Raw genomic sequence first — 55,873 nt, 5'->3', positions numbered from 1 at the left:
ACGAGACCCTGGAGGCGCTGCCGACCGGGCAGCGGGACGCCCTGCGCGCGGCGTTGTTGCGCGGCGCGGACGAGGACGTGGATCCGGCCGGGGCCCGGGTCCCGCTCGCGGTGCTCACCCTGCTGCGCCGGTTGGCCGCCGAGGGCCCGGTCTGGCTGGTGGTGGACGACGCGCAGTGGGTGGACGAGCCCACCGCCCGGGTCCTCTCCTTCGTCGCCCGCCGAACCGCGGGGACGGGGCTGCGGATCATCGCCACCGAGCCGACCGGCTGCGGTCGGGCACTCGTCCATGACGTGCTGTGCCCCGACGGCGCCGTGCGGCTGACCGTGCCGCCGATGGGGCCTGCCGAGTCGGCCGCGCTGCTCGCGGAGCACGCGGGCGGCGCCCCGCTGCCCAGCAGCACCGTGCAGCGGATCGTCGAAACCGCCGCGGGCAACCCGCGCTACGCGCTGGAGTTGCTCCGCTCGCTACCGCCGGGCGGTCGCCCGGAGGCGGCGGCGTTGGGCGGCGCCGACCGCGCCGACCGCGCCCCGCTGCGCGGCCTGCTGCTCGACCGCCTGCACGCGCTGCCGCAGGAGGTACGCGAGGCGCTCGTACTCGTGGCCGCGGCCACCCGCCCCGACCTCACGCTGCTGGCCACGGCGGGCGGCCCGTCCGTGACGCTGCATCTGGAGACCGCGGAACGCCTGGGGACGATCCGCATCGGACCGGACGGACACGTCCACTTCGACAACCCACTGCTGCGCAGTGCCCTCTACACGGAGGCGAGCGGACACGAGCGACGGAACGCCCACGCCCGGCTCGCCGACGCGGTGATCGAGCCGGTGGAGCGGGTACGGCATCTCGCGCTCGCCAACCCGGCCCGGGACGAGGGCGTGGCACAGACCCTGATGGTCGCCGCTGCCGCCGCCCGTCGCCGCGGCGCCCCCGGGGCGGCGGCGGAACTGGCCGCCCTCGCCGTGGTCCGCACGCCCGCCGACGCCGAGGCCGCCCGCACCGAGCGGCAGTTGGCCGCGGCCGACTATGCCGTGGACGCGGGCCGCCGCGATGTCGCCCGCACCGAGGCGCAGTTGCTGATCACCGAGGCCCGGAGCCCGGAGACGCGGGCGCAGGCCCGGATCGTGCTGCTGCGCTGTGCGGGGCAGTCGCTGGAGCACGAGGGCGGACTGATCCGGGACGGGCTGAGCGACGCCGCTGCCGCCCGCTCCCCGGGCCTGGAGGCCCGGTTGCGCTGCTGGAGTGCCTCCCGTGACCTGCTCGCCGGACGGATCCACCGGGCCGAGACGGAGGCGCGGCGGGCGGCCCGCCTTGCCGTCGAGACCGGCCTGTGGGAGACCGAGCTGGAAGCACTGACCACGCTGGCGTATCTGCAACGGCTGGGCGGCGACCCGGAGGCCGAGGCGACCTTGCGGCGGGCGCTGGCGAACGCGCGCGGGCGCGGCATCGACGAGCTCGTGCTGGGGGAGGCACTGCGGACCGAGGCCGTCTTCCACCTGCACGCCAACCGCCTGACGGCGGCCGAGAGTTCGCTGCTCGGGATGCTCGCCCGCCTCGGGGGGCAACTTGGCGTCGAGGAGCAGATGGGCCTTCAGATCCATCTCGCGGATGTGCGCATCAACTCCGGCGACTGCCGGGGCGCGCTGCAGGCCGCTCGGCGCGCCCGCGAGCTCCACGCCGAGCTGGTGGGGACGGAGGCGCTCCACGTTGCCGGCGGCCGAGAGGCCGTCGGGCACGAGACCGTCGGGCACGAGCGGATCGGGCGCGAGCCCACTGACCACGCGGTCATCGGGCACGCGGTCGTCGACCACGAGGTCAACGGTCACGAAGCCATCGGTCACGAAACCATTGGCCGCGAGGCGGAAGCGGCGGGCCCGGTGCTGTACATCACCGCCGCCGCCGAGTCGGTCGGCGGTTCGCTGGACCGGGCCCGGCTACTGGCCCAACGTGGCGCCCACCGCGCCGCCCGGGAGGGCAACCGCTTCTGGCGGCTGTGGAACCTGACGGTGCTGGGCCGGGTGCATCTGATGGCCGGAAAGGCGGCGCAGGCCGCCGAGGTCCTGCGTGAGGCGCGCGCGATCGAGCGGGAGATGGGCATCGTCGACCCGGGTGTCGGCCGCTGGCACGCCGATCTGGCCGAGGCCCTGGTCGGCGAGGGAACGGAGCAGTCGCTGGCCGAGGCGGAGGAGTTCCTCGACGAGGTGTCCGCTGCCGCCCGGCGCCTGGGCCGGGAGGCGGTGCTGGGCACGACGGAGCGCGCCGGAGCCCTGCTCTGCCTGAGTCGCGGTGAACTGCCGGAGGCGACCGCGCTGTTGGAGTCCTCGATCGCCCGACTGCGACGGGAGGGCCTGCCGCTGGAACTGGCCCGCGCGCTGGCCGCGTCCGTCGAGGTGGAGCGGCGCGGACGGCGGCACGCCGCCTCCCGGCGGGCCGCCGACGAGGCGCTGCAGATCTTCCAGGACGCGGGCGCCGCAGCATGGTTGGCCTCGATCGAGCCACGCACGCAGGGTGCGGTCCAGTCGGCGCCCGCCCGTCGGCGGACCCCGCATGCGGCAGTCTCCTCCCCGCTCACGCCCTCGGAGCAGCGGATCGCCGCACTGGCCGCGGCCGGCGCGACCAACCGCGAGATCGCGGCGGACTGCTACCTCAGCGTCAAGACGGTGGAGGCGTCGCTGTCCAGGGTCTACCGGAAGATCGGCGTCAGATCCCGCACCGAGCTGGCGTCCCGTACCGAGCAAGCGTCCCGTACCGAGCAAGCGCAGACGCTGTCGGGTTGACGGTCGATCGGTAGCTCCAGAAGTGGGCGGTCTTCACCAGAGTTTCACAGGCAAGGGTCAGGCGACGCACAGTCGAGGGTTTTCCCGCCTTACGTCGAGGGAGCGGGAGTTCCTACGGTTGGGGCAACTGCTTGACCCGTGCATGATCACCTGCACGGATCAGACTCGACCTCCATGGAGGACGTCCCGTGACTGCCCGCCGCCTCAAGACCCTCGGTCTCCTCGCCGCTCCGCTCCCGGCGATCGCCGCGCTCGCCCTCACCACGCCCGCCCACGCCGTGGCCCAACCGCAGGTCGCGCTGCGCGGCGACGTGGTGAGCGCCATCAGCCACTCCGTCCGCACCGGCGCCGTCGCCTCGTCGACGCGCCTGAACGTCACCGTCAGCCTCGCGATGCGCGACCAGGCCGGTCTGCGGGCCTTCCTCGCGCAGGTCACCGACCCGCACTCGGCGCAGTACAAGCACTATCTGACGGTCAGTCAGTTCGCGGCCCGCTACGGGGCCGGTCAGGCGACCGTCAACGAGGTCACCGGTTACCTGAAGTCGCAGGGCCTCCACGTCGGACAGATCGCGGCGAACCACCTCTCCGTCACGGCCGCGGGCAGCGCGCAGCAGGTGGAGAAGGCTTTCGGCACCAGCCTGGCGACATACCACGACGCCGGTGTGAAGCGCGACTTCTTCGCCAACACCACGGCCCCGAAGATCCCCGCCGCGTTCGCCGCCGACGTGGTGGACGTCTCCGGGCTCGACAACTTCGCGGCGCACCGCCACTTCAACCACGTCAACACCGCTGTCCGGCCGAACGCCACCGCGCCCGTGGCCGGCCTCGACCCGACCAGCGGCCCGGCGGCCTACGACCTCGCGTCGCTCCAGTCCAGCGGTGACAACGGCACCGGGGTGACCGTCGGCCTGGTGGAGTTCTCCGCGTTCTCCCAGTCCGACATTTCCACCTACGACTCCACCTACGGCCTGAACGTCAGCGCGCCGACCGTGGTGAACGTGGACGGCGGCACCACCGACACCTCCGGCCAGGACGAGGTCGACCTGGACATCGAGGTCATCCAGGCGCTGGCCCCCGGCGCCACCATCAAGGTCTACGAGGCGCCCAACTCCACCGCCGGCGACGAGGCGCTCTACTCGCAGCTGGCCAGCGACAAGGTGCCGGTCGTCTCCTCCAGCTGGGGCCAGGCCGAGTCGCAGATCGACGCCGCGAACCGCACGGCCGACGACCAGTCCCTCCAGGAGGCGGCAGCCCAGGGGCAGTCGGTCTACGCGGCCTCCGGCGACAACGGCTCCGACGACGCGGGCGACGGCGGCACCTCGGTCGACTTCCCGGCCAGCGACCCCAGCGTCTCGGGCGTCGGCGGCACCACCCTCTCCACCAACTCCGACGGCTCGTACGGCGGGGAGACCGCCTGGTCCGGCAGCGGCGGTGGTACCTCCACCGTCTTCACCCAGCCCAGCTACCAGTCCGGCGTCACCAGCGACACCAACCGCGACGTGCCGGACGTGGCCGCGGCCGCCGACCCCAGCACCGGCTGGGCGGTCTACACCGGCGGCCAGTGGGAGGAGGTCGGCGGCACCAGCGGCGCCGCGCCCAACTGGGCCGCCTTCACGGCGATCTACGACCAGGTGGCGGCCGCGAAGGGCCACGCCGCGTTCGGCAACGCCAACTCCACGATCTACGCCGACGCGGGCGGCTCCAACTACGCCAACGACTTCCACGACGTCACCAGCGGTAGCAACGGCGCGTTCAGCGCCGGCACCGGCTACGACGAGGTGACCGGCTGGGGCTCCTACGACGGCGCGAAGTTCATCTCCGACAACCTCGGCTGACGCCTTCGCACTCCGCCCCGAGAGGTCCCGGCTCCCTTCTGCGCAGGGGGGAGCCGGGACCTCGGGCTGTGCGGGAGCGCGTCCCTCCCGCGGCATCGGCGCCTGCCCGGGGCGCTGGTGCCGCGGGGATCGCCCGACACGCGAACGGGATCGGAAGAATCGTTTGGCCACGGACGACCGGCTCTAGTGTGAGCGCCGTCCCCGTGACCACTCAGTTCGAGGAATCCCCATGCGCCTGCGCAATGCCGTCACCTCGGCCGCCGCCGCTCTGCTGCTCACACTCGCCCTCCCCGCCGCCGCCCACGCGGCCGACGGCGAGTTCCGCTACCAGTTCGGCCCCGGCCTCACGTCCTCCCTGGACGAGCCGCCGAGCGGTGAATGCATCGACATCCCCGAAGCGGCCCTCGACAGCCCCGCCTACGCGCCGCAGAACTTCACCGACGCGACGGCGACGGTCTTCCTGGACTTCGGGTGCAGCGGCGACACCTACCACGTGATGCCCCCGGGTGCGGTGCGCGGCCAGCGCCTCATCGTCCGCTCCGTCGTCTTCTCCTGACCGCCGCACTCGCAGCACCCCGTACGGCCCTGGCCGCCGCCCACTGCACCTGGGCGGCGGCCCGAGGATCTCTTCGCGCTGGCGACCGGGGCGAGTAGGCGCGCGGGCCGGGCGCGTTGCACTGCGATGATGGGACGCGTGCGCTACCGCATCCTCGGCACCACCCAGGCGCTCCGCGACGACGGCATGGCCGTCCAGGTCGGCGGAGCGCGGCTGCGTGGGCTGCTCACCGTGTTCGCGCTGCGGCCAGGCCGCAGCGTGCCCGTCGCGATGCTGGTCGACGAGGTGTGGGGCGCGGACCCGCCCGCCGACGCGCCAGGCGCGCTGCAGGCGTTGGTGGGGCGGCTGCGACGGGCTCTCGGGCCCGGCGCGATCGTCTCGGTCGACGGGGGTTACCGGCTCGCCGCCGCGGCCGAGGACGTCGACCTCTTCCGGTTCGACCGCCTTGCCGCCGACGGTGTCCGCGCTCTCTCCGACGGCAACCCGGCCAAGGCCGTCGAGGTGCTCGACGACGCACTGGCCCTGTGGCAGGGGCCCGCTCTTGTCGATCTGCCCGATCGGGAGGCCGAGGCCTCGCGCTGGGAGGTCAGGCACCTGGACGCGCGCCGTGCCCGCCTCGACGCGTTGCTGACGCTCGGCCGGGCGGACGCGGCGCTGCCCGAGCTCGCCGCGCTGTGCGACGCGTCCCCCCTGGACGAGTTGTTCCAGGCACAGCGGCTGCGCGCGTTGCGGGACTTGGGGCGCACGGCCGAGGCACTGGCCGGGTACGAGGACGTACGCCGCAGTCTCGCCGACCAGCTGGGCGCCGACCCGGGCCCCGAGCTGCGGGCGCTGCACGCCGAGTTGCTGTCCCCGGCCGAGCGCGCCGAGCGCGCCGAGCCTGCTGGGCCTGCTGGGCCTGCAGTGCGGCCCGGCAACGCGTCCGGCCGGGCAGCGCAGACCCCGCCGGGAGCGCCCCGTCCCCCGGGCAACCTGCGCGCGCGGCTCACTTCCTTCGTCGGCCGCAGCGCCGACATCGACACCATCCGTGCCGACCTGGCCGGGGCCCGACTGGTCACCCTGATCGGTCCCGGTGGCGCGGGCAAGACCCGACTCTCGCAGGAGGCGGCCGAGGGGCTCGGCGGCACCGCGGCCGCGCCGGACGGCGTCTGGCTCGCCGAGCTGGCTCCCGTGGGGGACCCGTCCGCCGTCCCGGAGGCGGTGGTCAGCGCCCTCGGCGCTCGCGAGACCGTCCTTTCCGGCGCCGGCGCGGAGGAACTGCGCGCCGTCTCCGAGCGGCACGGCGACGACCCGCTCACCCGGCTGGTCGAGCACTGCACCGACCGCCGCATGCTGATCGTCCTCGACAACTGCGAGCACGTGATCGACGCCGCGGCCGCGCTTGCCGAGCAGCTCCTCGCGCGCTGCCCCGGCCTGACCGTCCTCGCCACCAGCCGCGAACCGCTCGGTGTCCCGGGGGAGTTGCTGCGACCGGTGGAGCCGCTCCCGGAGCCGTACGCGCTGCGGCTCTTCGGTGACCGCGGCGCGGCGGTGCGCCCCGGATTCACCCCGGACGAGGACCCGGAGGCCGTCGCCGAGATCTGCCGCCGCCTGGACGGGCTGCCGCTCGCCATCGAACTCGCGGCCGCCCGACTACGGATACTGACACCTCGTCAGATCGCCGACCGGCTCGACGACCGGTTCCGACTGCTCACCTCCGGTTCGCGCACCGCTCTGCCCCGCCAGCAGACGCTGCGTGCGGTGGTGGACTGGTCCTGGGACCTGCTCGACGAGCCCGAACGGGGTGTGCTCTCCTGGCTGTCCGTCTTCCGGGGCGGCTGCGATCTGGCGGCGGCCGAGGCGGTCTGCGGGCCCGATGCGCTGGACGCGTTGGCCTCGCTGGTCGACAAGTCCCTGGTCGTCGCCGGGCCCGACGAGGGCGACGGCGTCGACGGGGGCATGCGCTACCGACTGCTGGAGACGGTCGCCGAGTACGCGGGTGACCGGCTCGACGAGACCGGCCGGCGTGCCGACGCCGAGCGCGCGCACCTCACCTACTACCGCGAACTCGCCCGCACCACCGACCCGTTGCTGCGCGGGCACGGCCAACGCGCCGCGATCGCCAGGCTCGAGCGTGACTACGAGAACCTGCGCACCGCGCTGCACCGCGCCGTCGACGCCCGCGACGAGCAGGAGGCGATCAGCCTCGTCCTGTCGCTGAGCTGGTTCTGGCAGATGCGCGACCTGCGTCCCGACGCCCGCGTGTGGGGTGAGGCCACCTCTGCGCTCGGCCCCGACCCCTTCGCGGGACCGGTGCGCCCCGCGCCGCCGCTCCTCCAGCGCTGCACGGACACCCCGCCGCCGCTCGCCGGAGACCTGCTCGACGAGGCCCGACGCCAGGTCCACCTGCTCCGGCTCGCGTACCTGGACGTGGAGGCGGAGCAGTGGCAGACCGAGGAGGGCCAGGCCCGGCTGCACGCCATCATCGACACCTACCGCGCCGACCTGCCGCAGGCCTGCCGTCCGCCCGGCAACGTCTGGTACTTCGCGGTCCTGATGGTCGGTCAGCCGGATCTCCTGCGCGAGCTCAGCGACCTGACCGTGCGCACCTGCCGCGAACTCGGCTACACCTGGGAACTCGCCCTCGTCCTGGAGACCCGCGCCAACCTCCTTGCCAACCGCAGCGAGTGGGCGCAGCAGGCGCTCACGGACGCGGACGAGGCCATCGAGCTGTTCACCCGGCTCGGCGACGAGTGGGGCGTCGCCGAGGGGCTGTCGGTGCGCGGTGAGGCGCACGAGAAGCTCGGCCACCTCGCCGAGGCCGCTGCCGACTACATCAGCGCCCGCGAGCTCGCCGAGGACATGGGCGCCCACACCCAGGCGACGATCCTCCAGGTCAGGCTCGGTCAGGTGCTCATCGACCAGGGCGAGGGGGAGCGTGGCGAGCGGATGCTGCGCGAGACCCTGGAGCCGTCCCGTCGGCTCGCGAACGAGGCGCGGCCCGCAGCCAGGATGTTCCTGGTCACCCGGCTCGGCGAGACCGGTCGCATCGCCGAGGCACGTGAGCAACTCGCCCTGCTCCGCGGGGAGGTCACGTCGAGGGAGGCCCCGTTCGTCCATGGCGTGCTCGCGGGGATGGAGGCGATGATCGAGGTCCTGGACCGGCGCCCTGACCCGGCCCTGGAGCGGTTGACGCAGGCCCTCGACCTCGGCGCCGACCCGCTCATCTCCGTGATCATGCCGCACCTGCGGGCGACGTATCTGCTCACTGCCGCCCGCGCCCTCGCCCAGCGTGGCGACGAGGACGGCGCCCTGCGCGCCGCGCGGCTGGTCGGCGCCTCCGACGCCGCGCTCCCGGACGGCCATGTCCCGACCGCGACCGAACTGCGTTGGCGGACCGCGGCCGAGGCGGAAGCGCGGGCCCTGCTCGACGAGGCGGGTTACGACCGCGCCTACGCCGAGGGCGGCGGCCTCTCCGTGGAGGAGGCCGCCGCCCTGCTGTGACGGGCACCGGGGGACCGGTGTCCCGCGGGCCGACGAGTCCTGGCGGCGGGTCAGCTCTTCCTGGTGAACTTGCGGATGGCGACCGGGGCCATGACCAGGGTCAGACCGGCGGTCCAGGCGAGGGTCACCGTCAGCCCGTGGGCGATCGGGCCGCCGGTCATCAGGCCGCGCGCCGCGTCCGCGAGACCGGACATCGGGTTGTAGGTGGTGAAGCTCTCCAGCCAGCCCGGCATCGAGGTGGTCGGGGTGAAGATCGACGAGCCGAACTGCAGCGGCATCATCACCAGGAAGCCCATCGCCTGCACGGACTGGGCGTTCTTCATGGTCACACCGAGGACCAGGAAGATCCACATGACAGCGGAGCCGAAGAGCGCGGACAGGCCGACGGACGCCAGCAGACCGACCCAGTGGCCGTTGATCTGGAAGCCGACCAGGAGCGCGACGATCATCTGGACCGTCATGGCGACCAGGAGACGGACCAGTTCCACCGAGATCTTCGCGACCAGTACGGAGCCACGGCCGATAGGCAGTGACCGGAAGCGGTCCATGATGCCCTTGTTGAAGTCCTCGTTGAACCCGGTGCCGACGGCCTGCGCGATGTTCATGCTCATCATCGCGATCATGCCCGGGATCACGTACTGGACGTACGCCGCCTGACCGCCGCCGAGCGCCTTGCCGATCGAGCCGCCGAAGACGTAGACGAAGAGCAGGGTGAAGATGACGGGCATCAGCACCGCGTCCATCATCGACTCGGGATCCTGCTTGATCCACAGCAGGTTGCGGCGGATCAGCGCACCGGTGTGGCGGAGGTGGCCGCGCAGGCCGATCTTCGGGTCGGCCTCGATGGTGATGGTGGGGACGGTGGGGGAAAGGGTGACGGCGCTCATGCGGAGACCTCCTCGAGAACGGGCGCGGTCTGCTGCGGCACGGACGCCTTCTGGCCGGTGAGAGACAGGAACACTTCGTCCAGGCTGGGCAGTTCGGTGGTGATCGAGCCGATCGTGAGACCGCGGGCGGTGACCGCGCCGACGACCGTGGTCAGCTGCTCGTCGCTGACGATCGGCACCAGGACCTCGCCGGACTCGGCGTCGATGACAGCGCCGGGGACAAGGGCGGTGGCGGCGGTACCGGCCTGAGCCGGTTCGCCCGGACCCAGTTGATCAAGAGCGTGCGCCAGCGGGTCCAGCTCCAACGGGTCGGCGGGACGGATCCGCAGAGTGCGGCCGCCGACCTTCGCCTTGAGTGCGTCGATGCCACCGCTGGCGATGACCTTGCCGCGGTCGACGACGGTCAGCTCGGAGGCCAACTGCTCGGCCTCCTCCATGTACTGGGTGGTGAGCAGTACCGTCACGCCGTCCCGCACCATGCTCCTGACCTCGGCCCACACCTCGTTACGGGTGCGGGGGTCGAGGCCGGTCGTCGGCTCGTCCAGGTACAGGACGTGCGGGCGGCCGATCATCGACGCGGCCAGGTCGAGGCGGCGGCGCATGCCGCCGGAGTACGTGCGGGCCGGACGGGTCGCGGCGTCCGTGAGCGAGAACCGCTCCAGCAACGCGTCCGCGCGGGAGCGGGCCTCCTTGCGGGACAGGTCCAGCAGCCGGCCGATGAGGTAGAGGTTCTCCCGGCCGGAGAGCTTCTCGTCGACCGAGGCGTACTGGCCGGTCAGGCCTATCACCCGGCGCAGCTGCCGGGGCTGCCGCACCACGTCGTACCCGGCGACGATGGCCTGCCCGGCGTCCGGGGTGGTCAGGGTGGACAGGCAGCGTACGAGGGTGGTCTTGCCGGCGCCGTTCGGGCCGAGGACACCGAGGACGGTGCCTTCGTGCACGTCCAGGTCCACGCCGTCCAGTGCCCTGGTCTCGCCGAAGTGCTTGACCAGTCCCCGGACGGACACGGCCACCGGGCGGCCGGATTCGGGGGTCTTGTCGATTCGCGTCATGACCGCCAAGCTGCCAGGCCCTGCCGACAGACCGCCGACACGGCGTCGACACGGGGCTGGTAGGGGCGGCGTCCGCCGACAGATCTCCGACAAGCCGCCGACAGGTCTCGGTCGGAACTCGTGGGACGGGTACGGAGCACTTCCGGCCATTGTGTTCCCGAATGCCGTTGCGTACTACACCTACGGGAGGACGTGGACTACGTTGGCGACGTAGTTAGGTGTTCATGCCATCTACGTGGAGGCCCGTCATGCGCGTCAGTGTCGACCCGGACCGTTGCTGCAGTTCCGGGCAGTGTGTGGCAGCCGTGCCGGAGGTGTTCGACCAGTCCGAGGACGACGGGGTCGTCCTGCTGATCCAGCCCCGGCCCCCGGCGGAGCTGCAGTCCGCCGTACGCACGGCGGCCGGCATCTGCCCGGGCCGGGCCATCTCGGTACAGGAGCCCTGAGCAGCCGGGCGGCGCCCGCCAGCCGCGCCGCCGGGCCGCGGAACCGTGGAACCATGAAGGAGAACCACTCGTGACCACTGTGGAGCCGATCGACGCCATCACCTTCCCGGCCGCCCGCGGCGGCTGCCCGTTCGCGCCGCCGCCCGCCTACCAGGAGGCCCTGGAGCAGCGGCCGATCACCCCGATCTCGCTCTGGGACGGTTCCCGCGCCTGGCTCGTCACCCGGCACGAGGACGTCCGCGCCGTCATGGGCGACAGGCGGTTCAGCGCCGACGCACGCAACGCCGGCTTCCCGTTCCTCAGCGACGGGCGCCGGGAGTTGGCGACGGAGAACCCGTCCTTCATCCGGATGGACGATCCCGAGCACGCCAGGTTCCGGCGCATGCTGACCGGCGACTTCATCATCAAACGCGTGGAGGCGCTGCGGCCCGAGGTCCAGCGGATCGTCGACGGCTTCCTCGACGGGATGACCGCGCACCACCCCCCGGCGGATCTGGTCGCCGAGTTCGCGCTGCCGGTGCCGTCGCTGGTGATCTGCAGGCTGCTGGGCGTGCCGTACCAGGACCACGACTACTTCCAGGAACGCAGCCGGATCCTGCTGAACAACCACACCACGGCCGACCAGGTGCGCCGGGCGAACGACGAACTCCGCAGCTACCTTGAGGAGTTGGCGGAACGCAAAGCGCACGAGCCGGACGACCGGATCATCAGCCGGCTGGTCGCCCGCGGGGATCTCACCGGCTTGGAAGTGGCCGGGATGAGCCTGCTGCTGCTGATCGCCGGCCATGAGACCACGGCCAACATGACCGCCCTGTCCACGCTCGCGCTGCTGCGCGATCCGGCCCAACTCGCCCGGCTCCGGGAGGATCCGACGCTGATCAAGGGCGCGGTCGAGGAGTTGCTGCGCTTCCTCAGCATCGTCCAGAGCGGTACGGTCCGGGTCGCGGTCGAGACCGCGGAGCTCGGCGGCACCACGATCGAGGCCGGGGAGGGCGTGGTGTGCATGCTCTCCACCGCCAACCGGGACGGCTCCGTCTTCGCGTCGCCGGACGAGTTGGATGTCGGGCGGGACGCCAGGCGGCACGTCGCCTTCGGGTTCGGCGTGCACCAGTGCCTGGGACAGCCGCTGGCCAGGCTGGAGTTGCAGATCGTGCTGGAGACCCTGATCCGGCGGCTGCCGGGGCTGCGGCTCGCGGTTCCGGTCGAGCAGGTGCGGTTCCGCACGGACGCCGCCGTCTACGGCGTCGAGGAACTGCCCGTCGCCTGGTGAGCTGAGCGGTGGTTACCGCCCGGCGGCGTGCGGGCGGGAACCACCAGGCCTTCCTTCTGGCCGACCGTCAGCAATGCTTGATGATCTTGCTCCACTGTGCGTAGGTTCCGGTGGTCAGGTACCGGTCGTTGACGTAGCCGGAGAAGTTGGCGCCGTCGTCGACCGAGAACCAGTAGTGGTCGCCGGTCCCGTCGGCGTCGTCGGACCCGGTGGTCCAGCAGTAGGTGATCAGCTGGTTGCCGTTGTGGCCCTGGTAGTACGCGTTGTGGCCGTGGTCGTAGTCCGGCGAGTTCTGCATCGAGAGGTACGAACCCGGGGCGATGTCGGTGACGTGTGCGCACCAGTCGTTGGGGTTGCCGCCGATGGAGCACTTGTAGAGCCCTGACGGTGGTCCGGGGGTGGGCCCGGCGCACTGGTCCACGCCCGGTAGCCAGGCCGGTCCCTTGAGGAAGATGTTGCTGAGCCACCCGTGTTGGGCAGGCAGGTAGGACCAGACGTCGTTGGTCACCCCGCCCGAGGTCACGGGATCGGCGTGCTCCTGGCAGCTGACGTAGACCGTGGTGGGGGACGGCAGGGTCGCCGTGACCGCGGCCTGCGTCGTGGGGGCGGTCCGCACGTGGGCGTCCGTGGCCCACGTCTGCTCGGGGGTGCCGCTCGGCGGTGGCGGGGTGGGGCCGGGGTGGACGATGTCGCGCTGGCGGATCGCGGCGGCGACCGCGCGCCCGGCGGTGTCGGCCGCCACAGCGTGTGCCTTGAGGTTGTCGCTCGCGCTGTCGCCGTAGTCCCGGTACGACACGTGCGGCGGGTCGGCGCCGACGAAGCCGCTGTTGGCGAAGTCCGTCAACCACTTCTGCTGCCAGCTGGAAGAGCCGGGGTACGCGGACTCGTCGCAGACGGCGTCGTCGGTGCGGCACACGTCGAAGTACCGTCCGTCGCCCACGAATCCGGCGAACACCTCGGGCACGGGAAGTCGCTGCATCAGCCCACCGTGGTCGACATCGGCGGTGCCGACGGAGAAGTCGGGGTTCAGCGTGGTCATGTACCCACGCTGGGCCAGGCCGACCTGGCCGTTGTAGCGCGACGCGTCCCCGACGTCGACGATCGCGCCGATCTCGTCGGACTCCCGCTGGTTGCCCGCGATCACCGACTGCGCGAGCGCGTTCTTGACGACCTGGGCCCCCTGGGAATAGCCGAGGAGGATCAGCGTGGGGCGGCTGGCGCAGGCCGAGTAGAACTGGATCGCCTCGACCAGCTTGTGCCATCCCTCGGCCATCGACGTCGGGTAGTCGTCGGGTCCGAGGTGCCACGGGAACCAGGAGGGCAGGTTCGCCGCCGACGCCGGGTAGGGAAGATTGCGCACGGTGACCTCGTCGGACGTCACGTGCCGGTCGGCCAGCGCGCTCACGAGCGCCCTGACGTAGGTGTTGTTGACGCCCACGTCGCCGTACGGGTAGATCTGGCCGGTGGAACTGTCCTTGTCGTATTCGCCGGTTCCGTAGGCGGAGAGGATCACCCAGGGCTTGTCGCAGTTCATCGCCGGCTGCGGCATCGGGTACTCCGCCCGCGCCGCGGTGGCGTTGCCCAGTGACAGCATGGACGCCAATGCCAGCAGCAGTGCCAGTGCGGCTGCCCACACCGGCCTCCGGAATCCCTCACACGTCGCCGGCATCATCTGCCCTCCTCCGCCCGACCAGGTCCGCGCCTGGGCATCTGACACCTCGTCCGTATCCCAGACAGGCGACGACCATACTGGACGTACACGTCCGATCTGGGGCGGATGCTTTGCGATAACTCGATCGAGTGAAGAGTGAAGGATGAAAGGTCGGGTCGGTCCCACGGTGACCGGAGCCGCTGTCAGCCGCAGTCGCCTACCGGGCGACGGCGAACGAGTGGACGCACTTCGAGCGCCTGAAGCGGTGGCCGCGCGGCCTCCTCGTGGCCGGGGACGCGCTGTGCCGGTTCAACCCGGTCCACGGGCACGGGATGACGGTGGCGGCACTGCAGGCCCAGGTGATCGCCGCGCAGACTGCCGCGCGTGAGCCGGCCACGGTCGCCGCTGAGGCGCAGAAGCTGCAGAAGGCCGTGGCGAAGTGCCCGAAGGCAGCCTGGGCGATCGCCACCGGAGAGGACTCCCGCTATCCGAACACGGACGGGCCGGCACCGGGCCGACTCGTCAGGATGCAGCAGGACTACCTGGCCCGCGTGTTGGCCGCGGCCCACACCGACCCGGTGGTGTCCGAGAGCTTCTCCGCGGTGCTCTCGCTCAACCGCGGCCCCGAGATGCTGCTGACGCCGCAGATCGCCGTACGCGCCCGCCGCCGTCAGACCTGAGGTTCCGCATCCGCGTTCCGTCGGTCACCGAAGGTCCGCCGCTGCCGACGGATGTCGTCACCGGCATCCGTCCGGTGGTCCGCGCGGCTCACGCCCACACGTCGGGTCCGCCGCCCTGCCACTCGACCATGTCCTCGGATTCGAGGTCGAGTTCTTCGAGGCCGGCGAGGCGGCAGAACTCGGCCACGTCCGCGAGCACGTGGGCCTTGCCGACGTGCCTGCCGAGGATGGTCACGGGACGGTACGGGCCGGCCATCGGCTCGGTGTGGACCGGGTGGACGACGACGTGCGCGTGATGGCCCGCACCTTCCGGGCTTGCTTCGCTCATGTCGCCCAGCCTGCGGTGTTCGCAGGGTGATCGCATCCGGGTGGAGTGCGCCGCTCGAACGAGCGACGGGGGCGGAGGGGGATGCTTCGGCCTATGCCTCGCCCCGGCCGGTGGCGGCACAGGCATCGGAGCAGAAGCGCGTGCGGGCGCTGCTGCCCCAGCGCTCGTGCGGGGTGCCGCAGCGGGGGCACTGGCGTGTGATGCCCGCGGCGACGTAGTCGAGCAGATCCAGAGCGTGGAGCAGTGCACGGCAGTCCTCCGCGCCCTGCGCTCGCGAGGCCACGAGGAGGCGGGCCTGTTGACGGGTTCTGCGGTCCTGGGCAGTGAAGATGTCGAAATCGCCTGAGCTGTAGGGGTCGTGCACGGGTGGGCCATCCCTCCGCACCGCGGTCGCGGTGTCCTGTCGCTGCCACCCGGGCGGGTGGTCTGTCGCACACCGCGCCCGGGGGTCGCCCGGGGACGCGGTCCGCTGGACGGTCGCTGTCGCGGTTGCTGTTACGGTCGCGGTTGCGTGGTTCAGCGTGCTCCGTCGCGGATGTCCCAGCTGGCGAAGCCCAATGGGTCGGGTGGGTTGAGTTGCTCCAGGCGCGCGTGGAGCCAGGCGATGCGCTGGTCGGCGTCGTCGCCGCGGATACCGAAAGTCAGGCCGCGCGGACCGCCGCGGTGGCGGCGCTGACGGTCGCCGGCGGCCTGGTCGAAGGTGTCCAGCGCCTTCTCGAACAGAAGGGCGTCGGAGCGGCTGTGCGGGGCGAGGTTGTCCAGGGTGAGGAAGCGCCACCCGTGGGCGATGTCGCCGGCCTCGGCCACGATGAGCTGTTCGGCCAGGAACTGCGCGTCGTCCTCGGCGGTCACCGGACCGCTTCCGGTTCCAGGAACAGGTCGGTGTGGTTGAGCGTGTGCGTGGGTGCCTCGGTCTGTGGGCTGCGGAGCGGCAGGTGCCGAACAGGCGCCTTCGCGGCGTGCCGCGGCATGCGAGCTAGGCCGGGACGGCGGGGGATATGGAGGATGAGGCACCTTCTCGCTTGCGCGTCGGCGGGAGCCGCCTTGACGAGGACACCGGCGGTGCAGCGTGGCTGCCTGCCGTCGTGGGCCTTTGGGACAGGTTCGCGCAGGATGGAGGCTTCTGGCTAGGGGCAGCGGCTGGGTGCGGCCCGATGGGGTGTACGGCGGAGGGGTGGTTCACCGCGGGAGAGTGGTGCCGGGCGGACTACTGGTCGACGTAGCCGAAGTCCCCCGCGGTCCAGGCGCTGACGTCCGCGATGGCGATCCGGTACATCCCGCCGGTCTCCGGGATGCCCACGTGACCCTGGAGGATTCGGGCCAGGTGGAAGTGCAGGTATGACGGTGCCTCGGCGGCCCGCCCCCGCGCGTCTGCGGTGGGTCCCATGAAGATGCCGGCGAAGGGCCCCAGGCGCTCGGAGTCCTGCAGCAGTTCCGCGACGTGCTTTCGCCACACCTTCTCGGGTACCAGCCTGCCGGTGATGACCGTGCCGTGGACCACCACGGTGAGCGGCATCTGATTGGTCTGCTCCGCTTCCACAACGGTGGCGATCTCCATGAGCAGCGCATCAGGCGTCGACATGGAGCCGAGGGTACAGGCCGGACTGCGCCGGGCGGGGCCGATGCCGGAGTCGGAATGAGCCCGCCGGGCGCCACGCGGGCCCGCGTGGCGTCGGGGAATGCTGCGGGTACGGCATCTTTCCGTGCTACTGTCGATATCAGTTGCAGTTGTGGTTCCCAAAACTTCGAGTCGCCTGTCGGTCCTCTCCGGTCCGCGGGTGTGCTTGTGAATTTCCGGTGCTTCCGGGCGGGGCAATCATCACGGTGACACGGGGTCCGCAGGGTGCGGGTCCCGGGTATTGCCCCTGAAGGAGATTCAAGATGGCATCCGGCACTGTCAAGTGGTTCAACGCGGAAAAGGGCTTCGGCTTCATCGAGCAGGAGGGCGGCGGTCCCGACGTCTTCGCCCACTACTCGAACATCGCCAGCCAGGGCTTCCGTGAGCTCCAGGAGGGCCAGAAGGTGACCTTCGACGTCACCCAGGGCCCGAAGGGCCCGCAGGCGGAGAACATCGTTCCGGCCTGACGCTGACGCGTACGACGCGGCCCGGGGCCCGCATCCGTGTGGTGCGGTCCCCGGGCCGTCGGCATTTCATCGCACGTGTATGAACTGTCGGCAGAACATGTTTTTTCCGGTCGGGTGATCTGGAAATTCGGTCATCCTTCTCGTCCACCGGAATACCGGTGCGGGCGAGAATCCGACGTGCTTGACATTGTTTCCGTCGCCCCGGTTCGGTCCTGATTCGCGCTGCCCTCGACGGCCAGGAATTCCCTCGACACGCCCGCTCGATCGAGGAGGCTCCTCATGGACCGTACGCACAGCCCGAACGATCCGGCCACGCCGCCGCCCGTCGTCACGTCCTTCGGCGATCTGTGCCTGCCCGCCGCGCTGCTGAAAGAGCTGACCCGCCAGGGTGTCTCCGCGCCGTTTGCGATCCAGGCCGCCACGCTCCCCAACTCCCTTGCCGGGCACGACATCCTGGGGTGCGGGCGCACCGGATCAGGGAAGACGCTGGCGTTCGGGCTTGCCCTGCTGGCCAGGACCGCGGGGCAGCGTGGCACCCCCCGGCGGCCGCAGGCACTCATCCTGGTCCCCACCCGCGAGCTGGCCCAGCAGGTGACCGAGGCGCTCACCCCCTATGCGCGATCACTGGGCCTCAGACTGGTCAGCGTGGTCGGCGGCCGGTCGATCAGCGGTCAGGCCCGCGCGCTGCGCGCCGGGGCCGAGGTCGTCGTCGCCACCCCGGGGCGGCTGGCGGACCTCGTCGAACGCGGCGACTGCCGGCTCGACCGCGTCGCGGTGACCGTGCTCGACGAAGCCGACCAGATGGCCAACCTGGGCTTCCTGCCCCAGGTCACGGCCCTGCTCGATCAACTGCCGTCCGGCGGACAACACCTGCTGTTCTCTGCCACGTTGGACGGTGACGTCGATCTGCTGGTGCGCCGCTACCTGACGGATCCGGTCGCGCACGCGGTCGACGCCTCGGCCGACGACGGTGGCAGGGCGGAGCACCACGTCATCGAGGTCGCCGCGGCGGACAAGCACGCCACCGTCACGCGGCTCGCCGCCGGCGGCGAGCGGGTGCTGCTGTTCGTGGAGACCCGAAAGGCGGTCGACGAGCTCGCCGAGCGGCTGCTGGGCGAAGGCATCCGCGCGGCCACCCTGCACGGGGGCAGGTCCCAGGCCCAACGCTCGCGCACGCTGGAGCAGTTCAGGGCCGGGCAGGTCACCGCGCTGGTGGCCACCAACGTCGCGGCCCGCGGCCTCCACATCGACGATCTCGGCCTGGTGGTCAACGTCGACCCGCCCGCGCACCTCAAGGACTATCTGCACCGCGGCGGACGCACCGCCCGCGCCGGCGCGTCGGGCCGCGTCGTCACCCTGGTCCTGCCCCAGCAGCGTTGCACCGTCGCTCAGTTGTTGGTTCAGGCCGGCATCACCCCGCAGACCACCCGGGTCGGCTTGGGCGGCGTCGAACGCGGTGGCGAGCTGAGCCGGTTCACCGGAGCCCGGCGACCGTAGCGAAGCGCAGGTCAGGCCTGGCATCCCGCTTTCTCTGCGTGCGGTTCCGGCCACCGGGAGTCAGGACCGGAGTAGGGTGGGGACTACCGAGTAAGCGCCTTCCCACCAGCACCCGCGCTGGTGCCGCCCTGGGTCATGACGGGCCCGCTCGCGGGCCGGACTGGCGGCCTCCCATGGCGTCGACTCCTCTCCCTCTTCCCGTTCCCTGGTCGCTGCCTCCTCCGCTGCGCATGGACGCCCTCGGCGCCCCGCTGCTCCCGAGACTGCTGCTCGAACCGACGCTGTTGCGCACCGGCATGTTCGACGGTGCCTGGTGGCCGCGGACGAACCACGTCAGCGCCGAGTTGCCGGACCTGATCACGGCACTCACCGCGCACCTCGGGCGGATCGTCCGGGTGGGCCTCGAAACCGCCGCCTGGGACGCGGCTCCCCGGACGGTCACCGTCAACGGCCTGGTCGTGAGGATCAGTTGGTTCACCGGGGGCAACCGCACGATCAACGTCACCCGGGGTTTCCAGGACCATTTCCTCCTGCTTGTCGTCCCGCCCGGAACCGACACCCGGACCGCGTCGGCCGCGATGATCCAGGCCTCGGCCAGCGAGAACCACCGATCGGCGGCGGAACTCCTGCGACGGAGGCCCGGCCAGACCGCCGGGCACGGCTGACCCCGGCCGCGGGACCGCCCCCACCGCGCGACGTCCAATCCGGCGGTCCGAGACCGGCCGCCCCTCGTGCCGGAGTAGCCTTGGGAGGTCCAGGGCACCTCGTACCGGTACACGTTCCGGCTCGTCCTGGGCGCACAACACCGCCGGGCAGCCACTGGCAGCCCGGAGACGGGCTCAGGTGCCGCCGTGGCCAGCCAGACTCCCTCCCACGCAGGTTTCTGCCTCACCGTGGCCGACGCCATGCAGCCGCACACGGACCAGATCGCCGACGACACCACGATCGACCAGGCCAACGACCTCTTCGACGACCCACGCGTGCCCTACCTGCTCGTGCGCGACGCCGCCGGCCGCTGCGAGGGCCTGGTCACCCGCTCGCGGCTGCTCGTCTTCCTGGCCCGCTCCTGGTACACCAAGCGCACGTTCATTCGCGACACCACCCACCAGCGCGGCCCCTTCGCCCGGCCGGCCATGACACTGGAACGCGCCGACGAAGCCATGCGGATCGGCAAGCTGCGGGTCTGGCCCGTCGTCGACGACAACGGCCACCTCCTGGGCGTGCTCAGCGCGCGCCACGTCGAGGGCCTCATGACCGCCACGAGGCAGGACTCCTCAAGCTCGGCGATCCGTCAACCGGCCGCCGCCGCAGAGCCTGCGCTCTCCGCATCATGAGACGTGCCCGGACCGCTGTTCACGACGGTCGAGGCGCACGGACGGCGCAGCTGTGGCCGCGGTCGTCGTGGCCGTGGTGACCACCGTTACCGGAGAGCAGCCCGGGCAGGGGTGATGCATGGGCCTCGTGACCGCATACTTGAAGTGATGACAAGATCTGAGGGACCCCGACGCATTCTTCCCGCCAGCCCCTTCACGCGCCCCACCGCAGCAGCGCCCGAGCAGTTTGCCGTGGGGGACCGGGTGTCGCACGACAAGCACGGCCTCGGCCGGGTGGTCGCGGTGGAGGACGACTACTCGGTGATCGTCGACTTCGGCTCGGCGCACCGGCGCATCTCCACGCCCTTCTCCGCGATGACAAAACTCTGACACCGCCGACACCGCGCACGCCCGAAAGGGCCCCGACCTGTGGTTCCGCACCTCGGGACGACAGGATTCGACCCTGCGCCCCCCTGGCCCGCACGTGTCCGCGTCGCTCTTTGCGCAGACAGTCCGGGCAGGGGCGGCGGTGGGCCGGGGCCTCGCCGAGCTGAGCCAGGGCGCCGTCGAACGTGTCCCGTTGCCGTGTGACGGGCCTGCCGCGCAAGCTGGACGTAACCGATGGGCCCGTTCCGCCGGGCCGGAGGTGAGGTTCACGATGAGCAGGCTCGAAGAGCAGATCACCATCGACGCTCCGGCGCGGGAGGTCTGGAACCGGCTGCACGACGTCGAGTCCTATCCGGCGTTCATGCACGGGGTCCAGCGCGCCTACGCGCACGGCAGCAACCACGCCCATCTCGACGTCCGGACCAAGGGTGTGGAGCGCGAGTTCGAGGCGGTGCTCGCCGACCGCGGCAACGAGCAGGTGATCACCTGGCAGACGCAGGGGAGCCCCGAGCTGAAGGGCGACATCGTGGTGCGCCCGCTGGACGGCACTCACAGTCAGGTGCAGATCCGGGTGGCCTACGAACCGGATGCGATCCACGACGCCTTCGGCGGCCCACGGGGAATGGCCCAGGTCCACCGGATCGAGAACACCGTCCGGGACGACCTGGAGCAACTCAAGGGCCTGGTGGAGGCGGCGAGGTGACTCGGGCCCGTCGGTGCGGGCCGGGATTCCCGCATCCCGGCCCGCGCTGCGGTGCGGCAGCGTGTCAGTGCTTGACGAACATGCTGTCCATGAAGTCGATGATCTGCTGATCGGTCACGCCCTTGGCCATCTTGTGCCCCATGGCCAGGTCCTTCTCGGTGATGATGCCGACCAGGCGCTCGTTGTCGATCACCGGCATTCGACGCACCTGGTGCCGTTCCATCTTGAGCAGCACGTCGTCCAGGCCGTCCTCCGCCCGCACGCAGTGCAGGTGGCCGGACAGCTCGATCGCCTTCATCTGGTCCGGGTCCTTGCCGGCGGCCAGACAGTCCATCACGATGTCGCGGTCAGTGATCATGCCCTTGAGCTTCTGGTCGGGGCCGCAGATCGGCAGGGCGCCGACGCCCTTGGACTGCATCATCTTCGCGGCTGCCCGCACGGTCTCGTTGGCGTCGATGCACTGGGCGCCGGCGTGCATGATGTCGCGCGCTGTGATCATGATTCTCTCCCTTCGGTGCCGGACAGTACCGGCTTGCTCACCGTAGGTGGCCGTGGGGAGGTGCGCGACCGGGCGGTGGCCGTCACGAAGCGCTCGCGCCCACAGGGTGACGCGTCAGGGACGTTTGAAGGTCGTGGTGGTGCCTGCGCAGGCGGCCAAGTGGATCGCCGCACCGCCGTTCGCGACGCCGAGGCACAGATTCGCCTGCTGTGAGTAGACCGTGTTGTTGCGCATCGAGAACAGCTGCGCGGGATTGCCGCTGCACCGCGCGACCTGCACCACCGTCCCGGGAGTCGTGCCGCCCCAGGCGGCGTCCATGCACAGGCCCTGGCTCTGGAGCGTTCCGTTCGAGACGACCTGCCACCCCTGGTTCGCGTTCCCGTTGCAGCTGCTCAGCCGCAGGGGCGTGCCGTCGGTGCCGACCCCGGCGCTGAGGCACTTCCCGGTGCCGGGGTTGAGCAGCGTGGGCGCGGGCGGACCGGCCGGGCCTCCCACCGGAGCTCCGGTGGAAGGCGCCCCCGTGGGCGGTGCGCCGGTCGTCGGTGCGCTCGCACCGCTCGTCGGCGTGCTCGCACCGGTCGCGGTGACCCGCGGAAGAGCCGAGCCCCGCGCAACGGGCGTGTTGCCCGAGGACCCGAAGCGACCGGTGGTCAGCGCCACGACCACGGCCGCGACGACGACTACGGCAGCGCCTGCCGCGACGACGCCCCGCCAGGTGAGTCGCCGCTCACCGCCCTGCCCCTGCCCGCCGGAACGGAAGCCGCCAGGAGCAGCAGGCACGGGATCGGAGTCGGTGTCGGGCTCGTCGAGGTCGTCGGGGCCGGGAGCCGCATCGGGGTGGTCCAGCCGGCGCGCCACGGGATCGCTCAGGAACCCGGTCTCCACCATTCCCTCGGGGTCCAGGGTCAGGCGCCACCGCGGCTGTGCCACGCGACCAATGACCACCACCGTCCAGCGACCGGTCTGCTCCTCCGCCGCACGGTGAAGTGTCTCGAGGTCCCGCCCGTTCGGGGAGCCCGACAGGACGAGCACCGCGCCGTCGAGCCCTGCCAACGTGGACGCCGCGTCGCGCAGGGCGGCGAACTCGAGGATGCCCGGCTCCTCCCGGGGGGTCTTGAAGCCGACGCGCACCACCTGCACGTCCCGTGCCCACGGGTTCGTCGTCAGCTCGCGGATCCAGTCCTCGGCCAGCGTCCGCGCCTGGCGCCCGTCGCCCTCCAGAGTGATGATGCCGCCGGCTCGGCCGAGGTTGAGCAGCACGAAGCCCTGGCGTGAGCCGCCCAGCGAGACCAGCCGCGGAAAGGGGTCGGTCAGCGCCTCGGAGACGTTGGCGAGCTGGATATCGCGCAGTGCGGCCTGCCAGACCCTGCCGTCCTGTTCGCAGAGCCAGCCGGTGGGCGGCTGTTCGTCGGGGGTGCTCAGGAACAGTCGGACCGTCTGGGCTCCGACGATGAGCGTGTGCACCGCCGGCACGTCGCGGTTCGCGTCGTGGCAGGCGGCGGTGAGGGCACGGACCACCCGGTCCACGGTCCACAGACCGTGGTCGGGGCGGGTGGCCCGGCCCGGTCGGGAGGAGTTGCCGCGCCAGGGGAGCAGCCGGGCGGCCCACGCGCCCCGGGCCGGAACTCGCTGTGCGGATCGGCTCGACACGGTCACCTTCGTCTCCTCGGCTGGGTGGGGGGCACGGTCTCGGCCGCGGGTGGGCGGCCGGACCGACGGGGAGACCCGTCCGCGCGGCCCTCCCGCGCACTGACCGGGGGGCCCGGCCCGTGGTGCCCCTCAGATCGTTCGCCGGGGCCGCATCCTGTGTCAACGACGGGCAGGGGTAGGCCTCCTGGCCTTGGGCCCGTGGACCCACAGCGCGGTCGGTGGGCCTGGACCGGCCCTCCCGAGGGTTCCTAGCATCGTCGGCGTCCCCAGCGAACACGCAGCGCCAACGCGTGGATGCGAACCGAGTCGGGGGCACGACGGAGAAGGGACCTCCCATGGCAAACGTGAACGTCACTTACCAGGAGATGTCGGACAGCGCGAACCGCATGCGCAACAACAAGTCGGACATCGACGCCAAGCTGAGCGAGTGCAAGAGCATCGTCGACAGCCTGACCGGCTCGGGCTTCGTCACCGACCAGGCGTCGGGCAAGTTCGACGAGGTGCACACCGAGTTCGTGAACTCGGCGAACCAGGCCATGGAGACCCTGGACCAGCTCTCGCAGTGGCTCGACAAGGCCGTTTCGGCGATGCAGGACATGGACTCCCAGCTGGCCGGATCGCTGAACAAGAGCTGAACAGGGGCTGATCCCGGCGCGACGCGCCGGAACCCGTCAGCTCTGGTCAGGCACCGGCGTCCAGCTACACGAGGAGTGGGGAAGCAGCAGCGCCATGATGATCACGATTTCCCGGCTCCCCGACTGGTCCGCCGACGTGGTGGTGGACGCCGAGCCCGCAACCAGCGTCCGCGACGTCGTCGCGAACCTGCTGGACAGCCTGGAGCCGGAGCGGTTGCCGGTCGTCGACACACCGTCGGCGACCCGGGTCTACCTCGCCGGCCGACTGCTCGATCTGGACCAGCCGTTGGCGGGCAGCGGCATCCAGGACGGGGCCGTGCTCTGGCTCGACGAGCCCGGCCCCGCCAGGACCGGTCTGCGGGGACTGGTCACCCTGCGGGCGGTGGCCGGGGCCGGTGCGGGCCGGGTCTGGTATCTCGACGCCGGGTTGCACCACATCGCGGCGGACCCGGCGGGCGGGATCGTGGTGGACGGGGAGCAGCCGCTGCCGGTCGCCGCCGTCGCCCGGGTGTCCCTGGACGCCGTGGTGCGGGTCCGCGCGGGCCACGGCGGCGTCCTGCTGGACCGGGCCCCGTTGCCGGACGACACCGAGGTGCGCTGGCGGGAGCAAGCCCAACTCGTGGTGGGCGAGACCGTGTTGGAGGCGCACGTGCTGTCGCGCCCGGACGCGGTCATCGCCGCCTCGTCCGACGGCGGGTTCCTGGACTACAACCGGCCTCCCCGGCTGCTGCCACCGGTCAGGCGCACCGCCTTCAAGCTGCCGAGTCAGCCCAAGGCGCCTTCGCTGAACGCCCTGCCGTGGTTGGCGACCGCGCTGCCCGCCGTCTTCGGCGGGGCCATGGCGATGATGCTGCACAACATGATGTACCTGATGATGACCGCCATGTCGCCGGTGATGATGCTCGGCACCTGGTACTCCGGTCGACGGCAGGGCAAGTCGAGCCACCGGCGCCATCTGGCCGAGTTCCGGTCGCAGCTCCAGGCGACCGAGGCGGACATCACCGCCGCGCTGGGCCAGGAACAGGTGGATCGCCGGGCCGAATGCCCGGACCCCGGCGAGCTGTTGGTCGTGGCCACCGGACCGCGGGCCCGGTTGTGGGAGCGCCGCCGGACCGACCCCGACCACCTGCTGGTCCGGGTCGGCACCGCCGACCTTCCCACGGCGGTCGCCGTCGAGTCGGGTGAGCCGGGCCAGCGCGGTCGCGAGCTGCGGGCCGCGCAGGACGTCCCGGCTGCCTTCTCCATCGCGCAGGCGGGCGTCGTCGGCGTCGTCGGGCCGGAGGACTGGCCCCGCCGCACCACCCGCTGGCTGGTCGGCCAGTTGGCCGTGCTGCAGAGCCCACGTGACGTGCAGTTCTACATCCTGACCGACCCGGAGGGGGAGGCGCTGTGGGAGTGGGCGACCTGGCTGCCCCACGCCCGGCCGCTCCTCGGCCAGCAGGCGCTGGCGCTGGTCGGGGCCGACGCCGAGACGCTGGGCCACCGGGTGGCGGAGCTGACGGAGCTGATCAAGGCCCGTCGGCAGGCCCGCCTCAACTCGGGTGCCGTCGCGGTCTCCGCTGACCCGGATGTGATCGTGGTGATGGACGGGGCCCGCCGGTTGCGCGCCCTGCCCGGTGTGGTGACGATCCTTCAGGAGGGCCCGGCCGTCGGTGTGCTGAGCATCTGCGTGGACTCCGACGAGCGCACCCTGCCGGAGGAGTGCACCACCGTCGTCGTCGTCGGCGGGCCGGGCCGACCGGTCGGCCTGCGCCGTCAACGCGAGGAGCAGATCGACGGCATCCGCGCGGACGAGGTCGTCGACGACTGGTTCGACGCCGTCGGCCGCTGCCTCGCCCCGCTGCGCGACGTCAGCGACGGGCAGGGCGAGACCGCGTTGCCCGGCGCCGCCCGGCTGCTGGAGGTCCTCGGACTGGAGGAGCTGACGCCGGGCGCGATCGCCGCCCGCTGGCGTGCCTCGGGACGCAGCACCAAGGCGGTGGTCGGCTACTCGCTGGACGGGCCGTTCGCCCTGGACCTGGTGAACCACGGGCCGCACGGCCTGGTGGCCGGTACCACCGGTTCCGGCAAGTCGGAGTTCCTGCAGAGCCTGGTCGCGGCGCTGGCGGTGGCCAACCGTCCCGATGCGATGACCTTCGTGCTGGTGGACTACAAGGGTGGCGCCGCGTTCAAGGACTGCGTCGACCTGCCGCACACCGTCGGTCTGGTCACGGACCTCGACACGCACCTGGTCGAGCGGGCGCTGGTCTCGCTGAGTGCCGAACTGACGCACCGTGAGCACCTGTTGGCCGACGCGGGGGCCAAGGACCTGGAGGACTACCTCGACTTCGCCGAGCGCAGACCCGGCGATCTGGCCCCGATCCCGCGGCTGCTGATCGTGATCGACGAGTTCGCGTCCATGGTGCGCGAACTGCCGGACTTCGTCACCGGACTGGTCAACGTCGCACAGCGCGGCCGGTCCCTGGGCATCCACCTGATCCTGGCCACGCAGCGGCCGTCCGGCGTGGTCTCGGCGGAGATCCGCGCCAACACGAACCTGCGGGTCGCCCTGCGGGTGACCGATCCGGCGGAGAGCACCGACGTCATCGACGCCCGCGAGGCGGCCGGAATCTCCGCCGCCACGCCGGGCCGCGCCTACGCCAGGCTCGGGCACAGCTCCCTGATTCCGTTCCAGACCGGGCGGGTCGGCGGCCGGCGACCGCTGGGCGACGGGGAGGCCGTCGCGGTCCCGCCCTTCCTCCAGCCCGTCTCCTGGCTGGACCTGGGGCGCCCGGTGCCGCAACGCCCCCGCGGCACCGTCGAGACGGACACCGAGACCGACCTCGCGGCGCTGGTGCGTACCGTCAAACAGGCCAACGCGCTGGTGGGCGTCGCCCCGCAACGCCGACCGTGGCTGCCCCCGCTGCCGCTCTCACCGGTCGTCGAGCTCCCCGCGGATCCGGTGCGCGGAAAGCGCGGAGACCCGGTCTTCTCCTGGGCCGTGCAGGACCTGCCTACCAAGCAGCGCCAGGAGCAGGTCACGGTCGACCTCGCCGGCTTCGGGCATCTGCACATCGTCGGCGCACCCCGCTCGGGTCGCTCCACGGCGCTGCGTACGTTCGCCGCCGCAGCGGCTGCCGCCTCGGCGGTGACCGACCTGCACCTCTACGGGCTGGACTGCGGGAACGGCGCACTGCTGCCGCTCAGCAGGCTGCCGCACTGCGGTGCGGTGGTCCAGCGGGTGGAGACCGAGCGGGCCGCCCGGCTGCTCAAGCGACTGCACGCCGAGGTGCTCAACCGTCAGCGGATCCTCGGCGAGGGCGGTTTCGCCGACCTGGCCGAGCAACGCGCCTCCGCCCTCGAGGCGGAACGGCTGCCGCACATCGTGCTGCTGCTCGACCGCTGGGAGGGGTTCGTGGGCACCCTCAGCGAGTACGACGGCGGTTCGCTGACGGACCTGGTCCACACGCTGCACCGGGAGGGCGCGAGCGCCGGCGTGCATCTGGTCGTCGCCGGCGACCACATGCTGCTGAGCGGCCGGATGGGCTCGCTCTGCGACGACAAGCTGATCCTGCGCCTGTCCGACCGCATGGACGCGAGCCTGGCCGGGCTGAACCCCAGGAAGATCCCCGAGCACATGCCGCCGGGACGCGGCTACCGCGCGCCCGGTGCGATCGAGACCCAGGTCTCGCTCATGGCGGCCGACCCGGCCGGTCCGGCCCAGGTCGCCGCGCTGCACGCGCTGGGGGCGAGCCTTGCCGAACGGGAGGCGGGGGTGCCGAAGTCGGCACGCCCGAACCGGATCGCGGCGCTGCCCACCCAGCTCTCCTTCGAGCAGGCCTGGGAGCTGGCCGAGACGCCGTCCCCGATGTGGGCAATGATCGGCGTGGGGGGCGACGAGCTCGAACCGGTGGGCGCGGACCTGCTGGGCGACCAGCCCACCTTCCTGGTCGCCGGACCGTCGCGGTCCGGGCGCAGCACCGCGCTGTGCGTGATGGCCGAGTCGCTGCTGCGCGGCGGCGCGGAGGTGGTGCTCGGCGCGCCGATGAACTCCCCGTTGCGCGCGTTCGAGGGACGCGCCGGAGTACGGGGCGTGCTCACCGCCGAAGCCCCGACCGAGGCGGAGTTCGCGGCCCTGCTCGACCCGGGGGACGGCCCGGTGGTGCTGCTGGTCGACGATGCCGAGGTCTGGCGCGACCTGCCCTGCCGGGACTGGCTGAAGGCCTTCGTCCGCAAGGCGTCGGGTTCCAACCGCGGTGTCGTCATCGGCGGGGAAGTCTCCACGGTGGCTAGCGGCTTCTCCGGCTGGCAGGCGGAGGTCAAGCGCAACCGGCGCGGGGTGCTGCTGTCGCCGTCCAACACGGGCGACGGGGATCTCGTGGGCGTGCGGCTGCCCCGGTCGCAAGTGGCCGCGCGGGTGGTGCCCGGTGCCGCCCTGGTGCACCTCGGCACCGGCAGCCTGACCACCGCTCAGATCCCGCTGCCGGCCGCGCAGCCGGCCCCGGCACCGTCCCCCGTACCGGCCGCCGCGTCCGGCGCGTCGGTCCCGACCGAGAAGGAGCAGTGATGGCAGACGTCGTGGTGAAGGACCTGCAGGCGCTCGTCAGTGACCTCAACGACCTGATCGGCCAGTTCGAGGGCGCGCTCGACTTCCAGAACGACGACAAGGGGCTCTGGGGACAGCACAACGCCAACCTCTCGATGGGCGACTTCGCCGCCAACTGGACCATCCACCGCGACGCGATGGTCAAGGACATGAAGAGCCTTCGGGACGAGGTCACCAAGGTCGACCAGGCATGGGCGCAGAGCGACACCCAACTCCTCCAGTCGTTCCAGAACTGAGGACCGGGATGAAGCAGAAGAAGCAGACGTATCGGACGCACGCGGAGCAGAGGACGCGGAGCGAAGTCGAGGAGAGCCGATGAGTGTCAGGAATCTCGGGGACTGGATGCCGCTGGGTCTGGGCTCGGACCCGGTCCGCGCCGACCCGGACGCCGTCAGCGCGGCGCAGCAGCGGTACCAGCACATCGCGGACACCATCGATGACGCGACCGCCCAGCTGCAGAAGATCGTCGGTACCAACAGCGACAGCCTGGCCGGGCAGTACGTCCAGGGACTTCAGTCGGCGGCGAGCTCGCTCAACGACCGGCTCACCAAGGCCGGGGTCCGCTACCACGACGTAGCGAGCCAGATCAGCACGTACGAACCCGACTTGGAGCAGGGGCTCAGCGAGACCGCCGGAGCTCTCTCCGACGCCGAGGCCGCGCAGAACGCGCAGACCAAGGCGAGCAGCATGCCGGAGCCGCAGAAGAGCTCCGACGGCAGCATCTCGCCCGACGAGCAGGCCAAGGGCGACGCGAAGACCAAGGCGACCGACAACGCGAACGCGCAGCTGACCGCCGCGAAGACCCGCCTGAACAACGCGATGGACGCGCTCAACACGGCGGGCAAGCGCTTCGGGGACGCGGTCAACTCCAAGAACTACAAGGACGGACTGACCGACACCTTCAAGGACAAGCTGGACGCGGTGATGGCCAAGATCAGCCAGGTCTTCGCGATCATCGGCATGATCCTGGGAGCGCTGGCCATCCTCATCCCCGGGGTCGACGTGTTGGTGCTCGCCTCGGTGGTCGCGGGAGCGATCACCCTGATCGCCAACATCACCCTGTACCACGACGGGAAGGGCAGCCTCGCGGATGTGATCCTCGGCGCGGTGGGGCTCGGCCTCGCCGGCCTGGGCGCGATCGCCTCGGTCGTCGGCAAGGGCATCTCCGCTGCGGCCAAGGCCGTTGCTGTCGCAGGCAAGACGCGACCGGTTCCTCTCGGCGGAGGGGACGGGTCCATCCCGCTGGTGCCGCTGCGGCCGGTGGGCGGTGCGGGAGGCCGCCCGGTCCCCAACTTCTCCCGTCCCTTCGGGCCCGGAAACGAGCGCCCGGTGCCCAACTTCTCCCGTCCCTTCGGACCCGGCAACCGTCCGGGCGGGCCGGTCGGGCAGGGCTTCGGCGCGGGCCGTCCGATCCCCAACTTCTCCCGGCCGCTCCCGCAGCCGGCCCCGAACGCGGCGGCGGACTGGAAGAACCTGTCCGACTGGTTCAACAACCCGGCCACCAACTTCCTGTTGGGCAAGGGGGGCGCGACCACCCCCGAGGTCGGCTTCTGGGGCTCGGCCGGGCAGCAGCTCGGTGACGTGGGCGACATGTGGAAGGGCCTGCTGACCAACCCGCTGCAGTTCGGCAAGGACCTCGGCAGCATCATCGCCGGTGTCAAGGGAGCCCAGGGCCTGCAGGACGTCGTCGGCGCGGCCGGTCTCGGCAAGATCTCGCCGCTGTGGTACGTCTGGGGCGGCCTCAACGGAGCCTTCGGCGCGGGCGCCGGCTTCGTCTACACGGGCGGGCGTCTCAACGGCTGGATCCCCGCACTCAACCCGCCCGGCTACGGAGCGGCATGAGCGGGGGAGGACACATGGGCGCGGGAGGAACCATGAGCGAGGATCTTTCGGAGCTGACCGGCACGCCGTGGTACTGGGAGTGGGTGCCGACCGGGTTGCCGGGGGAGCCCGAGGCGGAGGCCTGGACCGAGCACCTGACGGGCCTCTTCGACGACTGGACGGCCGAGGGCGTGGCCGCCGCCCGCGCGGGCTGGCCCAAGGACGCGGAGGCCGAGTTCCCCTTCGATCCCGCCGAAGTCGGCCGCGACACCGCCCGTTGGCTGCGCGAACGGGCGGAGCAACTGCCCGAGTGGTCGCGACTCGCCTGGGGCGCGGCGTTCGTGGCGGGCAGGGCGAGGTGGGCCCCGGTCCCGGTGGTGGTGGAGTTCCGCGCCCCGGAGGCGGAGGACCCGAACTACCTGATGGACGTCGTGGGCGCGCGCGGACTGGAGATCGACGCGCGCGAACCGGCCGTCGACTACGTGACCACCCCGAGCGGTGACGGGGTGCGGGTCTTCGCCCTGTGCCGCAGCACGGAGGGAGCGGCCTACGCCCGCCTGGACGCCGCCCTGCGCCTGGACGTCCCGTCGAGGGACGACATGCCCGGCGTCAGTGCGGACGTCGTGTTGAGCACCTGCGTCTTCGAGATGGGGCTGATGGCGCTGATCGGCCCCGGAGTCGAGCAGTTGATGCAGCAGATCGCCGCGGACTGCGACCCTGCCGACGGCGGGCGCGCCCGGCTCGGCCTGGTCGCTGCCGCCGGAGGAGCTGCCGCCGGGGGCGCGGACAGTGGAGAGGAGCAGGAGTGATCGACTTCGAGCTGGTCGTCCCCGACGGCTGGGTGCAGATCCCCACGACCGCCGACACCACCGCGCTGCGCCGTCGGATCATCGAGGAGGTGATCCGGCACCACCTGCCGGACTCACTGCCACGCGACAAGGCGGGCCCGTGGCGTCGGATGCTGCGCCGGGAGCTGACCGAGGCGACCGACGAGGCGGCGCGGAACAACGCTCGCTCGGTGCTGCTGCCGCTGCAGGAGTTCAGCGGGATCAGGTTGCCGGGATCGATGCTGGTGACCGTCCTCGAGTCGGAGGCGGAGGACGAGGACGCCGTCGAGGACGCGGAGCAGCTGCTGGCCGCCGTGCTCGCCGAGGCGGGCGACGGGGGCACCTACCTGGACATCGGCGGCGGCCCCGCGGTGCGCGTGGCCTCAGTGGTGGAGAGCAGCCGGATCGGACGCAAGGCGCCGTCGCGGAAGGTCTCCTACTACGTCGCGCACCCGGAGACGCCCGGCGTGTGGGGGCTGTTGACGTTCACTGTGCTGACCGACGGAGACGTGGAGGCCGCGCCGGTCCAGGCGGTCGAGCTGCTCTTCGACGCGATCGTGACCACGCTGCGCTGGGCGGACCGGGTCGATGTGCCCACGGAGGAGGAGGTGTTGGCCGAACTGGCCCAACTGGCCCGGGAAGCAGGGGAGTCCGGAGAGACAGGGGAGTCAGGGGAGGCCGTGACGCCGGACGGCGAGCCGCTCGCAGACGCGGTAGCCGCGACCGCCGGACCTGAAGGCGGCATGGACACGGCCTGAAGAGGGCGTGAAGCGGGGTCCGTCACGCTGGATTCATGACGCAGCCGCCCACCCCGGCCGCACCCGACGGGCCCCGCCTCGGCCTGGTGCGGATCGCCATCACGAGCCCTGACATCCTCGCCGAGATCCGGCAGGTGTTCGCCGGAAAGAACCTGGACGTCGAGTTCGTCCGGATGCCGTATGTCGAGGTCGCCGTACGGCCCGCGGCCGGGGCGGTGGCGCTCCGGCCGCCGGCCGCGGCTCCTGCGGTCCCGGTGGCCCCTGCTGCGCTCCCCGCAGCCAGGATCAATCCCCGCAGGCTCTGCGCCGAGTACCGGCTCAACGTGATACCGGTCGCCGACCGGGGCATGGGCGAACCCGCGGCTCCCGGTGGGACAGCGCCCGGGTATGCGCCCGCGTCGCAGACGCCCCACCGGCCGACCGTGCCGTTGTCGCAGCGTCAGCACGAGGTGATGGCGCTGGTCTCACGAGGCGTGCGCAACGCCGAGATAGCGGCCCGGCTGCGCCTCAGCGAGAAGACCGTGAAGAACCACATCAACCGGATCTTCCGCTCCCTGGGCGCGGACAGCCGGATCGAGGCAGTGCTGATCTGGCAGGCCCAGCAACGGGACGCGCGGGCGGGCCGGGTGCCGGGCAGCGGGGGCGCCCCGGGCATTCCCGGAGCGGCTACCCCGCGCCCACCCGACGGCCTTCGCGTCCCGGGTCAGCGGACGCCGACCGGGCAGCATCCGGTGCTCGCAGGAACGCGGTGACCTCGGCGGCCTCCGTGGCGCCGACCCCCTCCAGCCGGGCCAGGGCGTCGAGCGCCAGTTCCCGCACATGAGCGGGTCGGCTCCCCGACACGGCGCGCACCTTGGCCAGGCCGAAAAGGGCCAGGCCCTCCAGGCGGCGGTCCCCGGCGGAGCTGCCCGTCGCCAGCGCGTTGCGCAGCAGCCCGAGAGTCGCGTCCACCTGGTCGAGCCCGTCCTGGCCCAGCCGCGAGCAGGCCCGGCTCAGCTGGCGCAGCAGCCCGGCGCGGGAGTCCTGGTCACGCGCCAGATCGGCGCTGCGTAACCCGAGTTGCAGCAGCCCGACCCAGTCCCTGGGCCGGCCGGAGCCGTAGCAGTGCTCGAAGAGCAGACCGACCAGGTGCGCGGCCTCGGCATGACAGCCGATCCGCTGCGCGGTCTGGACCAGCGGCGCGACGTCGTCCCAGGCCTGCGCACGCCAGGCCGCAGGATCGCCCGGAGGAAGCGTCAACGCCGTGATGTGCCAGTGGAGCAGACGCGCCAACGTCTGCCTGCGCCAGGAGGCGCTCTCGCCCTCGCCGGACAGTTCCCCGGCGTAGAGCCGGGTCAGCTCGTGCATGCGGAACCCGCCGTCCGCGGCCTCGACCAGGTGGTGCGCGGCCAGGTTGCGGAGCGTGGCGACGGTCTCCGGCACCGAGAGGTCCAGCAGGGCGGCCGCCGCCTCCGCCCGGACGGGGGTCCTCGGCAGAAGTCCCAGGGTCCGGAAGGCCCGTGCGGATCCGGCGTCGAGCCGGGCGTAGGACCAGGAGAGCACCCCGCGCACCGAGGAGAGTTCGTCGTCCGGGATCTCCAGGCCGTCGAGGCGGTGCCGCACGTCCTCCAACTCGGCGGCCAGGTCCGCGATCCGGGCGGCCGACCCGGCGGTCACCTGCTCCGCGGCGATCCGCAGGGCGAGCGGCAGTCGGTCGCAGAGCTCGGCCAGGCGGCGGGCGGCCGACTCCTCGGCGGCGACCCGGGCCGGGCCGATCGCCGCGGAGAGCAGTTCCAGCGACTCGGGGTGGGTGAGCGGGCCGAGGACCACGCGGCGGGCCGAGTAGCGCACCGCCAGGCGGCTGAGCCGGTTGCGGCTCGTCACCAGGGTGAACGAGGGCCCCGAGCCGGGCAGCAACTCCTCGACCTGCTCGGCGGAGTCGGCGTTGTCGAGCACGATCAGCATGCGCTTGTCCCGGACGATGCTGCGCCACAGGGCCGCCCGCTGCCCGTGGTCGGGCGGGATGTCCGTCACGTTCAGGGAGGTGAGCAGGTGGTGCAGACCGTCCGCCGAGGAGCGGGCCTGCTGCCTGGGGGCGAAGCCGCACAGATCCAGGTACAGCTGGCCGTCCGGGTATTCGTCCATCAGCCGGTGGGCGCAGTGGACGGCCAAGGCCGTCTTACCCACCCCGCCCACTCCGGCGACCATCATGATCGCCGGAGTGGGCTGACCGCCGCTGCTCTCCTGGCCCCCGCGCGCCGCCGCCAGCACCTGTCCGATCGCGTCGGCGCGGCCGACGAAGGCGCCGACGCCGTGCGGCAGTTGGGCCGGCCGGACGACCGGGGCGGGCGTCGCCGGAGCCCCGGCCGGGGCCGGGACAGCGGCCAGGGCGGGGGCCGGGACGGGAGTCGGCTCGGGCGCACCCGTGCCGCGCCCGTTCCCGGTCAGGATGGCGGAGTTGAGCTCCCGCAGCTCCGCCGACGGGGCGATGCCCAGATCCTCGGCCAGCACCCTCCGCAGGTCCTGGTACTGGGCGAGGGCGTCGGCAGTCCGGCCGCTGCGGCACAGCGCCGTGATCAGCAGGGCACGCAGCCGTTCGTCGTACGGGTGGGCGGCGACATGGGTACGCAGCTCGTCGGCCAGGCCGACGGGACGGTCGAGTGCGAGCAGCAGCTCCGCGCGTTCCCGCACGAGCCGCAGCGACAGGTCCGCAGCCCAGGCGCGGAATCCCTCGGCGAACGGGCCCGGCACGCCGGCGAGCGCCGAACCCGGGCGCCAGTGCGCCAACGCCTCGTCGTAGGCGGAGAGTTCGGCGAGGGGGCGGTGCTCCGGAGCGGTCGGTGCCCGGGATGCCAGACGCTCGACGACGCGGATGTCGAGCTGGTCGGGAGCGAGCCGCAGCCCGTAGCCGGTCGCCGAGCTGGTGAGCGACGCCTCCGCCTCGCCGAGCGCGCGACGCAGCCCCGACACGTAGGTGTGGATGCTCCCGGCCGCGGTGGCTGGCGGAGCGGACCCCCACAGGTGGTCGATCAGATCGCCCCTGGTGACCAGGGTGTTGTTGCTGAGCGCGAGCACGGCGAACACGGCCTGCTGCTTGGGCGGCCCGAGGGGGATCTCCCGCTCGCCCACGTACACGCGCAGTGGCCCCAGGGTCTCGACCCAGAGGCGACCTACCTCCGTCACGTCCGACCTCCCGTGCGTGCGATGCCGCAGTTCGAGCCCCGTGCCCCGACGGCGGTCGGCCCACGCGGGGTGGGACGGACGCCGTCAAGGGGGTGATGTGGATGGGTGGCGACGGGCCCTACAGCCGGGCCGACGCTCGGTGGGGAGTCCGCAGCCCTCGGAAGGCGTGCAACTCGTCCATGGTGGGTGGGTCGGCGCCCACGCGGCTGCACGTGGCCGCCGCCGCGTCAGCGGCCAGGCGCAGCGCGGTGAGCAGCGCCGGTGGCGGCTGCGGGGAGCGCGTCGCCGCCCGCAGCGCCGCCCGACCGGGGACCGGCGTGCCCGAACCGCCGTCGCCCTCGCGGCCCTCGCGGCCCTCACCGCTGTCACTGCTGTCGCCGCTCTCGCCGCCGAGCAGCCGGGCCGTGAGCAGGCCGTGGAGCAGCCCGGCCATGAAGGCGTCGCCCGCGCCGACGGTGTCGGCGACGGCCACGGGCACCGACGGGACCTCGCAGCTGCCGTGTCGCCAGAAGGCCGTGGCCCCCGCGTCGCCGCGGGTCAGCACCACCAGCGTCGGGCCCCGCTGGAGCCAGGCCTCGGCAGCCTGCTCCGCGCCGAGGTCCGGGTAGAGCCACTCCAGGTCCTCCGCGCTGGCCTTCACCAGGTCGGCCGCGCTCACCAGGGTCTCCACCCGGGGACGCTCGGCGTCCGGTTCGCCCAGCAGCGCGGGCCGCAGGTTCGGGTCGTACGAGACGGTGGCGTGCGGGTGAGCCGACCGCACCGCGGCCACGACCTGGGTCGCGCCCGGCTCCAGGGACGTGCCCAGCGAGCCGGTGTGCAGGTGGGTGCAGCGCACCGATCCGCTCCCCAGCCGCTGCGCCGTCGGGGTCGGCAGCTCCCAGCGCAGGTCGAAGGTGTAGGCGGGGGAGCCGTCCTGATCGAGGGTCACCGAGGCGGTGGCAGTTCGCCCGGTCACCGTCGATCCGTCGACGAGCTCCACGCCGTCGCCGGTCAGGTGGTCGCGGACCAGCGCTCCGTGGGCGTCGTCACCGATCCGGGTGGCCAGCTGCACCGGCGAGCCCAGGCGGGCCAGCCCCAGGGCCACATTGGCCGGGCTGCCGCCGGGGGTGGCCCGGCGCACGCCCTGATCATCCGTCAGCACATCGACGAGGGCCTCACCGATGACCAGCGTCGGCAGCATCCCCACCGGTGTCTCCGTCCCGTCTCCGTTCGCTCGCATCACGGGGTCACCAGGATCTTCCTGCCCTTGCCGTCCTTGAACCGCTGCAGCGCCTCCGGATAGGCGGCCAGGCCGAACCGGTCGCTGATGAAGACCTCCGGGTCCAGCACCCCGGACGCGAACAGGTCGGCGGCCCGTTCGTAGCTGTGCAGCACCGCCATCGACCCGGTGATGGTGATCTCCTGGTTGTAGATCCGGTAGGGGTCGATGGTGGCGCGGGTCGCGTAGTCGGCCACGCCGAACTGCAGGTAGGTGCCCCCCTTGCCGACCCGGCCGAGCGCGTCCTGGATGGCCTGCGCGTTGCCGGTCGCGTCGATGACGACGTCCCAGCCACGCGGCTGCTCCAGCTCGTCCGGTGAGGCGGCGGCCCGGCTGCAGCCGAGCAGGCGGGCCGTGGCCAGCCGTTCGGGGTTGAGGTCCACCACGTCGACAGCGGCGGCGCCGGTGCGCTTGGCCAGCTCCAGCATCATCAGACCCATCGTGCCGGAGCCGTAGATCAGCACCTGGCTGCCCATCCGGGCGCGCAGCACGTCGTAGCCGCGTACCGCACAGGAGAGCGGTTCGATCAGCGCGGCGTCCTCGGTGCGCACGTGGTCGGGCAGCTTCACGCAGTTGCCCCCGGGCGCGAGGGCGAACTCGGCTGCGGCGCCGGGGCGGGACACCCCGATCGCGTTCCAGCGCTCGCACAGGTTGCCGCGGCCCATGCGGCAGTAGTGGCAGGCGTGGCAGTACAGCGAGGGGTCGACCGCGACCCGGTCGCCGACGGCGAGCCCGACCACGTCCGCGCCCGCGGCCACGATCCGCCCGGCGAACTCGTGCCCGGGGACGATCGGCAGGGTGGGTGCGAACTCGCCCTCCAGGATGTGGAGATCGGTTCCGCACAGCCCGACGGCGGCGACCTCGACGACGACGTCCTCGCGTCCCGGGGTGGGGTCGTCGACCGTGACGACGTCGACCACCCCGGGGGCGCTGATGACGGCTGCCTTCACTTGACGGCTCCCAGCGAGAGGCCCTGGACCAGCTTGTCCTGGGCGGCGAAACCGGCGACGAGAACCGGTACGGAGATGCAGACGGCTGCGGCGCACACCTTCGCCAGGAACAGGCCCTGGCTGGTGACGAACCCGGTGAGGAAGACGGGCGCGGTGCCGGCGACCACGCCGGTGAGCACCCGGGCGAAGAGGAGTTCGTTCCAACTGAAGATGAAGGAGATCAGCGCGGTGGCGGCGATGCCCGGAGCGGCCACCGGGCCCACGATCCTGACCAGCGTCGTCAGCAGGGACGCACCGTCCAGTGAGGCGGCCTCCAGGATCTCCTTGGGTACCTCGCCCAGGAAGGACCGCATCATCCACACCGCGATCGGCAGGTTCATCGACGTGTAGAGGATGATGAGCAGCCAGATGTTGTCCAGCATCCCCGCGTTCTGCGCGATCAGGTAGATCGGCAGCAGCCCGGCGACGACCGGCAGCATCTTGGTGGACAGGAAGAAGAACAGCACGTCGCTCCACTTGCGCACCGGCCTGATCGACAGCGCGTACGCGGCCGGGATGGCCAGCGCCAGCACCAGGAGGGTGGACGCGACGCTCGCGGTCAGCGAGTTGATCAGCGGCGGCCAGGGGCTCACCCCTGTGCCGGCGCCGAAGAACTCCCGGTAGCCCTGCAGGGTCAGCCCGGCGCCGAGGCTCGGCGGGTTGGTCGCGGCGTCCTGCTCGCTGTGCAGGGAGGTGAGCACCATCCAGGCGAACGGCAGGAAGAAGAGCAGCCCGCACAGCCACGCCACCAGGCCCAGCACGGGTCCACCGCGACGGTCGGACTGGTCCCGGCGGGCGGAGCGCCCGCCGGACCGGGAGCGGGAACGGATCACAGCGATGGTCACAGCGTCTCCTCCTTGAGCAGCGACGAGACGGTGCGCAGCGCCAGGGTGGCCAGCAGCAGGGAGCAGATGACGACGATGACGCCCTCGGCCGACGCCTGCCCGTAGTCGTGGCCCTCGTAGAAGGTCTGGTAGACGGCGTAGGGGAGGTTGGCGGTGCCCAGGCCCCCGGACGTGATGGTGAAGACGGCGTCGAAGTTCTGCACCACGTAGATGCTGCCGAGCAGTGCGGCGAGCTCCAGATACCTGCGCAGGTGGGGGAAGGTGAGGTAGCGGAACACCTGCCAGGTCCCGGCCCCGTCGACCCTGGCGGCCTCGACCACGTCCGCCGGGCGGCTCTGCAGACCGGCGAGCAGGATCAGCATCATGAACGGGGTCCACTGCCAGACCAGGGAGGCCTCGACCGAGATCAGCGGCACCGAGGACAGCCAGTCGGGCTGCGGCGCGTGGCTGCTCCCGAACAGGCTCCAGATCCAGGTCAGGCTTCCGTTGAGCAGGCCGTACGTGGCGTTGTAGATCGCGTGCTTCCACAGCAGCGCGGAGGCGACCGGGACCACCAGGAACGGCGTGATCAGCATGGTGCGGACGAGACCGCGACCGAAGAACTTCCGGTCGAGCAGCAGCGCCAGCCCGAGCCCGAGGGCCAGGCTCACCAGCACCACGGTGGCGGTCAGCACGACCGTGGTGAGGATCGCGGAGCGGAGCGTCGGGTCGCTGATGGCGTTGCTGTAGTTGGTCAGCCCGCCGAAGCCGCGGTCGGTCGGGTCAAGTGCGTTCCAGCGCATGAAGGAGATCACCACGGTGCCGACGAAGGGCAGTTGGGTGACGACGATCATGAAGATCAGCGCCGGGAGCAGCGGGGCCCGGCGCGCCCACGCGCTGAGCTGTCTGGGCTTCCTCGACGACGCGGGTGCGGTGACCGCAGGGGAACCGCGACGGGTGGTGATCAGGGGAGTGCTCATGTCGTCCCTCCCTTACTGGCCCGCGTGCTGCGCGGCGACCTTGGCGGCCAGCGACTGACTGGTGCTCAGCGCCTGCCCCACGCTGACCTGGCCCGCGATCGCGGCGCTGATCTGCTGGGAGACCTGGGTGCCCAGATCCTCGAACTCGGGGATGCCGACGAACTGGATGCCGGGAGCGGGCCGCGGCTGCACGCCGGGGTTCTGCGGGTCGGCGGAGTCCAGCGCGGTCAGCGTGGGCTGGGCGAAGGCGGCTGCGGCTGCGGCGTAGCCGGGGTTGGTGTAGGTCGAGGCGCGCTTGCCGGCCGGCACCCGGGACCAGCCGAGCGTGGTGCCGACCAGCTGCTCGTACTGCTTGCTGGAGGCCCAGGAGATGAACTTCCAGGCGTCACTCTGGTGTTGGCTTGCCTTCTGGACGCCCCAGGCCCAGGTGTAGAGCCAGCCGGAGCTCTTGGTCTGGTCGACCGGCGCGGGCACGTAGCCGAGCTTGCCGGCGACGGGCGAGCCGCTGCCCTCCAGGGAACCTGCCGCCGAGGTGGCGTCGTACCACATGGCGACCTTGCCCTGCTCCATGTCGTTCAGGCACTCGGTGAACCCGGACTGCGCGGCGCCGGCTTCGCCGTGGGCGCGGACCAGGTTGACGTAGAAGGACGTCGCCTTGGTGAAGGCGGGGCTGGTCAGCTGGGCCTTCCAGTCCTTGGTGAACCAGGTGCCGCCCATGGTGTTGACCACGGTGGTGAGCGGCGCGATGACCTCGCCCCAACCCGGCTGTCCGCGCAGGCAGATGCCCTTCATGCCGGGCTGGGCCCCGTCGGCCTCGGCGGCCAGCTGGGCCACCTGCTCCCAGGTCGGGTGCGCGGGCATGGTCAGGTGCTTGGCCGCGAAGACGTCCTTGCGGTACATCAGGAAGGACGACTCGCCGTAGAAGGGCTCGGCGTAGATCTGCCCGTTGGCGGTGAGCGACTGCTGGATGCTGGGCAGGATGTCGCTCTGGTCGAAGGTGGGGTCGGCCTGGGCTTCGGCGGAGAGCGGGGCCAGCCAGCCGTTCTTGGCGAAGAACGGCGTCTCGTAGTTGCTGATCGTCGCGACGTCGTACTGGCCGGACTGGCTGGAGAAGTCCTGGGTGATCTTGTCGCGGACGTCGTTCTCCGGCAGGACCGTGAAGTGCACGGCGATGCCCGTCGACTTGGTGAAGTACTTGGCGGTGAGCTGCTGCAGGTCCTCCATCTGCGGGTTGTTCACCATCAGCACGTTGATGGAGTGCGTCGCGCTGCCGCTCCCGCCTCCTGCGCCCGCGCCGGCGCACGCGGTGAGCAGCGAGGCGCTGAGCACCAGGGCGCCCAAGGGCGCGGTGCGGCGGAGGAGGGTTCGTCTGCCGGTCATGTCGTCCTCTTTCCGGTAGTCGGCTTTCCCGGGTGGGGGATGATGCCTGGTGGGGTGGTGCCGGGTGGTGGCCGGGGCAATTAGTACGTGGGCATGACAAATTCCGCTGTGGAGGCGAAGGAAGCAGGTGTGGCTCAGGGGTCCTGATCGCGCGTCCGCTCGCTTCGCGTCAGACCCTGATCACGGTGGGCCCCAGCAGCGAGTAGCGTCGGGCCTCCGCGATGGACAGGCCGGTGTCGGTGACGATCGCCTCGAACTCGCCGACCTGGGCGAACCTGCAGAAGCTGCTGACGCCGAACTTGCTGTGGTCGCCCATGAAGACCCGCCTTCGGGAGACCTCGATCGCCTTCGCCTTGACGTCGGCCACCACGGGATCGGGGGTGGTGAGCCCGTGCTCCCTGGAGATGCCGTTCGATCCCAGGTAGGCCAGGTCGACGACGAATCCGTCGAGCATCGAGCAGGCCCAGGAGCCCACCGTGGCCAGGGTCCTGGCGCGCACCCGCCCGCCGAGCAGCAGCACGGTCAGGTCGGGGGAGTCGGCGACGGCGGCCGCGGTGGTGAGTGAGGCGGTCACCACGGTGAGCGGGCGGTCCACGGGGAGCAGGCCGGCGAGTATCTGCGGGGTGTAGCCCTCGTCGACGAACACCGTCTCCGCGTCACCCAGCAGCTTCACCGCCTCGGTGGCGATCCGCTGCTTGTTCTCCACGTTGCGGTTGACCCGTTGGGCCAGCCCGGTCTCGAAGCCCGCGCTCTCCACGGGGTAGGCGCCGCCGTGGGTGCGGCGGACCAGGCCACGGCGTTGCAACTCGCCGAGGTCGCGCCGGATCGTCTCCGGTGCGACGCCGAGGTCCGCGGCCACCTTGGCCACGTCGATCCGGCCCTCCTGCCGAGCCAGCACGAGGATCCGGTGCTTCCGTTCCTCTGCCTGCATCTGTCCGCCCCCCTCTCCCCATCGCCGGACACGCCGTGCCCGTTCGGACATCGCGCGCCCATTTCCTGCCCGCAACAGAGTTATACCGTTGCTCCCGCCCGTGGCAGCCGCCCGCACACGACCGAAACAAACCCGAAGTCTGCCCGTTTCTCTCATCCCGTCACAGCAGATCAGGACCGGTATTGCGGACCTGAGGCGGATGCGGTATTGCCCGAATGCCCTGCTCCTTCTGCCCGTTTCCACGCCGGTCGGAGACTCGGTCCGCGGGCGGTGTCCGCGGGCGGCACTCGTGGAGCACGATCGTCGCGCAGGTTGCGAGGCGACGATCTTCCGGCATGACGTCGTCAACGACACGACGCGGAGCCGTCCCCGCTCACTCGTTCGTGCGACCGAACGGCCCCACCACCGCCGGATGAGCGGCCGGTCCTGATGGAGTGGGCATCCAGGGCAGGGCAGTTGGACAGATGGGGACGTCCGTGTCGCGCTACGACCATGCCGTGAACATCCCGGAGATCGACGAACTGCGGGCCGCGGTCGCGTCCGCCCGCACCGAGGTGGTGAACCACTGCGTCTACCGGAGGCTGAACAGCATCGGCGACGTCCGGACCTTCACCGAGCACCACGTGTTCGCTGTCTGGGACTTCATGTCGCTGCTCAAGTCCCTGCAGCGCGAGTTGACCTGCGTCGATGTGCCCTGGGTGCCGCACGGCTCGCCGCAGAGCCGCCGGCTGATCAACGACATCGTGCTGGTGGAGGAGAGTGACGAGCTGGGCGAGGGATTCACCAGCCACTTCGAGCTCTACCTGACCGGTATGGAGACGGCCGGTGCCGACACCCGGCCCGTCCAGGGCTTCCTGGCCCGCCTCCGCCGTGGCGACGACGTCCGCACCGCGCTCAAGACCGCCCAGATCCCGGCAGCGGCAGCCGACTTCGTGGAGGCCACCTGGGACCTCATCGAGAACGCGCCGGTGCACCGCCGCGCCGCAGCCTTCGCCTTCGGACGTGAGGACCTCATCCCCGAGATGTTCGACCAGATCGCCGCCATCGACGACCGGGGCGGGCGCCTTGCGCCCTTCCGCGACTACCTGGCACGCCACATCCAGGTCGACGGCGAGGAGCACACCCCGATGGCGATGGCCATGCTCGCCGACCTGTGCGGCGACGACAGCGCGAAATGGCGGGAGTGCGCCGAAACGGTCCGCGCCACGATGCGCGCCCGCCGCACTCTGTGGGACGCGATCACGGATGCTCTCGACGCACCTGAACACGTCCACGGAGCCTCGTGACCTCCGCAGTCTCCGGACCAGGGTGAGGGCCTCTGCAGAGGCGCAATGTGCTGTTGTCGGGCGTAATGGAGGGACCGGCCGATGAACCGCGCCTGAAGTCGATCGAGGTCGGTCGGTGCCTGCGCGACGCGGGATGAAGCGGACGGTGACCGAGAATGAGCGATGAGCGGTGGCTGGTCGGGGCGCATCCCGGCAACCCGCACGGGCTCGGTGAACGTCTGCTCGGATCCCTGATGGACCTGGCCCAGGAGCTGCCGCCGCAGCTCCTCGCGCCCCTGCTCGTCGGCACGGCGCACAAGTTCGGCGGCCGAGAGCTGTCGATCCTGTTGCCGGACTACGGGCAGACGGCGTTGGTTCCGCTACCGGGCCGCGGCCTGACCGCCGGAACGCCCGAACCGATCGCCGACACCACCGCAGGCGCCACCTTCCTGCGCGGCGCCCCGGCCGAGGTCCCACAGGCCGACGGCGTGCGGCTGTACCTGCCGCTGTCCGACAGCGGCAACCACGTCGGAGTGATGGCACTCACCATGGACGCCGTGGACGACGCCGCCAGGAGGCTGCTGCATCAGTTCGCACGCCTGGTCGCGGGTCTCCTACTCGCCAAGAACGGCTACACCGACCGGCTGTGCCAGACCCGGCGCCTCGAACCGATGAGCGTCGCGGCGGAGATCCAGTGGTCCCTGCTGCCCCCGCTCTCGATGTCCGTCCCCCGTGTCGCCGTGGCCGGCATCCTCGAACCGGCGTACGAGGTGGCGGGCGACAGCTTCGACTACGCCCTCAACGACGACCTGCTTCATGTCGCCACGATCGATGCGATGGGCCACGGACTGGACGCCGCCACCATGGCGACGGTCGCCATCGGCGCGTACCGGCACGCCAGGCGCGCCGACGTCGGCCTGGCCGACATCTACTCCTTCATGGACAGCGCCATCGCCGAACAGTTCGGGATCGATCACTTCGTGACCGCCCAGATGATGCGCCTGGACACCAGATCCGGCCACCTGGAGTGGGTGAACGCGGGCCACCCCGCGCCGCTGCTGATCCGGGACCGGGTCGTCGTGGAGCGGCTGGAGGGTGCGACCACGCTGCCGGTGGGGTTCGGTGGCGAGGCGCCGGTGGTCAGCGAGCGGGAGCTGCGGCACGGCGACCAGGTCCTGTGCTTCACCGACGGCCTGGTCGAGGAACGCGGAGCGGGCGGCGAGCAGTTCGGTGAGGAGCAACTCATCGAGGCCGTCAACCAGTTGGAGCGCGTCGACGACGGCGTGCGAGCGATCGTGCGGGCGCTCTCCCACAGCCTCAAGGAGCGACGGGGCGGCCAGACCAGCGACGACGCCACCCTGTTCATGATCGAGTGGCGCTGACCCTTCGAACTCTTCCTAATCAGCCGTCAGTCCTCCCAGTGCACCCCTGCCACCGCATGCACGGGCAGACAGTAGTCGGGGGTTGCCGCGCCCGGAACACGGACATGGATCCACGCGTCGTGGATCCAGACGGACAGACGCATGTTGCCGCTGAACGTCCGCCCGTCCACCTCCACATCGCCGGCGAAGCGGACAACGGCGGGCCGGTAGGGGTCAACCTGCGGTTCCATGCTTCCAGCTTCCTGTGACCGCGCGGGCACTGCACGTCGGGGGCACGGGGTCTCCGGTCAGCGCAGACATCCTGGGCAGGGATGGCGGTGGGCCAGGGCTTCGCCGAGCGGAACCAGGATCACGTCGGGAGTGCCGCCGTCGTTCGTGCGCGCGATGTCCTGGCCTGCCAGGAATATCGTGCAGTCCCCGCGGGAGTGGTAGATGTCGCTTGTCTTGGTGGTGAAGACGGCTGCCGGGGTTGGCATGGCGGGCGCTCCTCGCGGTCGCTGCCTGGTGTCGGGGCTTCGGGGGCTTCGGGGGCTTCGGGGGCTTCGGGGCCGTCGGCGAGGAGCGCTCGGGCGGTCTGCCGGTTGCCAGGACGCGTAGCGGCCGCCATGAGCCGATTCGCCCGCCGAGGGGCGCTCTCCGGTGGCACCACCAGCAGTTCCCACTCCCCGATGCGGTAGGAGAAGAGGGTGATCGCGTGGGGATCGTGGGTGGGCTCGTGCCAGTTCACTCGTACGTCGTGGGATCCGGCCGGGACGCTGTGGGACAGCTCGGTCCACGCGGTGACCTGGACGGCGGCCCCGGTGATGCGACCCCATATGCCGTCCAACTCTTCGATCAAGTCGGGGAGTTGCTCGGAGAGGTTGTGTGAGTGCGGCCACCAGGCGCCGCTGAGTCGGGACGGCGGACCCTCGGGGGTCAGCGCCAGCCGCAGCGAAGGTCGGGCCTGCGCGACGGCCGCGAGCGCGGGGCCGGTGTTCGTGGTCATGGGGGTGACTGCCTTCTCCGTCGCCGGCCCGGTCCCAGTCGTGGGTCCGGGTTCGTATCGTTGGCCTCGTGGCGCTTCGGAACCGGTCGTCAGGGACCGCGCTTCGTCCGCCGGGCGCCGGTTCCGAGCCGGTGGAGGTGCCAACGGTGCGGCTGGGCCGTCGTCGGCAGCGCGGCGTGCCGGGCGTTGGCCAGCTGGATGAGCAGCGCGCAGGCGCTGATCATGGCGACGAGCGCGAGGACGGTGAAGAGCGTTGTCATCGTTCCCACCGTCCCTCGGACACGAGGATCCGGCCGATGGGCCTGAGCGGGGGAGACTCCGCCCGGGGCGGGGGGAGAGTGACGGAGGGCAGCCGAAGCAGTGACACGGACATGGTGCGCGTCCCGTCCCCGGGCCTGCGCGCAGGCCCGGTGTCGGCGTTCGCCGAGAACGACAGGGGCACTGCAGCCGGTGTTCGGAAAACCCTCGGTGATTTGAGCCTACTCCGCGCCATGCCGCGGGGGGCCGACCCCGGGTCCCCGATTCCGGCGTGGCCCGGGAACGTCGCCGGGACCGGACCTCGCCGGGGTGCGGGTGCTCGCTGCCCGCGGCCTCGCGCGGCCCGCCGGCAGCCACGCCACCGCGGCCCCACGGGAGTAGCGTGGAATCGGGCCCGAAGCGGCTCGGCGCGTCGGCCTCCGGGCCGACCGACGTCGGCCGTCGGGCGCGGTGGTCCGCGGCGGACAGGCGGTGTTCCATGAGTGTCGATCCTTCGACGCCGGCAGCGGGACGGCTGCTACCGGACACGCACGACTGGCCGCAGGCGCCCGGCGCGGTGGTGCTGCGGTTGGAGACGACGGCCTCCCGGCTGGGGACTCACGACGGCGCCTGGTGGCCGCGCTCACGCGACCTGACCAAGGAGCTTCCGGCACTGGTCACGGCGGTGGCGGAGTCCGTGGGGCCGATCGAACGGGTGGGCCTGGACGCCGCCGCCTGGGACGACGTACCGGGACGGATGACCGTCGACGACCGCGTCGTCCACATCGACTGGTTCCCTGTCGGCGACGACACCGTGATCCTCACCCGCGGCGCCCACGACCACTTCCTGCTCCTGGTCGTCCCTCCCGACGCCGACCCCGCGGCCGCGCATGCCGCCATGGCTGCGGCCGTGCTGGCCGGTGCCTCGGACACGGCCCAGCAGATCTTCGTCAAGACCGGTATCACACCTGCCGGGTGACCGCCGATCAGGCGCCCGACGGAGCTCGGCGGACGCGGGAGGTCCGCATCGCCCGCATCCGGCCTGGCGCAACCGTGGCGGCTGTCGGAGTCCGCGCGGCACGTTCCTTGCCGCCTCGGCAAAGAACGTGCCGTCGACCTGCCACCTTGGTGCTCCTTTGGGTGCACGATGGAAGTGACACACCCCTGATCTCCGAATCGGCATGTACTCCCCAGTGGATTCCCCTTCGGCCCGGGGCGGCGCGCGGCCGAGGTCCGATCGTTGGCCTCGGCAGCGACGACGCCCGGAGGAGCAGGTCGCCACCGGACGACCCGATCGGATCCCACGTGGGTGGTGGCGACAGAGGAGATGACCATGTTCGGTTATCGTGTTCCGGCTCCGGACCAGGCGATGCTGATCTCCGGAGGCCGACGGGGGATGGGGACGGCCCCGTTCCGTGTCGTCACCGGTCACGGCGCGTTCGTCTCGCCGGTGTTCCGCAAGACCCGCTTCCTGACCCTCGCGATGTGCGAGGCGGAGGTCGACGAGAACTGCGTCACGCACCAGGGCATCGCGCTGACGGTGCGGGCGGTGATCGCCTTCAAGGTCGGCAACGACAAGGAGAGCATCGTCAACGCCGGCCAGCGGTTCCTGTCCGACCAGGACCAGATGTCGGTGCTGACCGGCCGGATCTTCGCCGGTCACCTGCGGTCGATCATCGGTTCGATGACGGTCGAGGAGATCGTGACCGAGCGGCAGAAGCTGGCCACGGAGGTGCTGGAGACCTCCAAGGCCGAGATGGGCAAGATCGGCCTGATCGTCGACTCGTTGCAGATCCAGTCGATCGACGACGGGCAGACCGGCTACATCGCGGCGATGGCGGCCCCGCACCAGGCCGCGATCCAGCGTCAGGCGAAGATCGCCCAGGCCCAGGCCACTCAGGCCTCCGCCGAGGCGGAGCAGGCCGCCGCCCGGAACCAGGCCGAGTACGCCCGGCAGACGGCGGTGGTGAAGGCGCAGTACACGGCCGAGGTGGACCGGGCCCAGGCGCAGGCCGCGCAGGCTGGTCCGCTGGCCGCCGCGCACGCCCAGCAGGAGGTGCTGACCGCACAGACGGAGCTGGCCCAGCGGGCCGCGGAGCTGCGTGAGCAGCAGCTGGTCGCGGAGGTCGTGCGGCCCGCGGAGGCGGAGGCGGAGCGGATCCGGGTGCTGGCGCTGGCGGAGGCCGAGCGGATGAAGATCCAGGCGGAGGCGGCGGCGTCCAACGACCGCGTGGCCCTGGACCGGATGCTGATCGACCAGCTGCCGTTGATCGTCAAGGAGGCGGCGGGCGGCCTGGCCGGCGCGAACGTCAACGTGTTGAACGGCGCGGACGGCCTCGGCGAGATCGCGGCCGGGCTGGTCGGGCAGGGCCTGACGATCCTGGACTCGGTCCGACAGAACCTCGGCACCTCCCGCACGCTCCCGGACGGTGAGGGAACACCGCGCGCACGGCACCTCGGCACGGTGGAATGACACCGGGTCGGATCCGTGGAGACCGGGGAGCGTGGTCTCTCCGGTCCGCGTGAGCAGCTGACCGACCGGGCGACGCCTCGCGGAGAGGAGTCGCCCGGTCGGTCAAGTGCTCACTCGCTCGGCGGTGATGACGCCCCGTTCGAAACCAGCCGATCGGTGGTGCCAGGCTGCCGACGGACCGCCTGTCCCGGCCCCGGCCGTGTCGCTCGGTCGGCCAGGGTGTCCCGGCCGTAACCTGGAGGCGGCCGTTGGCCTGCGCCGGTATTCCCCGGGCGCGGCCAGGCGCAGGTGGTGGCTCAGCCTCGGCCTTTGGTTCGTGTCGTCTGATTCGTGTCGTCGGCAGGAGCGGGACATGGACTTCGTCGTCGTCGTGGAGATCCCCCAGGGATCCCGCAACAAGTACGAGATGGACCACGCTCTCGGGCGCATCCGGTTGGACCGGATGCTCTTCACTTCCACCCGGTACCCGGCCGACTACGGCTACGTCGAAGGCACGCTCGGACTGGACGGCGAGCCGCTGGACGCACTCGTTCTGGGCGGCGACCCCACCTTCCCGGGGGTGCTGATCCGCTGCCGTGCCCTGGGCATGTTCCGCATGAACGACCAGCAGGGCGAGGACGACAAGGTGCTGTGCGTCCCGGCCACCGACCCCCGGATGGACCACCTGCACGAGCTCGGCGACGTGTTCGCCCACGACCTCCGGGAGATCCAGCACTTCTTCGAGGTCTACAAGGATCTGGAACCCGGCAAGTCGTTCGACGGCGCGTCGTCCTGGCTCGCCCGGTCGGCGGCCGAGCAGGAGATCACCGCGGCACGCGCCCGGACGCACAGCGGACCGGCGCCGGACGAACTCTGATCCGCCCCTGCGCGGAGCGGCCGGCGATCTTCGCCGCTTCGGCGAGGTCAGCGGGGCTGGGGTGAGCGGGGGATCTGGTCGGTGTCGAATTCGCCGTCGGCGATCAACCGGGCCAGGTGCGAGAGCTGGTGATGGTGGGAGCGGGCGTAGACGCGGAACGCCGCGAACGCCTCGTCCGGGGTGACCTGCCAGCGCTCGGCCAGGATGCCCTTGACCTGCTCCAGGACGATCCGGCTGGTCAGTGCGTACTGGAGCTGTCCGCGCTCGGTCTCGCTGTGGGCCAGGGTGCGCTGCTGCAGGATGGCGATGGTGGCCACGTCCGCGAGCGCCTGGGCCAGGGCGGTGTCCGCGTCACTCAGGGCGTTGTCCCTGGTCTGGAACAGGCCGAGAGCGCCGATGACGCGCCCGCGCAGCCGCAACGGGATCGCGTTGGTGGACAGGAAGCCGGACTGCAGGGCGGCCGGGGTGAACTGCGGCCACGCCTTGGTGACTTTCGGGTCCTCCAGGTCGATGTTGGTGCGCGGCCGGCCGCTGCGGTAGCACTCGACACACGGGCCCTGGTCGTGCTGCAGGGCGAAGAGCTCCAGCAGCCGGGTGTTCTCGTCCGAGGCGGCCAGCACCTGCAGCACGTCGTGCTCGTCGGCCAGCAGCACCCCGCACGCCGCAACGTCCAGCAGTTGCACACAGTGCTCGGACAACCGCTGGAGGAAATCGATCAGGTCGAAGTCATCGATCAGGGAGTCGGCGACCTCCACGAAGATCTTGGTGAGTTGCTGCTCGCGGGCCATGGCGATCAGTCCTTGTCTGAGACGGGCAACGGAGTGCCGTTGCCGTTGCCGTTGAGGTCCAGGCGCAGTCGTCGCGCGACCACGTCCCGGGAGACGTCGGTGAGTGGCCGGCCGCTGCTGTAAGCATGCGCGCGCAGCCGCAGCAGAGCCTGAGTCAGGGGCACGTCGAGCTGGACGCTGACCATGCCGGTGGCCTGGTGCACGACCGCGTGCAACAGAACGTCGGTGGAATCGGCCGGAACGGCCCCGTCCAGGCCTGGTAGGACGCTCCCCAGAGCGTGCCCGGCCAGGGTGTGCGCCAGGACCAGCGCGTCACCGACCTGCCCGTCGGCCAGTGACCCCGCCGTCCGGCGCACCAGGGTCAGCACGCCGACGCGGATCGCCCCGATGCCCATCGGGAAGCAGAACACCGCGCGGGCCGCCAGTCCGGCTGCCTCCACGCTCAGAGCCGGCCAGCGGTCGGGCCGCACCCGCGCAAGGTCGGGCACCAGCACCATCGCGCCGCTGCGCACGGCCTCGGGACCGGGGCCCTCGCCGAGGGTGAACTGCAGGTCCTCGAACCTGCCGGCGGCCTCGTCGGTGCACCACATCAGCTCCACCCGGTCACCCCCGGTCGCCAGGGAGACCGTCAGCCCGGCAACGCCCAGGGTTTCAGCGGCCCGGGCAGCGACGTCCGCTGTGGCGTCGAACCCGTCGTCGAGCTGGAGCAGTCGCAGAACTTCGGCCATGCCGTCACTGATCACCAGTTGTCCTGTTCCAGACGACCCTGGGGGCGTTGCAGGTCGGTGCCCGCCTGATCCTCCCCAGGTGGGAACGGGACGTCCCGCCGAGAGCCGGCGAGGAGGGCGCAGCTCCCGCCCGGTGGGACCACCGTACCGCGCTCCCCACCGCGCCGGTGCGCAGGGAACGACCGAGAACCTACGTCAACAGGGTAGTCCGGGATCTGCGTCCGGGATCTGCGGTACCGGCCCGGTCCCGAAACGGATGCGGGGAGGCGGACCGGCACTACGCCGGGCGTGCGGGCTGCGGCGCGAGCAGGACGTTCTCGGTACGGGTCAGGGCGAACAATCGCGCAATCGTCGGTGCCGGGTGGTGCAGTCGCACCGATGCGCCTACCGCAGCGGCGCGGTGGTAGGCGTCCAGGAACGCGCTCACGCCGCTGCAGTCGCAGAAGTCGACGTAGCTGAGATCGACATCGATGCTGCGCATGCCGTCGAGCAGGCACCGAGTCAGGGTCTGGCGAACCAGTGGGGCGGACTCCAGGTCGATCTCACCGATCAGGGTGATCTCTGTACTGGTCCCGCGATCCTGCCGCTCGACCGTGAACGTCGCCGCCCCCGCTCGCGGCCGGGGAAGGCGGTGGTTGATGATCATGCATCGAGTCACGATGCTCTCCACGGACATCCAGATCTCCTCGGCTGTCTCGTCTGTGAGACCGCCGTGGTCTGGGGCAGTCGGAGCAAGGCCGCAGAAGCGGCCTGGGGCCGAGCGTTGGGGCAGCTGTGTCGTACCGGCTTCGACCGTGCGCGCCGACCAGGCAAACAGATGTTCTGCTGCGAACTGTACGACTTGCCGAGGCCCGCTGCTACCACCCGGAGCGTGGGAGATGCCGGACTGTGCGAGCGCGGGCCGGTTCTTGACGCTGACGGGCAGGTCCTTGGTCGCGTGTGCGGGCCCGACGCGCGGGTAGATGTCGGTTGTGGCCAGCGGCGATGCCCATCACCACGCCGGACGCACCTTCCGGTTGCGCGCGGCGGATCGCCGTGCCCGTGGCGCGGCCCGACGGTGGCGGCACACCGGCGAGGAGGCCCGGTGGGCGCGGAGCGATCTGCCGGCGAGACGTCTGCTCGCGCGCGTGTTCGCGTGTCTGTTCGTCGCGGGGGCGGCGGGGTTCGCGGTCCTCGCCGCGGGCGCACCACGCGCCGACCGAGGCTTCGACGCGGCTGTCGCCGCCGTGTGCGCGGTGTTCGCGGCGGTCGCCGTAGCGGACCTGGCAGTCCTGCGGCGGCGCTTCGCGGAGCAGGAGCGATGGGGAAGGGACTCGGGCCCGAACCGGCTTGGAGGCGGTCATGGCGCGGCTGACGATTCACGGCGGTGAGCTGGTGGCCCGGCCGTCCTGGCTTGAACGACCGGTGATGCGGCACGGGCCGGTGCGCGTACCCCTCACCGTCGTGGCGCGTGTCGAGGTCCTCGCCGAGCCATGGCGCTGCCTGCGCGGCAGCCGAGAGAGCGGCCTGTCGATCCCCGACAGGGCGTGGCTGGGGGTGTGGCAGCACCCGGCCGGGCGTGACTGGATCGCAGTGCGTCCCTGGCGCGGTCCTGTCCTGCTGGTCGAGTTGCGGCCGCCGGCCGAGTTCGCCCGCGTCGCCCTCTCCGTGGCCGATCCGCAGGCGCAGGCGGCGCGCCTGCGCGCGGCCGTCGACGAGGCACGACGACGAGAGGGTGTCGCAGCAGCATCCTGAGGTCGACCGAACAGCCGGGGATCACTCGACCCGGTGACCGCACGGCCGGAAGCGCAGCATGGGCCGGCCCGCCGCACCCTCGAACTCGATCGCGGTCGGCACCCGGCCGCACCTCGGGCAACGCGGCAGGTCGCCGTCGCGTGCCCGCCGGAGCAGACTCTCGAACTGTCCGGCAGGGATCGGCGCGATGCTCTCGACGGGCGTCGGCTCTCCGGCACTCTCCCAGTGGTCGGGCCCACCGTCGCGCCACTCGACGTCAGCGGTGTCGAACACGCCGTGCTCTTCCAGGAGCAGCCACAGATCGGCCAGGTCGGCAGCAACGCCGACGTCGCGGCCGTCGACCTCGACCGGGCGGCCGACGGGGTGCCCAGGGCCGGACTCGATGCCGTAGACGATCACACGGTGGCTGCTCACCCCACCTCCACTCGGACGAACGTCCCCGTGCGGGCGACGCTGCAGAGCGCGGCCTGCTCGTGCCCGAACGGCACGTGGCGGTGCCCGACGTGCAGCTCGTGGTCGACCGGCAACATCGACATCACGCTGCTTTCGCTTCGACGATGTGGGCCTCCGCGGCCGCGCGCTTGACCGCCTCGCAGCCCGCCTTCGCCTCCTCCTGGGAGGCGTAGCCCTGTCCCTCGGCCACGGTCTCGCCGTTGTCGGCCTTGAGATGCCAGTGCCACTCGTTGTTCTCGGCCTGCCAGACTTCGAAGTGCGCGGGCATGCCGGCCTCCCGTGGTCCTGGTCTCCTGGCTTCCAGGGTGCGACCAGGGTGGCGGGTCGGCATCTCGGACCATGGGCGATTCACCGACGCGGCACGGCATCACGGCGGGCCGCAGCTACGCGGTGAGTTCGTCGAGGAGGGCGTTCAGTTCCCGGCGGCGTTGCCGTCGGTGCCAGGGCTGCCAGTGGCCGCCGAGTTCGCGTGCTCCCTGTGGTGCCGGGACGATCAGGACCGGGCACATCGCCCGGGTGATGCAGCGCCGGGCGACGGACCGTCGGGGCGGCCACCACGAGTGACGCCGCTGCGGTGCGGCGACGACGAGCAGGTCCTCGTCCCGGCAGGCGGACGCCGTCAGCGCCTGGTGCAGGGGGAGGCCCTCGGTCTCGATGGACACCACCACGTCACCTGGCACGCCGCCCATCGCCTGGTCGAATGCGTGCCGAGCGGCTGCCAGCGCGTTTCGCTTCAGCGCCCACCGGGGGTCCTCCGCCGCGAAGGGCTGGGGACCCACTCCGGTGGTCCACCCTCCGCTTTCTGGTTCGGCCGGCGGACGGTACGTCCGGACCGCTCGCACCTCCATGCCGCGGCGACGTGCCATCTCCACCGCCTCGCGCAGTGCCCGCAGCCCTGCGAGCGAGTCGTCCACACCGACGACGACCCGGCCGGGGTTCCGCTGCCGCATGGTCGATCACCGTCCTCGCTTCACCTGGCCCGGTGTCACCAACGCTGAGGTTCTCGGCTGTTCAGGCCCCGCCGTCTGGCCAGTGCTATCGCGGCGAGCAGCGTCCACCAGGCCGCGTCCGCCAACAGGACCGTGACGGCGAGCAGAAGCACATCCGCGCTGCGCACGGTGAATGCCACGGCGAGCAGGAAGGCGCCGAGCGCCAGCCCGGCCAGCCCGACCACGCGGCGGAGACTGTGGCGGCGGTGTCGCGGCGGAGCCCAGGCGTGGAAGCATTCCAGCAGGTGCACCAGGTCGGGTTCGCTCGCGCGCAGGTGCTCCTCGATGTCGGACAATGCGCGTCGCTCGTACTGGGAAAGCATCGCGTGCGCCTCCCGCGTTCCGGTTCTGGGACTCAGGCGCCGACAGCAGGTTGGCATGGAATCGGACCAGCCCAGCCGAGCTTCCAGAGATCAGCCGCAGCCCGGCGCGTCCCTGATCGGGCGGTGATGCTGTTCGCGGACATCCAGGCCCCTCGGCTGTCGAGTCTGGGACACCGCCGGGGTCTGGGGCAGCTGGAGTGGTCGCCGCTGGAGCGGCCGACTCAGTCGGTCTGGCCGAGGCGCCAGAGCACAGGGCTTCGGGCGTTCGAACCCGCCAATAACGCATATCCGCAATCGACTCTACGCCGTGGTGCAGCAGCCTGACACCGCACGGACTGTCCCGCTGTCCCGGACCAGCCGAAGCACCGGTCGGCCCGGCCGGAGGCGTCGCCGTCGGCCCGGTCCACCGCGCCGTCGGCGGATCTTGCCCTGGTGGCTCGGGGCAGGGAGCCTCGCCGGCCGAGGTACGTCACGGTATGCGCATTCCATCTGTCCGTGTTGGGATGGTGCCTGACGCCTGGGGTCCGACTGTCCTGAAGCCCCCGACACGACCTCCCCGTCGTCACCCCGTGAAGCTGCACAGGAGGAGTGGTTCGGTGTCTTGCGGGGCTCTTCACCAGGAAAGCCAAGGCTGCGCGCTTCCGACGCACCCTACGGGCACGACGGTCGTCACAATTCCGGCCGCCGATCACCATGGTTCTTGACCTCACCGTGTTCGGCCTGGCCATCACACTCGAGCCGGTGCCGGTCATCACGTTCATCCTCCTGCTGTCCGCAGAGCGGGGACTGTACAAGGGGCTGGCGTTCATCCTGGCCTGGCTCTCGTCGCTCGTCCTCGTCCTGGCCCTCGTGGTGCTGGCGACGGGGGGCACCCCGCCCGCGCGCAGCTCCACGTCCTCCACCGCGGTCCTCGGCATCAAACTGGCTCTTGGCGTCGGGCTGATCGCCTACGGGGCACACAGGCGCCGCCGACTCGGCCGTCCTCGTACGCGACCCGCGTGGACCGCCCGGCTCAACCGCGTCTCTGTCTGGACCGCGTCGGGACTGGCTGTTCTGGTGCAGCCGTGGGGACTCGTCGCAGCCGGCTGCGCGACGGCGGTCGACGCCGACATGTCCCGAGCCGCCACCTACCTGGCCCTCACGGGGTTCTGCCTGCTTTCCACGGCGAGTCTCCTGGTGATGCAGCTCTACGCCACGTTCGCACCAGAGGCGGCCCAGGACCGGTTGACGAGACTCAGCGGGTGGATCGAGAGCCACGAAGACCAGGCCATCGTCGCGATCTCCCTGCTTGCCGGCCTCTGGCTGGTCAGCAAGAGCATCTCTCAACTAGTCGGCTGACCCGCGCCGTCCGGCGAACAGACAGACAGCGTCTCCACTGCCGGAAACGGTCGGACGTGCTCGGCGCAGGCGGGCATTCTCTCGGGAAACGTGGTGATCGTCGCGGTGCTGTGGGACGGCCGCGCTCCCCGGCTGCCGGCCTCGCTCCGTGAGAGCTCGCGGGCAGCGCGGCCCAGCAGGCTGCGACGCTCGGCTTGGGCCGGTTGCTGCCGGGGCCGCCGCGACCTGGGGCTCGGACCAGGCCTTGGTCGCCGGGCGCGGCATCCGCACGCGGAGCGATAATGCAAGGGATCGCTCCGCAGCAGGTCGGTGCTGCTGCTATCGACCCGGGGTACAGAGACCGGAGGATTGCCATGGCTCTTGTGGCGTCACCGTCAGCTCCTGTAAGTGTCGGCGTAGGTCCGCCCAAGTTCATCACCCCACCGCGGCCGCTGTGGTGGGCGGACCAGCGGCAGGCCGTCGGCTATCCGCTCTTGGCGATCGGGGTCTGGCTGTTCGTCACGCTCTGGGTGCTCGACTACCCGCAGACCGGGCCCGCCCAGGACGCCCACCTGAACGAGATCATGGTGGGGATCGTGGTCTTCCTCAACGCCCTGGCGCGTCTGATGCGTGACCCCTCAAGGGTCAGCGACGGGGTTGTCGCGCTGGCGGGCGCATGGCTGCTGGTCGCTCCGTTCGTTGTGGGCTACACCAGCTATGCTGAGGCGGGTGATGCGGCGGTCGTCGATGTGGTGACCGGAGGCGTGCTCATTGTGCTGGCGCTCTACAGCGCCTTCGCGCTGAAGTTCTCCGAGCGGCTCTTCCAGCGCCAGGCCCGCCGGGCCCGCCGGGCGTGATCCGGCCTCTGCGCACCGGCTGTGCGCCGCGGTTCACGGACCGACAAGTAGCTCTTGAATCAGGATGGCGACTGCCGTAGCGGCGAGGGACCAGCCGAAGAGGCGGGCTCGCAGCGTCGAATAGCGGGCGGTGTATTCCTGCCGCATGGCGTTGCTGCGTTCGGCGAGGCGGCGGATGGTGGCACGGGAGGTTTCCATGCGATCGGCCGTGTAGACGCGGATCACCTCTTCGCGTTGGGC

General features: G+C 71.4%; 54 protein-coding genes and 3 pseudogenes (1 of these 57 cut by a window edge). 28 read left to right on the top strand and 29 right to left on the bottom strand.

Annotation, left to right across the window (positions count from 1 at the left end):
- From ABH928_RS26230 to ABH928_RS26215, 4 genes are all read left to right on the top strand, one after another.
- Window positions 1–2,774 carry the 3' portion of an AAA family ATPase gene (locus ABH928_RS26230; protein WP_370070727.1) on the top strand. It extends 250 nt beyond the left edge of the window, so 2,774 of the gene's 3,024 nt are visible here — the last part of the coding sequence; its start codon lies beyond the left edge, outside the window; the stop codon is at window positions 2,772–2,774.
- Window positions 2,775–2,962: 188 nt separating this feature from the next.
- Complete coding sequence (locus tag ABH928_RS26225; RefSeq protein ID WP_370070725.1) at window positions 2,963–4,609, top strand: protease pro-enzyme activation domain-containing protein; 1,647 nt, start codon at window positions 2,963–2,965, stop codon at window positions 4,607–4,609.
- Window positions 4,610–4,838: 229 nt separating this feature from the next.
- Window positions 4,839–5,165: a hypothetical protein gene (locus ABH928_RS26220; RefSeq protein ID WP_370070723.1), complete on the top strand. Its 327-nt coding sequence runs from the start codon at window positions 4,839–4,841 to the stop codon at window positions 5,163–5,165.
- 129 nt (window positions 5,166–5,294) lie between these two features.
- Window positions 5,295–8,648 (top strand): BTAD domain-containing putative transcriptional regulator, encoded by a 3,354-nt coding sequence (locus ABH928_RS26215; RefSeq protein ID WP_370070721.1) that lies wholly within the window; start codon window positions 5,295–5,297, stop codon window positions 8,646–8,648.
- 50 nt (window positions 8,649–8,698) lie between these two features.
- Here ABH928_RS26215 and ABH928_RS26210 read toward each other — a convergent pair whose 3' ends face one another.
- Both ABH928_RS26210 and ABH928_RS26205 read right to left on the bottom strand, forming a co-directional pair.
- Window positions 8,699–9,535, bottom strand: a complete 837-nt coding sequence (locus tag ABH928_RS26210) for an ABC transporter permease (RefSeq protein ID WP_370070719.1) — start codon at window positions 9,533–9,535, stop codon at window positions 8,699–8,701.
- Window positions 9,532–10,587 (bottom strand): ATP-binding cassette domain-containing protein, encoded by a 1,056-nt coding sequence (locus ABH928_RS26205; RefSeq protein ID WP_370070716.1) that lies wholly within the window; start codon window positions 10,585–10,587, stop codon window positions 9,532–9,534. The genes ABH928_RS26210 and ABH928_RS26205 overlap by 4 nt, the downstream gene beginning before the upstream one ends.
- 248 nt (window positions 10,588–10,835) lie before the next feature.
- Between ABH928_RS26205 and ABH928_RS26200 the strand changes: the two genes are divergently transcribed.
- Both ABH928_RS26200 and ABH928_RS26195 read left to right on the top strand, forming a co-directional pair.
- Window positions 10,836–11,033 (top strand): ferredoxin, encoded by a 198-nt coding sequence (locus ABH928_RS26200; protein ID WP_370070714.1) that lies wholly within the window; start codon window positions 10,836–10,838, stop codon window positions 11,031–11,033.
- A gap of 70 nt (window positions 11,034–11,103) precedes the next feature.
- Window positions 11,104–12,303: a cytochrome P450 gene (locus ABH928_RS26195; protein ID WP_370070712.1), complete on the top strand. Its 1,200-nt coding sequence runs from the start codon at window positions 11,104–11,106 to the stop codon at window positions 12,301–12,303.
- Between the two features lie 67 nt (window positions 12,304–12,370).
- On the opposite strand, the gene ABH928_RS26190 is transcribed toward ABH928_RS26195, so the two are convergent.
- Entirely contained in the window at window positions 12,371–13,939 is a 1,569-nt protein-coding gene (locus tag ABH928_RS26190) for a cutinase family protein (protein ID WP_370070710.1), read from the bottom strand.
- Between the two features lie 299 nt (window positions 13,940–14,238).
- Here ABH928_RS26190 and ABH928_RS26185 point away from each other — a divergent pair, with 299 nt between their 5' ends.
- Complete coding sequence (locus ABH928_RS26185) at window positions 14,239–14,634, top strand: hypothetical protein (protein ID WP_370070708.1); 396 nt, start codon at window positions 14,239–14,241, stop codon at window positions 14,632–14,634.
- Window positions 14,635–14,722: 88 nt separating this feature from the next.
- Here the strand turns inward: ABH928_RS26185 and ABH928_RS26180 are convergent, their stop codons facing one another.
- From ABH928_RS26180 to ABH928_RS26165, 4 genes are all read right to left on the bottom strand, one after another.
- Window positions 14,723–14,962, bottom strand: coding sequence for a hypothetical protein (locus ABH928_RS26180; protein WP_370070706.1), 240 nt, complete (start codon window positions 14,960–14,962; stop codon window positions 14,723–14,725).
- Window positions 14,963–15,053: 91 nt separating this feature from the next.
- A complete protein-coding gene (locus ABH928_RS26175; protein WP_370070704.1) occupies window positions 15,054–15,326 on the bottom strand; it encodes a hypothetical protein in 273 nt (90 codons plus the stop codon).
- Between the two features lie 152 nt (window positions 15,327–15,478).
- Window positions 15,479–15,814, bottom strand: a complete 336-nt coding sequence (locus ABH928_RS26170) for a hypothetical protein (protein WP_370070702.1) — start codon at window positions 15,812–15,814, stop codon at window positions 15,479–15,481.
- A gap of 355 nt (window positions 15,815–16,169) precedes the next feature.
- Window positions 16,170–16,544: a hypothetical protein gene (locus ABH928_RS26165; protein WP_370070700.1), complete on the bottom strand. Its 375-nt coding sequence runs from the start codon at window positions 16,542–16,544 to the stop codon at window positions 16,170–16,172.
- 299 nt (window positions 16,545–16,843) lie between these two features.
- On the opposite strand from ABH928_RS26165, the gene ABH928_RS26160 reads away from it, so the two are divergent.
- From ABH928_RS26160 to ABH928_RS26135, 6 genes and pseudogenes are all read left to right on the top strand, one after another.
- Window positions 16,844–17,047: a cold-shock protein gene (locus tag ABH928_RS26160; RefSeq protein WP_370070698.1), complete on the top strand. Its 204-nt coding sequence runs from the start codon at window positions 16,844–16,846 to the stop codon at window positions 17,045–17,047.
- Between the two features lie 279 nt (window positions 17,048–17,326).
- A pseudogene (locus tag ABH928_RS26155) lies at window positions 17,327–18,541 on the top strand (DEAD/DEAH box helicase); the annotation flags it as partial.
- Between the two features lie 176 nt (window positions 18,542–18,717).
- Window positions 18,718–19,209, top strand: coding sequence for a DUF5994 family protein (locus ABH928_RS26150; RefSeq protein ID WP_370070696.1), 492 nt, complete (start codon window positions 18,718–18,720; stop codon window positions 19,207–19,209).
- Between the two features lie 186 nt (window positions 19,210–19,395).
- Entirely contained in the window at window positions 19,396–19,878 is a 483-nt protein-coding gene (locus ABH928_RS26145) for a CBS domain-containing protein (protein ID WP_370070694.1), read from the top strand.
- 147 nt (window positions 19,879–20,025) lie between these two features.
- Window positions 20,026–20,247 (top strand): hypothetical protein, encoded by a 222-nt coding sequence (locus ABH928_RS26140; protein WP_370070692.1) that lies wholly within the window; start codon window positions 20,026–20,028, stop codon window positions 20,245–20,247.
- A gap of 268 nt (window positions 20,248–20,515) precedes the next feature.
- Complete coding sequence (locus ABH928_RS26135) at window positions 20,516–20,947, top strand: SRPBCC family protein (protein ID WP_370070690.1); 432 nt, start codon at window positions 20,516–20,518, stop codon at window positions 20,945–20,947.
- A 64-nt stretch (window positions 20,948–21,011) separates the two neighbouring features.
- Here the strand turns inward: ABH928_RS26135 and ABH928_RS26130 are convergent, their stop codons facing one another.
- Together ABH928_RS26130 and ABH928_RS26125 are read right to left on the bottom strand one after the other, a co-directional pair.
- A complete protein-coding gene (locus tag ABH928_RS26130; RefSeq protein WP_370070688.1) occupies window positions 21,012–21,446 on the bottom strand; it encodes a CBS domain-containing protein in 435 nt (144 codons plus the stop codon).
- 114 nt (window positions 21,447–21,560) lie between these two features.
- Window positions 21,561–23,102, bottom strand: a complete 1,542-nt coding sequence (locus ABH928_RS26125) for a ricin-type beta-trefoil lectin domain protein (protein WP_370070686.1) — start codon at window positions 23,100–23,102, stop codon at window positions 21,561–21,563.
- Window positions 23,103–23,431: 329 nt separating this feature from the next.
- Here ABH928_RS26125 and ABH928_RS26120 point away from each other — a divergent pair, with 329 nt between their 5' ends.
- From ABH928_RS26120 to ABH928_RS26090, 7 genes are all read left to right on the top strand, one after another.
- Window positions 23,432–23,731 (top strand): WXG100 family type VII secretion target, encoded by a 300-nt coding sequence (locus tag ABH928_RS26120; RefSeq protein ID WP_196194734.1) that lies wholly within the window; start codon window positions 23,432–23,434, stop codon window positions 23,729–23,731.
- Between the two features lie 94 nt (window positions 23,732–23,825).
- On the top strand, window positions 23,826–28,277 hold the full coding sequence (locus ABH928_RS26115; RefSeq protein WP_370070683.1) for an FtsK/SpoIIIE domain-containing protein: 4,452 nt from the start codon (window positions 23,826–23,828) through the stop codon (window positions 28,275–28,277).
- Window positions 28,277–28,552 (top strand): hypothetical protein, encoded by a 276-nt coding sequence (locus tag ABH928_RS26110; RefSeq protein ID WP_370070681.1) that lies wholly within the window; start codon window positions 28,277–28,279, stop codon window positions 28,550–28,552. The genes ABH928_RS26115 and ABH928_RS26110 overlap by 1 nt, the downstream gene beginning before the upstream one ends.
- Window positions 28,553–28,631: 79 nt before the next feature.
- The gene (locus ABH928_RS26105; RefSeq protein WP_370070679.1) at window positions 28,632–30,158 is read left to right on the top strand and encodes a hypothetical protein; all 1,527 of its coding nucleotides are present in this window, start codon (window positions 28,632–28,634) and stop codon (window positions 30,156–30,158) included.
- A 32-nt stretch (window positions 30,159–30,190) separates the two neighbouring features.
- Entirely contained in the window at window positions 30,191–30,946 is a 756-nt protein-coding gene (locus ABH928_RS26100; RefSeq protein WP_370070677.1) for a hypothetical protein, read from the top strand.
- Complete coding sequence (locus ABH928_RS26095; protein ID WP_370070675.1) at window positions 30,943–31,722, top strand: hypothetical protein; 780 nt, start codon at window positions 30,943–30,945, stop codon at window positions 31,720–31,722. The genes ABH928_RS26100 and ABH928_RS26095 overlap by 4 nt, the downstream gene beginning before the upstream one ends.
- Before the next feature lie 35 nt (window positions 31,723–31,757).
- Window positions 31,758–32,474, top strand: coding sequence for a helix-turn-helix transcriptional regulator (locus ABH928_RS26090; protein WP_370070673.1), 717 nt, complete (start codon window positions 31,758–31,760; stop codon window positions 32,472–32,474).
- Here the strand turns inward: ABH928_RS26090 and ABH928_RS26085 are convergent.
- The 7 genes from ABH928_RS26085 to ABH928_RS26055 all read right to left on the bottom strand — a co-directional run bounded on the left by ABH928_RS26085 (window position 32,389) and on the right by ABH928_RS26055 (window position 41,246).
- A complete protein-coding gene (locus ABH928_RS26085) occupies window positions 32,389–34,884 on the bottom strand; it encodes a BTAD domain-containing putative transcriptional regulator (RefSeq protein ID WP_370070671.1) in 2,496 nt (831 codons plus the stop codon). The genes ABH928_RS26090 and ABH928_RS26085 overlap by 86 nt on opposite strands.
- A gap of 118 nt (window positions 34,885–35,002) precedes the next feature.
- Window positions 35,003–36,103, bottom strand: a complete 1,101-nt coding sequence (locus ABH928_RS26080) for a carbohydrate kinase (RefSeq protein ID WP_370070669.1) — start codon at window positions 36,101–36,103, stop codon at window positions 35,003–35,005.
- Entirely contained in the window at window positions 36,103–37,092 is a 990-nt protein-coding gene (locus tag ABH928_RS26075) for a zinc-dependent alcohol dehydrogenase family protein (RefSeq protein WP_370070667.1), read from the bottom strand. Before ABH928_RS26075 ends, ABH928_RS26080 begins: the two co-directional genes overlap by 1 nt.
- Window positions 37,089–37,961, bottom strand: coding sequence for a carbohydrate ABC transporter permease (locus ABH928_RS26070; protein WP_370070843.1), 873 nt, complete (start codon window positions 37,959–37,961; stop codon window positions 37,089–37,091). The genes ABH928_RS26075 and ABH928_RS26070 overlap by 4 nt, the downstream gene beginning before the upstream one ends.
- Before the next feature lie 11 nt (window positions 37,962–37,972).
- Window positions 37,973–38,935 carry a carbohydrate ABC transporter permease gene (locus ABH928_RS26065; protein WP_370070665.1) on the bottom strand — a complete coding sequence of 321 codons (963 nt, stop codon included), beginning with the start codon at window positions 38,933–38,935 and terminating at the stop codon, window positions 37,973–37,975.
- Window positions 38,936–38,947: 12 nt separating this feature from the next.
- A complete protein-coding gene (locus ABH928_RS26060) occupies window positions 38,948–40,315 on the bottom strand; it encodes an ABC transporter substrate-binding protein (protein WP_370070663.1) in 1,368 nt (455 codons plus the stop codon).
- 169 nt (window positions 40,316–40,484) lie between these two features.
- Window positions 40,485–41,246, bottom strand: a complete 762-nt coding sequence (locus ABH928_RS26055) for a DeoR/GlpR family DNA-binding transcription regulator (protein ID WP_370070661.1) — start codon at window positions 41,244–41,246, stop codon at window positions 40,485–40,487.
- A 476-nt stretch (window positions 41,247–41,722) separates the two neighbouring features.
- Here ABH928_RS26055 and ABH928_RS26050 point away from each other — a divergent pair, with 476 nt between their 5' ends.
- Window positions 41,723–42,532 carry a DUF3050 domain-containing protein gene (locus ABH928_RS26050; RefSeq protein WP_370070659.1) on the top strand — a complete coding sequence of 270 codons (810 nt, stop codon included), beginning with the start codon at window positions 41,723–41,725 and terminating at the stop codon, window positions 42,530–42,532.
- A 155-nt stretch (window positions 42,533–42,687) separates the two neighbouring features.
- Complete coding sequence (locus ABH928_RS26045) at window positions 42,688–43,893, top strand: PP2C family protein-serine/threonine phosphatase (protein ID WP_370070657.1); 1,206 nt, start codon at window positions 42,688–42,690, stop codon at window positions 43,891–43,893.
- A 26-nt stretch (window positions 43,894–43,919) separates the two neighbouring features.
- Here the strand turns inward: ABH928_RS26045 and ABH928_RS26040 are convergent, their stop codons facing one another.
- The 4 genes and pseudogenes from ABH928_RS26040 to ABH928_RS26025 form a co-directional block, all read right to left on the bottom strand.
- A complete protein-coding gene (locus tag ABH928_RS26040; protein ID WP_370070655.1) occupies window positions 43,920–44,123 on the bottom strand; it encodes a hypothetical protein in 204 nt (67 codons plus the stop codon).
- A 57-nt stretch (window positions 44,124–44,180) separates the two neighbouring features.
- A complete protein-coding gene (locus ABH928_RS26035) occupies window positions 44,181–44,369 on the bottom strand; it encodes a hypothetical protein (RefSeq protein ID WP_370070855.1) in 189 nt (62 codons plus the stop codon).
- A gap of 131 nt (window positions 44,370–44,500) precedes the next feature.
- Window positions 44,501–44,878 (bottom strand): annotated as a pseudogene (locus tag ABH928_RS26030) (DUF5994 family protein); the annotation flags it as partial.
- Between the two features lie 89 nt (window positions 44,879–44,967).
- A complete protein-coding gene (locus ABH928_RS26025) occupies window positions 44,968–45,138 on the bottom strand; it encodes a hypothetical protein (RefSeq protein ID WP_370070653.1) in 171 nt (56 codons plus the stop codon).
- 476 nt (window positions 45,139–45,614) lie between these two features.
- Here ABH928_RS26025 and ABH928_RS26020 point away from each other — a divergent pair, with 476 nt between their 5' ends.
- The 3 genes from ABH928_RS26020 to ABH928_RS26010 all read left to right on the top strand — a co-directional run bounded on the left by ABH928_RS26020 (window position 45,615) and on the right by ABH928_RS26010 (window position 48,444).
- Window positions 45,615–46,094, top strand: coding sequence for a DUF5994 family protein (locus ABH928_RS26020; protein ID WP_370070651.1), 480 nt, complete (start codon window positions 45,615–45,617; stop codon window positions 46,092–46,094).
- 354 nt (window positions 46,095–46,448) lie between these two features.
- A complete protein-coding gene (locus ABH928_RS26015; protein WP_370070649.1) occupies window positions 46,449–47,588 on the top strand; it encodes an SPFH domain-containing protein in 1,140 nt (379 codons plus the stop codon).
- 352 nt (window positions 47,589–47,940) lie between these two features.
- Window positions 47,941–48,444 carry an inorganic diphosphatase gene (locus tag ABH928_RS26010; protein WP_370070647.1) on the top strand — a complete coding sequence of 168 codons (504 nt, stop codon included), beginning with the start codon at window positions 47,941–47,943 and terminating at the stop codon, window positions 48,442–48,444.
- Between the two features lie 47 nt (window positions 48,445–48,491).
- Here ABH928_RS26010 and ABH928_RS26005 read toward each other — a convergent pair whose 3' ends face one another.
- The 3 genes from ABH928_RS26005 to ABH928_RS25995 form a co-directional block, all read right to left on the bottom strand.
- Window positions 48,492–49,232 (bottom strand): GAF and ANTAR domain-containing protein, encoded by a 741-nt coding sequence (locus tag ABH928_RS26005; protein ID WP_370070645.1) that lies wholly within the window; start codon window positions 49,230–49,232, stop codon window positions 48,492–48,494.
- Between the two features lie 5 nt (window positions 49,233–49,237).
- A complete protein-coding gene (locus ABH928_RS26000; protein WP_370070643.1) occupies window positions 49,238–49,960 on the bottom strand; it encodes an ANTAR domain-containing protein in 723 nt (240 codons plus the stop codon).
- A gap of 277 nt (window positions 49,961–50,237) precedes the next feature.
- On the bottom strand, window positions 50,238–50,636 hold the full coding sequence (locus ABH928_RS25995) for an STAS domain-containing protein (RefSeq protein WP_370070641.1): 399 nt from the start codon (window positions 50,634–50,636) through the stop codon (window positions 50,238–50,240).
- Between the two features lie 665 nt (window positions 50,637–51,301).
- On the opposite strand from ABH928_RS25995, the gene ABH928_RS25990 reads away from it, so the two are divergent.
- Window positions 51,302–51,694, top strand: a complete 393-nt coding sequence (locus ABH928_RS25990; RefSeq protein WP_370070639.1) for a hypothetical protein — start codon at window positions 51,302–51,304, stop codon at window positions 51,692–51,694.
- 21 nt (window positions 51,695–51,715) lie between these two features.
- Here ABH928_RS25990 and ABH928_RS25985 read toward each other — a convergent pair whose 3' ends face one another.
- From ABH928_RS25985 to ABH928_RS25965, 5 genes are all read right to left on the bottom strand, one after another.
- Window positions 51,716–52,108, bottom strand: a complete 393-nt coding sequence (locus ABH928_RS25985; protein ID WP_370070637.1) for a hypothetical protein — start codon at window positions 52,106–52,108, stop codon at window positions 51,716–51,718.
- The gene (locus tag ABH928_RS25980) at window positions 52,105–52,230 is read right to left on the bottom strand and encodes a hypothetical protein (protein ID WP_370070635.1); all 126 of its coding nucleotides are present in this window, start codon (window positions 52,228–52,230) and stop codon (window positions 52,105–52,107) included. The genes ABH928_RS25985 and ABH928_RS25980 overlap by 4 nt, the downstream gene beginning before the upstream one ends.
- Window positions 52,230–52,415, bottom strand: a complete 186-nt coding sequence (locus ABH928_RS25975; protein WP_370070633.1) for a YegP family protein — start codon at window positions 52,413–52,415, stop codon at window positions 52,230–52,232. Before ABH928_RS25975 ends, ABH928_RS25980 begins: the two co-directional genes overlap by 1 nt.
- 115 nt (window positions 52,416–52,530) lie before the next feature.
- On the bottom strand, window positions 52,531–53,097 hold the full coding sequence (locus ABH928_RS25970; protein WP_370070631.1) for a universal stress protein: 567 nt from the start codon (window positions 53,095–53,097) through the stop codon (window positions 52,531–52,533).
- A 35-nt stretch (window positions 53,098–53,132) separates the two neighbouring features.
- Window positions 53,133–53,459 carry a DUF3040 domain-containing protein gene (locus ABH928_RS25965; RefSeq protein ID WP_370070629.1) on the bottom strand — a complete coding sequence of 109 codons (327 nt, stop codon included), beginning with the start codon at window positions 53,457–53,459 and terminating at the stop codon, window positions 53,133–53,135.
- 711 nt (window positions 53,460–54,170) lie between these two features.
- Between ABH928_RS25965 and ABH928_RS25960 the strand changes: the two genes are divergently transcribed.
- Complete coding sequence (locus ABH928_RS25960) at window positions 54,171–54,797, top strand: GAP family protein (RefSeq protein ID WP_370070627.1); 627 nt, start codon at window positions 54,171–54,173, stop codon at window positions 54,795–54,797.
- Between the two features lie 353 nt (window positions 54,798–55,150).
- Complete coding sequence (locus ABH928_RS25955) at window positions 55,151–55,633, top strand: SPW repeat protein (protein WP_370070625.1); 483 nt, start codon at window positions 55,151–55,153, stop codon at window positions 55,631–55,633.
- A gap of 33 nt (window positions 55,634–55,666) precedes the next feature.
- Here ABH928_RS25955 and ABH928_RS25950 read toward each other — a convergent pair.
- Window positions 55,667–55,873 (bottom strand): annotated as a pseudogene (locus tag ABH928_RS25950) (hypothetical protein); the annotation flags it as partial.

The organism is Streptacidiphilus sp. MAP5-3 (assembly GCF_041262505.1).
Taxonomy (GTDB): Bacteria; Actinomycetota; Actinomycetes; order Streptomycetales; family Streptomycetaceae; genus Streptacidiphilus.
The sequence above is the reverse complement of the archived record's forward strand: the minus strand, read 5'-3'. Positions and strand labels throughout refer to the sequence as shown.

Excerpts from the sequence above, each read along its gene's own strand:
- ABH928_RS25980 (WP_370070635.1), bottom strand. The coding sequence starts at position 52,230 with ATGTCGATGTTGCCGGTCGACCACGAGCTGCACGTCGGGCACCGCCAC.
- ABH928_RS26165 (WP_370070700.1), bottom strand. The coding sequence starts at position 16,544 with ATGTCGACGCCTGATGCGCTGCTCATGGAGATCGCCACCGTTGTGGAA.
- ABH928_RS26010 (WP_370070647.1), top strand. The coding sequence starts at position 47,941 with ATGGACTTCGTCGTCGTCGTGGAGATCCCCCAGGGATCCCGCAACAAG.
- ABH928_RS25995 (WP_370070641.1), bottom strand. The coding sequence starts at position 50,636 with ATGTCCGTGGAGAGCATCGTGACTCGATGCATGATCATCAACCACCGC.
- ABH928_RS26150 (WP_370070696.1), top strand. The coding sequence starts at position 18,718 with ATGGCGTCGACTCCTCTCCCTCTTCCCGTTCCCTGGTCGCTGCCTCCT.
- ABH928_RS26220 (WP_370070723.1), top strand. The coding sequence starts at position 4,839 with ATGCGCCTGCGCAATGCCGTCACCTCGGCCGCCGCCGCTCTGCTGCTC.
- ABH928_RS26115 (WP_370070683.1), top strand. The coding sequence starts at position 23,826 with ATGATGATCACGATTTCCCGGCTCCCCGACTGGTCCGCCGACGTGGTG.
- ABH928_RS26015 (WP_370070649.1), top strand. The coding sequence starts at position 46,449 with ATGTTCGGTTATCGTGTTCCGGCTCCGGACCAGGCGATGCTGATCTCC.
- ABH928_RS26140 (WP_370070692.1), top strand. The coding sequence starts at position 20,026 with ATGACAAGATCTGAGGGACCCCGACGCATTCTTCCCGCCAGCCCCTTC.
- ABH928_RS26215 (WP_370070721.1), top strand. The coding sequence starts at position 5,295 with ATGGGACGCGTGCGCTACCGCATCCTCGGCACCACCCAGGCGCTCCGC.
- ABH928_RS26090 (WP_370070673.1), top strand. The coding sequence starts at position 31,758 with ATGACGCAGCCGCCCACCCCGGCCGCACCCGACGGGCCCCGCCTCGGC.
- ABH928_RS25955 (WP_370070625.1), top strand. The coding sequence starts at position 55,151 with ATGGCTCTTGTGGCGTCACCGTCAGCTCCTGTAAGTGTCGGCGTAGGT.
- ABH928_RS26205 (WP_370070716.1), bottom strand. The coding sequence starts at position 10,587 with ATGACGCGAATCGACAAGACCCCCGAATCCGGCCGCCCGGTGGCCGTG.
- ABH928_RS26160 (WP_370070698.1), top strand. The coding sequence starts at position 16,844 with ATGGCATCCGGCACTGTCAAGTGGTTCAACGCGGAAAAGGGCTTCGGC.
- ABH928_RS26130 (WP_370070688.1), bottom strand. The coding sequence starts at position 21,446 with ATGATCACAGCGCGCGACATCATGCACGCCGGCGCCCAGTGCATCGAC.
- ABH928_RS26065 (WP_370070665.1), bottom strand. The coding sequence starts at position 38,935 with ATGAGCACTCCCCTGATCACCACCCGTCGCGGTTCCCCTGCGGTCACC.
- ABH928_RS26035 (WP_370070855.1), bottom strand. The coding sequence starts at position 44,369 with ATGCCAACCCCGGCAGCCGTCTTCACCACCAAGACAAGCGACATCTAC.
- ABH928_RS26120 (WP_196194734.1), top strand. The coding sequence starts at position 23,432 with ATGGCAAACGTGAACGTCACTTACCAGGAGATGTCGGACAGCGCGAAC.
- ABH928_RS25975 (WP_370070633.1), bottom strand. The coding sequence starts at position 52,415 with ATGCCCGCGCACTTCGAAGTCTGGCAGGCCGAGAACAACGAGTGGCAC.
- ABH928_RS26005 (WP_370070645.1), bottom strand. The coding sequence starts at position 49,232 with ATGGCCCGCGAGCAGCAACTCACCAAGATCTTCGTGGAGGTCGCCGAC.
- ABH928_RS25965 (WP_370070629.1), bottom strand. The coding sequence starts at position 53,459 with ATGCTTTCCCAGTACGAGCGACGCGCATTGTCCGACATCGAGGAGCAC.
- ABH928_RS26025 (WP_370070653.1), bottom strand. The coding sequence starts at position 45,138 with ATGACAACGCTCTTCACCGTCCTCGCGCTCGTCGCCATGATCAGCGCC.
- ABH928_RS26110 (WP_370070681.1), top strand. The coding sequence starts at position 28,277 with ATGGCAGACGTCGTGGTGAAGGACCTGCAGGCGCTCGTCAGTGACCTC.
- ABH928_RS26080 (WP_370070669.1), bottom strand. The coding sequence starts at position 36,103 with ATGCGAGCGAACGGAGACGGGACGGAGACACCGGTGGGGATGCTGCCG.
- ABH928_RS25970 (WP_370070631.1), bottom strand. The coding sequence starts at position 53,097 with ATGCGGCAGCGGAACCCCGGCCGGGTCGTCGTCGGTGTGGACGACTCG.
- ABH928_RS26200 (WP_370070714.1), top strand. The coding sequence starts at position 10,836 with ATGCGCGTCAGTGTCGACCCGGACCGTTGCTGCAGTTCCGGGCAGTGT.
- ABH928_RS26060 (WP_370070663.1), bottom strand. The coding sequence starts at position 40,315 with ATGACCGGCAGACGAACCCTCCTCCGCCGCACCGCGCCCTTGGGCGCC.
- ABH928_RS26000 (WP_370070643.1), bottom strand. The coding sequence starts at position 49,960 with ATGGCCGAAGTTCTGCGACTGCTCCAGCTCGACGACGGGTTCGACGCC.
- ABH928_RS25990 (WP_370070639.1), top strand. The coding sequence starts at position 51,302 with ATGGCGCGGCTGACGATTCACGGCGGTGAGCTGGTGGCCCGGCCGTCC.
- ABH928_RS26210 (WP_370070719.1), bottom strand. The coding sequence starts at position 9,535 with ATGAGCGCCGTCACCCTTTCCCCCACCGTCCCCACCATCACCATCGAG.
- ABH928_RS26020 (WP_370070651.1), top strand. The coding sequence starts at position 45,615 with ATGAGTGTCGATCCTTCGACGCCGGCAGCGGGACGGCTGCTACCGGAC.
- ABH928_RS26135 (WP_370070690.1), top strand. The coding sequence starts at position 20,516 with ATGAGCAGGCTCGAAGAGCAGATCACCATCGACGCTCCGGCGCGGGAG.
- ABH928_RS26105 (WP_370070679.1), top strand. The coding sequence starts at position 28,632 with ATGAGTGTCAGGAATCTCGGGGACTGGATGCCGCTGGGTCTGGGCTCG.
- ABH928_RS26040 (WP_370070655.1), bottom strand. The coding sequence starts at position 44,123 with ATGGAACCGCAGGTTGACCCCTACCGGCCCGCCGTTGTCCGCTTCGCC.
- ABH928_RS26055 (WP_370070661.1), bottom strand. The coding sequence starts at position 41,246 with ATGCAGGCAGAGGAACGGAAGCACCGGATCCTCGTGCTGGCTCGGCAG.
- ABH928_RS26100 (WP_370070677.1), top strand. The coding sequence starts at position 30,191 with ATGAGCGAGGATCTTTCGGAGCTGACCGGCACGCCGTGGTACTGGGAG.
- ABH928_RS26180 (WP_370070706.1), bottom strand. The coding sequence starts at position 14,962 with ATGAGCGAAGCAAGCCCGGAAGGTGCGGGCCATCACGCGCACGTCGTC.
- ABH928_RS26045 (WP_370070657.1), top strand. The coding sequence starts at position 42,688 with ATGAGCGATGAGCGGTGGCTGGTCGGGGCGCATCCCGGCAACCCGCAC.